Here is a 56,717-nt window from a genome sequence, read left to right as displayed (position 1 = left end):
CGGGTTCAGGAACAGCAGCCGCACCCGGCAGCCCGCCTCCGTGAGCCGGACGAGTCTTCGTCCCGAGAAGTTCTGCACCAGCAGGTTGAGACCTATGCCGATGGCGTCCAGCCGCCGCGCGCCCCCGAACAGGTCCTCGGCGGGCAGCTGCCGCTGGAGCCGCACCCGGTCGGGGTGGACCGAGATGACGTCCGCGTACCGGTCGCCCACCAGGTCCTCCACGGCGTCGATCGGCAGCCGGTCGGCCGCCGGGCCGCCCGCGCCGCCGCCGAGCACCTCCAGCAGCCGCGCCGAGGCCCGCTCGGCCTGCTCCAGCACCGCCCGCGACAGGGCCCGGTTGCGGGAGACCACGTTCCGGGTGACCTCCAGCTCGTCCAGGGCCAGCTCGATCTCGCGCCGGTCGTCGAAGTACGGCTCGAAGCAAGGCCAGTGCTGGACCATCAGCTCCCGCAGCTGCGGCAGCGTGAGGAAGCTCAGCACGTTGTCGTCGGCCGGGTCCAGCAGGTAGCCCTTGCGCCGGCTGACCTCGCGGACCGCCACGGCGCGCTGCACCCACTCCTGCCCGGCGGGACCGGCGGCCGCGACCACCCAGTCGTCCTGGCCGTGCGCGGGTGCGTAGACGGGGCGCAGCACCGCGCCGACGACCGCCCGCAGCCGCTGCTCGACGAGGTTCAGCCAGATGTAGGCGCGGCCCGCGCGCTGGGCCCTGGTCCGGACCTCGCTCCACGCGTCCGCGCCCCAGTCCAGCTCGGCCCCGGTGCGTACGTCCCCGGCGGCCGGGGGTGCCAGTGAAACCGCCCCGGCCGGCACCCCGGCGGGCCCGCCGCCCGCCGCCCCGCCTGCGGCATCAGCCGGGCCGCCCTCGTGACCGCTGTCACCAGGGGGCAGCTCCAGACCTCCCGAGCTCACCCGTGCACCGCCTTCTGCGTCTGGACGCCCGTCTCAAGTGATCACGGAAGGGTACTCCGCGCGCGCGGCCCCACGCAGCCCGACGAACCCTACGCCGATTGCCCGTTGACCCATTATCCGATGCCCGCATAGTCCGCTGACCCGCCTATCAGCTCTCCGGGTCACCCGGTGGGAGCATCCCAAGTCCCCGCTTGGAGGCCCTCTTTCGGGGAAGATCTGGCAGTGACGTGGTCCACGCCCGATCAAGCCCGTCGCAGAGGGGAAGAGTCGTTATCCATGCAGGTCTGGCCGGGACAGGCGTATCCACTCGGTGCCACGTACGACGGCGCCGGGACAAACTTCGCGGTCTACTCCGAGGCTGCCCGACGCATTGAGCTGTGTCTTCTGCACGACGACGGGTCGGAGACCGCCGTCGAGCTGCGCGAGACGGACGCCTTCGTCCGGCACGCGTATCTGCCCGGCGTGATGCCGGGCCAGCGCTACGGTTTCCGCGTGCACGGACCGTACGAGCCCGAGCGCGGGCTGCGGTGCAACGCGGCGAAACTGCTGCTCGACCCGTACGCGCGGGCCATCGCGGGCAGTGTCGACTGGGGAGAGCAGGTGTACGGGTACCACTTCGGGCGGCCCGACTCCCGCAACGATCTGGACTCGGCGCCGCACACGATGAGTTCGGTGGTCGTGAACCCGTACTTCGACTGGGCCAACGACCGCCCGCCGCGCCACGAGTACCACCACACGGTGCTGTACGAGGCCCACGTCAAGGGCCTGACCATGCGCCATCCGGATCTGCCGGAGGAACTGCGCGGTACGTACGGGGCGCTCGCGCACCCGGCGGTCATCGGGCACCTCACCAAGCTCGGGGTGACGGCGCTGGAGCTGATGCCGGTGCACCAGTCGGTCAACGACCACCGTCTCGTGGACGACGGGCTGAGCAACTACTGGGGCTACAACACCATCGGTTTCTTCGCCCCGCACAACGGCTACGCCTCGGGCGACCGGGGCCAGCAGGTGCTGGAGTTCAAGTCGGCGGTGCGGGCGCTGCACGAGGCCGGGATCGAGGTGATCCTGGACGTGGTCTACAACCACACGGCCGAGGGCAACCACCTGGGCCCGACGCTGTCCTTCCGGGGGCTCGACAACGCCTCGTACTACCGGCTGGCGGAGGATCCGCGGCACTACATGGACACCACGGGGACCGGGAACTCGCTCCTGATGCGGTCCCCGCACGTGCTCCAGCTGATCATGGACTCGCTGCGGTACTGGGTCACCGAGATGCATGTGGACGGCTTCCGCTTCGACCTGGCGGCGACGCTCGCCCGGCAGTTCCACGAGGTGGACCGGCTGTCCTCGTTCTTCGACCTGGTGCAGCAGGACCCGGTGGTCAGCCAGGTGAAGCTGATCGCGGAGCCCTGGGACCTGGGCGAGGGCGGCTACCAGGTGGGCAACTTCCCGCCGCTGTGGACCGAGTGGAACGGCAAGTACCGGGACACCGTGCGGGACCTGTGGCGCGGGCAGCCGCGCACCCTCGCGGAGTTCGCGGGACGGCTGACCGGCTCCTCGGACCTCTACCAGGACGACGGGCGGCGGCCGCTGGCCTCCATCAACTTCACGACCTGCCACGACGGTTTCACCCTGCACGACCTGGTCGCGTACGACGAGAAGCACAACGAGGCCAACCGCGAGGGCAACCGGGACGGCGAGACCCACAACCGGTCGTGGAACTGCGGGGTCGAGGGGCCGACGGAGGATCCGGAGGTCCTGGAGCTGCGCGAGCGCCAGATGCGCAACTTCATGGCGACGCTGATGCTCTCGCAGGGCGTGCCGATGCTCAGCCACGGCGACGAGTTCGCCCGGACGCAGGGCGGCAACAACAACGCCTACTGCCAGGACAACGAGCTGTCCTGGGTGACCTGGCCGGAGCCGGGCAAACCGGCTCCGGCGCTGCTGGAGTTCACCCGGCAGATGGTGTGGCTGCGGCGCGACCACCCGGTGTTCCGGCGGCGCCGGTTCTTCCACGGCCGGCCGGTGGAGGGCACGCACGACGAGCTCTCCGACATCGCCTGGTTCACCCCGCACGGCGAGGAGATGCGGGCCCGGGACTGGCAGGCGCAGCACGCGCGGGCGCTGGCGGTGTTCCTCAACGGCGAGGCGATCTCCGAGCCGGGCAGCCGCGGGGAGCGGATCACCGACGACTCGTTCCTGCTGATGTTCAACGCGGGTCCCGAACCGCAGGACTTCACGGTCCCGGCCGGGCACGGGGCGCAGTGGCGGATGGTGGTGGACACGGCGCGCAGGGACGTTCTGGCGCCCGGCACCGGGCCGCAGTTCGCGGCCGGGGACCGGGTACCGCTGACGGGGCGGTGTCTGGTGGTGCTCCAGCGCCCGGCGTAGGCGGCCCCGCGGCGCGGCCGCCGGTCCCGTCAGCGGGGCCGGCGGTCCGCCGCCGCGGAGGTGCGGTCACCCGGATGCATGGGGGGATGGCACGTAATGCGGCTGGCTGGGTACGTACGTTCTCATGAGCCAGCCGTACGCGCGCCCCCGGTCGGAATCTGATGTTCCGGCAGCCGTCACCCCGGCGTCACCCACCTCGACGTACCGCCTCCAGCTGTGCCCCGAGTTCCCGTTCTCGGCGGCCGAGGCGGCGGTACCCCACCTCGCCTCGCTCGGCGTCTCCCACCTCCACCTCTCGCCCGTACTGGAGGCGGTGCCCGGCTCCACCCATGGGTACGACGTCACCGATCACACCCGGGTACGGGTGGAGCTCGGCGGCGAGCCGGGGCTTCGGGCCCTGGCGACGACCGCCCGGGGACACGGGCTCGGCCTCGTCCTCGACATCGTCCCGAACCACATGGCCGTACCGCGGCCGCTGCACCTGAACCGGCCGCTGTGGGAGGTGCTGCGGGAGGGGCCGCACTCCCCGTACGCGCGCTGGTTCGACATCGACTGGGAGGCGAACGGCGGCCAAGTGCTGCTGCCGGTGCTGGCCGGTCCCCCCGGCCCCGGCGAGTTCACCGCCGACGGGGAGCTGCTGCGCCACGGCGAGCACGAGTTCCCGCTGCGGGCGGGGACGGCCGGTCTGCCGATGCCGGAGCTGCTGGCCGCGCAGTGGTACCGGCCGGCGGGGTGGCGGGAGGCCCGGGCGGGGCTCAACTACCGCCGCTTCTTCACCATTTCGGAGCTGATCGGGGTACGGGTGGAGGACCCCGGGGTGTTCGCGGCCACCCACGCCAAGGTGGTGGAGCTGGTCCGGGACGGGGTGGCCGAGGGGCTGCGGATCGACCACGTGGACGGCCTGGCGGATCCGGAGGAGTACCTGAGGCGGCTGCGGACGGCCGTCGGGGACGGGTGCTGGGTGGTGGTGGAGAAGATCCTGGCCCGCCCGGAGCGGCTGCCCTCCGGGTGGGCCGTGGCGGGCACCACCGGCTACGACGCGCTGCACCGGGTGGACGGCCTGTTCGCCGACCCGGAGGGCGTCCGCGCACTCGCCGACCGGTACGGGGAGACCACCGGCCTGCCCGGCTGGGAGGAGACGGCGGCGGCCTGCGCGCGGGAGGTCCTGACCGTCGCCCTCGCCGCCGAGCTGGCGGCCCTGGAGCGGATGGCGGGCCCGGATCTGGGCCACGCCGTACGGGAGTTGCTGATCGCCTATCCGGTCTACCGGCCGTATCCGGGCGGGCCGGGACCCGCGCCGCAGGCCCTGGCGGAGGCGGCCGGGCGGGCCGGCGCGCAGGCGGTGGCGGAGGTACGGGACCTCCTGCTGCGGGACCGTGCCTTCGCGGCGCGCTTCGCCCAGACCTCGGCGGCGCTGCGGGCGAAGTCCCTGGAGGACCGGGCGTTCTACCGGTACGCCCCGCTGCTGTCGGCCACGGAGGTGGGCGGGGAGCCGGGGGACCCGGCGGTGCCGGCGGCCGAGTTCCACGCGTACTGCGCGGAGCTGGAGCGGGACCGGCCCGCCTCCGGGACGGTGCTGTCCACGCACGACACCAAGCGCAGCGCGGACGTCCGGGCCCGGATCGCGGTGCTGTCGCAGCTGCCCGGGCTGATGGACGAACCGGCGCCGGCCGGGGCGGACCCGCAGCTCGCCTGGGTGGCCCGGCAGAGCGCTCTGGGCCTCGGGGAGGCCCCGGACCGGGCGGACCGGCTGGCCGCCGCCCTGCTGAAGGCGGCCCGCGAGGCGGGGCTGCGGACCAGCTGGACCGATCCGGACGAGGCGTACGAGGCGGGCATCGAGGCGCTGACCCGCCACCCCGGGGCGGAGTCCGCGCAGTTCGCGGCGGCCGCCCGGGCCAACCTGCTCGGGATGACGCTGCTGCACCTGGCCATGCCGGGGGTCCCGGAGGTCTACCAGGGCGCCGAGACCGAGTACCGGGCCCTGGTCGACCCGGACAACCGGCGCCCGGTCCGCTTCCCCGTCGAGGCGCTGGCCCGCCTCGACGCGGGAGCGGAGCCGCGAGGCCCGGCGGAGGAGAAGCTCGCGCTGACCGCGGGGCTGCTGCGGCTGCGGCGGGACCGGCCGGAACTGTTCACCGGCTACGCCCCGCTCGCGGCGCGCGGCCCGGCGGCCGAGCACTGCGTGGCCTTCGCCCGGGGGCCGGGGCTCGTCGCGGTGGCCACCCGGCTCTCGCACCGGCTCGCCGTGGCGGGCGGCTGGCGCGACACGGTGCTCCCCCTCCCGCCGGGCCGCTGGACCCCCCTCGGCCACAAGACCACGTACGAGAGCGAGGCCCCCCTCACCGCCCTCCTCCACCTCACCCCGGCCCTGGCCCTCCTCCGCACCGACTGACCCCCGGCCGACGCACCCGGACCCGGCCCTCACCACCGCCCCGCCCGAAGGCACCCCGCCCCGCCGCCCGGCCCGGGCCCGTCGGCCGCCTCCCGCCCCGCCGGCGCGGGAGGCGCGGGGTGCCGGCGGCGGCGCGTGCGCGGGGCCGGGTCGCCGCCGACGGGAGAGGCTTTGGCCAGGGGTTTCTCCGGAAATGGCGGGGCGTGCGGAGCAGTAGGGGACAGGTGCGGCGGGCATGGCATCACTTGTGACCCTCATCCCTGACATGCGCTACCCCACCCCGCGCGAACTGGCCCTCGCCGCCCGCGCCCTCGCCGAGGCCGAGCCCGGTCTCGTCCGGCTGCGGCAGGCCGGGACGTCCCGGGGCGGGGCCCCGCTCTGGCTGCTCTCCGTCCGGCCCGCGCGAGCCTCCCGGCACGTGCTGGTCGTCGCCGGCGCCCACGCCAACGAGCCCGTCGGCGGCGCCACCGCCCTCGAACTCGCCCGCCGCGTCATCCGCGACCCCGCGCCCCGCGCCGGCTGCGGCTGGCACTTCCTGCTCTGCGCGGACCCCGACGGCGCCGCCCTGCACCGCACGCCCCTGCCGTACTCCCTGCTCGACTACCACCGGAACTTCTTCCGGCCGCCCGGCCCCGAACAGCCCGAGTGGGCCCCGTCCTTACTGCCCCCGGACCGGCTGCCGCCCGAGACCCGCGCCCTGACCGCCGTCATCGACGAACTGCGCCCCGTCCTCCAGGTCTCCCTCCACGGCACCGACCTCGGCGGCTCCTGGGTCCAGCTCACCCGTGACATACCGGGCCTGGCCGAGCCCTTCGGCAAATCCGCCGCCGAGCTGCGCATCCCGGTGGAGACCTCCGCGTCCGACGCGGCCGGCTGGCCCTCCCCCGGCCCGGGGATCTTCGTCATGCCCGAGCCCGTGACCGACACCGCCGCGGCCGTCCGCCCCGAGGACACCCGGCTGAGCACCTGGTACCACGCGCACCGCTACGCCGGCACCACCGCGATCGTCGAAGTCCCCATGTGGGCCTCCGACCTGGTGGACGACCCGGCCCCGCACCCCGACCCGCGCGGGGCCCTGCGGATGCTGGCCGCGCGCCTCACCGAGGACGCCGCGCGGGTGGCCGCCGTACGGGGCGGGGTCCCGGGCGCGTTCCGGGACGACGGCGCGGCCGCCGCGCCGCTGCTGCGGGCCGTGGACTGGACGCTGGCCCTGATCCCGCTGGTCGCCGCCGAGTGGACGGGCCCCGGCGCCCCCGCCGAGGCCACCGCCGCGCACATCGGCAGCATCGACGCCTTCGGGCGCCGCCTGTCGCTGCGCGCCGCGGCGATGCTGCTCCGCGTCCTGCGCGCCGGGCACCATCCGGCGGCGCCCGCACTGGACCGCCTGGTCACCGGCTGGTGCGAGGAGTTCGCGGCCCGCTTCCAGGCCCGCTGGGTGCCGGTCGCCACCCAGGTGGAGCACCAGTCCCGGACCGTACTGGCGGCGTACGAACGGCTCGCGGCGGTGACGCCCGACCCCTGAGGGCGGCTGGAGGGCCTCAGCCGGCGGACAGCAGGTACGTGACCCGCCCGAAGCCGATCTGGTCACCGTCCCGGACCACGGCCGAGCCGGTCACCCGGCGGCCGTTGACGGTGGTGCCGTTGGTGGAGCCGAGGTCCTTGAGCACCCACATGCCGTCGCGCAGGCTCAGCTCCGCGTGCACCCGCGAGACCGTCTCGTGCGTGAGCCGCAGCCCGTTGCCCGGGTCGCGGCCGATCCGCAGCGGCCCGGCGCCCGGATGCGGGAACAGCAGCTTGGGCAGCCGCTCGGCGGCCCAGGCCCGGCGGACCCCGACGGACACCGCGGAGGCCCGCCCGACCCAGCCGAAGAGCCGCCGGCTCCACGGGCTGTCCGAACCCCGCCGGGCTTCGAGGTCGGCCGTGAGCACGGCGAGTTCCTCATATCGGCGGGCGACCAGCGCGAGTTCCATGCGCCGCATGAACGTGTCGTGCGACAGTTTGCCGAGGGCCGCGCCCTCCCTGAGCTGGCTCAGCGCCCGGTCGCGCTCCGCGTCGGACAGCCGCGGGGCGGGGAAGGCGGGAATCTCGAAACTCGACGTCACAGGGTGATTGTCGGCCCGTCAGGGCCGGAGTGTCCAGAACGGCCCCGCCGGTCCCGCGATGATGGGCGCGAGACACAGGCTGGGCACCGCCGCCGACGAGGGGACCGTCCGTGCAATTCGAGGTGTGGGCACCGCTGACAGACCGGGTCGCGCTGCGGCTGAACGGCGCCGCGTACGAGATGGCGCCCGACCCGGCGGGACCCGGCCGCGAGGGCTGGTGGACCGTGGAGGCCCCGGCCGCCGACGGGGACCGGTACGGGTTCGTCCTCGGAACCCGGAGCGACGGGGACGACCCCGACGGCGCGGGCCCCGTACGGCCCGACCCGCGCGGGCGGCGGCTGCCCGACGGCCCCGACGGGCTCAGCGCGGTGGTGGACCTCGACGCGCTGCGCCCGACGGCCGAACCGCCGCGGGTCCCGCTCCAGGACGCCGTCCTGTACGAGCTCCACATCGGCACCTTCACCCCCGAGGGCACCTTCGACGCGGCCGCCGCCCGCCTCCCGCACCTGACCGCGCTCGGCGTCACCCACGTGGAGCTGATGCCGGTCTGCCCGTTCCCCGGCCGGCACGGCTGGGGCTACGACGGGATCGCGCCCTGGGCGGTGCACGAGCCGTACGGCGGCCCGGCGGGCCTGGCCCGGTTCGTGGACGCGGCGCACACCGCCGGGCTGGGGGTGGTGCTGGACGTGGTCCACAACCACCTCGGCCCCTCCGGCAACCACCTCCCGGCCTTCGGCCCGTACTTCACCGACGCCCACCACACCCCCTGGGGCGCCGCGGTGAACCTGGACGCGCCCGGCTCCGACGAGGTGCGGGCGTACTTCCAGGACAGCGCCCTGGCCTGGCTGCGGGACTACCGGATCGACGGGCTCCGGCTGGACGCCGTACACGCGCTGGCCGACGGGCGGGCGCTGACCTTCCTGGAGGAGCTCGCGGCGGCCGTGGACGAGCTGGCGGCGGAGACCGGCCGGCCGCTGTTCCTGATCGCCGAGTCGGACCGCTGCGACCCGCGCACCACCACCGCGCGCGCCGCCGGCGGGCTGGGCCTGCACGCGCAGTGGAACGACGACTTCCACCACGCCCTGCACTGCGCGCTGACCGGCGAGTCCCAGGCCTACTACGCCGACTTCGCCGAGGCCCCGCTCGCCGCCCTCACCAAGACCCTGACCCGGGCCTTCTTCCACGACGGGACCTGGTCCTCCTTCCGGGGCCGCAGCCACGGCCGCCCCGTGGACCGCCGCCGGACGCCCGCGCACCGCTTCGTCGGCTACACCCAGACCCACGACCAGATCGGCAACCGGGCGCTGGGCGACCGGCTCTCCGCCTCGCTCTCCCCCGGGCTGCTGGCCTGCGCCGCCACGGTGGCGCTGACCGGGCCGTTCGTGCCGATGCTGTTCATGGGCGAGGAGTGGGGCGCCGGCACGCCGTGGCAGTACTTCACCGACCACCCCGATCCGGAGCTCGCCGAGGCGGTGCGCACCGGCCGGCGAAATGAGTTCGCCGCGCACGGCTGGAAGGCGCATGAGATCCCGGACCCGCAGGACCCCGCCACCCGGGACCGCTCCCGGCTGGACTGGGAGGAGCCCGGGCGGGAGCCGCACGCCCGCCTGCTGGCCTGGTATCGCACCCTCGTCGCGCTCCGCCGCACCCACCCCGACCTGCGCGACCCGGACCTCGCGGCGGTCCGGGTGGCCTTCGACGAGGCACGCCGCTGGCTGACCTTCCGGCGCGGGGACCTCCGTGTCGTGGTCAACCTGTCCGCCGAGCCCGCGACCATCGCGCTCGGCCGCAACGGGGTCCGGGTCCTGACCTCCTGGGAACCCCTCGAACACCCCGGCCCGGACGGGCGGATCCACGTACCGGGCGAGTCGGCGGTGATCCTCGGGCCCTGACCCCCGCGCCGCTCGGCCGGAAGCGAACGGCCTTGCCCCCCTGCCCGCCGGGCTGATGGGCTGGGCCGATGGAATCCACTGCCGCCGGCGGATCGCCGGCCGTCTACGACCGCATCGGGATCGGCTACCGCAAGGTCCGGCGCCCCGATCCCCGGCTGGCCGCGCTGATCGACGGGGCCCTCGGGGACGCCCGGACCGTCGTCAACGTCGGCGCCGGGGCGGGTTCCTACGAGCCCGCCGACCGGGAGGTGACGGCGGTGGAGCCGTCCCGGGTGATGCTCGACCAGCACCCGGGGACCCGCAAGGTCAAGGCGGGTGCGGAGGAACTTCCCTTCGAGGACGGGGCGTTCGACGCGGCGATGGCCGTCATGACCGTCCACCACTGGTCGGACCTGAAGCGCGGGCTCGCGGAACTGCGCCGGGTCTCGCGCAGGCAGGCCGTCTTCACCTGGGATCCCACGCACCCCCGGGTCCTGTGGCTGATCGAGGAGTACCTGCCGGAGATACGGGAGCTGGAGCTCTCCTGGTTCACCCCGCTGACCGAGGTCGCCGAGGCGCTCGGCGCGCACACCGTGCTGCCCTTCCCGATCCCCCACGACTTCACGGACGGCTTCCAGGTCGCCCACTGGCGCCGCCCCGAGTCCTACCTCGACCCGGTCGTCCGGGCCGCGACCTCCACCTTCGCGACGCTGGGGCCGGCCGTCGTGGAGCCGGGGATCGCCCGGCTCCGCGCCGACCTGGAGTCCGGCGAATGGCGGCGCCGCCACGCCGGCCTGCTGGCGCGGGAGAGCGTGGACTACGGCTACCGCCTGGTCATCGCGGGCGACTGAGCCGGCGAACCGCTAGTCGACGAGGGCCAGTTCGCGGGGGGCGTTGTTCAGGCGCAGCCCGCCGTCGGCGGTCACCGTGACGATGTCCTCGATGCGGACCCCGAACCGTCCGGGCAGGTAGATGCCCGGCTCCACGGAGAAACACATCCCGGGCACCATCGGCCGCTCCTCGCCCTCCACCATGTACGGCGGCTCGTGGGTGGTGACGCCGATGCCGTGCCCGGTGCGGTGGATGAAGCGGTCGCCGTAGCCGAACTCGGTGATCACCGCGCGGGCCGCCCGGTCGACCTCCTGGCAGGAGACGCCCGGCCGGACGGCCGCCACCCCCGCCTGCTGGGCCTCGCGGACGATGTCGTGGACGCGCTGCTCCTCGGCGTCGGGTTCGCCGACGTGGACGGTGCGGGAGATGTCGGAGCCGTAGCCGTCCTTCAGGCCGCCGAAGTCCAGCACCACCATGTCGCCGCGCCGGATGACCCGGTCCCCGGCCTCGTGGTGCGGGTTGGCGCCGTTGGGGCCGGAGCCGACGACCGTGAAGTCGACCTGGGAATGGCCGTGTACGCGCAGCAGCCCGGCCAGGTCTGCGGCGACGTCGCTCTCCCGGCGGTCGGCGAACGGGAGGTGCAGGATCTGCGCGTACGCCGCGTCGGCGGCGGCGCCGGCCGCCGCGAGCCGGGCCAGCTCCCGCTCGTCCTTGACGGCGCGCAGCATCGGCAGGGCGTCGGTGAGCGGGACGTACGAGGTGGTGGGCAACTCCCGCTGGAGCGAGAGCAGGTGCAGCGACCAGGTGTTGTCGCTCACCCCGAAGCGGCCGGCCGCCTCCAGCAGCGGGGCGGTCACCGCGTACGGGCTCTTCCCGTCGGTCCAGTCGCGCAGCGCCAGCGCCCCGGCGCCCGGGGCCTTCGCGGCGTCGGGGGCCTCCAGGGCCGGCACCACGAGCACCGGGTCCCGTCCGGCGGCCAGGACGAGCAGGGTGAGCCGCTCGGTCTCGGCGGTCGGGCGGTAGCCGGTGAGGTGGGCGAGGTCCGGCCCGGGGGCGATCAGCAGCCCCGCCAGCCCCGCGTCGGCGGCGGCTTCGGCGGCGGCCGCCATCCGGGCGGCGTAGTCGGCGGTGGTGAACGGTTCGGGCTCGGAGGTCCCTGCGGGCGCGGCGGGCCGGGCGGGTTCATGGTCCATACGGGGATCCTGCCCCGAGGCGTACGGCCAGCGCAGCGGCCGCGCCGGACAAAGTCGCGGGCGAGAGCAGTTCCGTACGGTGGACCAGGCGCGGCGAGCACAGGGGTACGGCGACGCCCGCGCCCGCCGTCCGCGCCACCCGGCCCGGCAGCAGGGCCAGGCCGTGGCCGGCGGCGGCGAGGGCGCACAGGGCCCGCAGGTCGGTGCCCTCGTAGCGCAGGGCGGGCGCGGTGCGGACCGCGCCCGGCAGCGGCGCCACCCCGGGGGCGTCGAGCCAGCGCGCGTCGGCCAGGTCCTCCAGCCGCAGGGCGTCGCGCCCGGCCAGCGGATGCCCGGCGGGCAGCAGCACGGCCAGCTCCTCCTCCGCCACGCCCGTCACCACCAGCGGGGCCACGTCGGGCAGCCGCAGCGGATCGCTCGGCGCGGCCGGGCCGTCGACGAGACCGAGGTCGCAGTCCCCGGTGGCGACGGCGGCGGGCACCTCGGCCGGCGGCAGCACCCGCAGGGTGACGCCGGTGGGGGGCAGCGCGGCGAGCAGCGCGGGGCCGACGGCGAGCGGGGACGCGGCGAGCGTGATCCGCCCGGGCGGCGCGGCGGCCAGCCGCAGCACGTCGGCCCGGGCCGCGTCGAGCCGCAGCAGCAGCGGCCCGGCGTGCTCCAGCAGCCGCGCTCCGGCCGGGGTCGGCTCCACGGGCCGCCGGGTGAGCAGCTCGGTGCGCAGGTCGCCCTCCAGCGCGGCGATGTGCTGCGAGACGGCGGACTGGGTGTAGCCGAGCTCGCGGGCGGCGCCGGAGAAGGAGGAGAGGCGGGCGACGGTGACGAAGGTGCGGAGCAGGTGCGGATCCATGGCGTCAGCGTGCCACCGGCGCGGATCCCGGCGCGCCCGGGCCCGGGCGGGTGCCCGCGTCCCTATCGTGAAGCGGTGAGCACTCCCAGCGATCCGCCCCGGCGCCGTGTCAGGACCGACTCGGCCGGAGCCGTGTACGGCTCCCTGCTCGCCACCTCGGTGGTGGCCACCGCCAGTACGGTGGGCACGTATCCGAGGCTCCAGCTGATCCTGCTGCTGCTGGTCACGGGCGTGGTGTTCTGGGCGACGCACGTCTACGCGCAGCTGGCGGGGGAACGGCTGGTCGGGCAGCCGTGGAGCGGGCAGGAGATCCGGCGGGTCGCGCTGCACGAGTGGCCGATCTTCGAGGCCGCCCTGCTGCCGGCGGTGGCGGTGGCCTGTAGCGGGCTGCTGGGGCTGGACTACGCGGGGACGGCGTGGCTGGCGATGGGGGTGGCGGTGGCGCAGCAGGTCCTGTGGGCGTGTCTGGGCGCGGCCCGCGCCGGGGCCACCCGCCGCCAGCTGGCGGCGGAGGGGGTCGTCAACCTCGTGCTCGGCCTGATCATCGTGGCGACGAAGGCCGCCCTGAAGCACTGAGGGCGCCGCGATCAGATCTGCTTATCGATCATCCAGGAACAATCGTTGGCGCTGAAGTGGACTCCGCCCCCAGGATGATCCACATGACCACCACACCCTCCCTTACCTCCCTTGCTTCGCGTATCGCCCGTATCGCCCTCGTAGGCGACCGCTCGCCGCACGTGAAGTCCCACACCCGGATCCCGCTGCTCCTCGACGCCCTCGCCTCCCGCGACGGGCTGGTCCTGGACGCGTACTGGATCCCGACCGCGCGGGCGTCGGCCGAGGCCGCGGCCGGCGCGCTGGCCGGGTTCGACGCGGTGTGGGTGCTGCCCGGCAGCCCGTACGCCAGCGAGGCGGGGGCGCTCGCCGCGATCCGGGTGGCGCGGGAGGAGGGCATCCCCTTCCTCGGCACCTGCGGGGGTTTCCAGCACGCCCTGCTGGAGTACGCCCGCGGCGTGTGCGGGCTGGCGGGGGCCGCGCACGCGGAGAACGACCCCGGGGCCGAGGACCCGCTGATCGCACCGCTCGCCTGTTCCCTCGTCGGGCACGAGGGGCTCGTACGGGCCGAGCCCGGATCGCTCGCCGAGTCGGCGCTCGGCGCCGAGCGGTCGGTGGAGCGCTACCACTGCGACTACGGCCCGGCGCCCCGGCACCTGCCGGCGCTCACCGAGCGGGGACTGCGGCTGTCGGGGCACGACGAGGACGGGCAGGTCCGGATGGCGGAGCTGCCGGGACACCCGTTCTTCCTGGCCACCCTCTTCCAGCCGGAGCTCGCGGGCGACGGGACCCGGCCGCACCCGGTGGTCAAGGCGCTGGCGACGGCGGCCGTCGCGCACGCCGCCCGCCGCGCGGACGGCGTCGCCGGACGCCTCGCCGCCACCCTGTCCGCGAGCCGCTCCGCCGGATAACGCGTGGCAGGAGCACCCCTCTGATCAGCTATGCTGTGCATGCACATCGAACGGGCGGTACGCCGCCCTTCGTGGTGGGTGTAGCTCAGTTGGTAGAGCACCTGGTTGTGGTCCAGGTGGCCGCGGGTTCAAGTCCCGTCACTCACCCTGATCCCCCGGGTCGCGAGGTCTCCTCGCGACCCGGGGGTTTTTTCGTACCCGCCCCCGGGGGCGGCAGCCAGCGGACCTACCATCACACCCGTGAATCCGACATCTGCCGTGGAGTGCGTCCGGGTCCATGACGGGGAGGTTCCGGACGGCCGTCCGCACCACCCCGCGACCTACGAGATCCGCAGGCCGCAGGAGCTTGCGGAGGTGCTCGCCGTCTGGCCCGACGAGCCCGTCGCGGCGCACTCGGACGCCGGGTTCGTCTGCATGTGCTGGGATCCCGCGCACGCGGGTCCGTCCCGGGACGCGCACGACCCCCGGGTCCGCGAACTGCCGGACGCCGTCCGGCCGCAGCCGCTCGCCCGGCTCCTCGACCGGGATTCCCCGGACGGCATCCCGGCCCGGCACCGTGCCCGGTGGGCCGCCGCCGCTCCCGGGGTGCTGCGCGGCTACGCCGAGGCCATGGCCCGCGGCGAGGAGCCGCGGCCTCCGACGGGCATCGCGCTCGCCGCCGCCTTCACCTGGCGGGGCGCCGTCCGGGAGCACCCCCTGGACGCGGCGTCCCTCCTCGCGGAGGTGGCCCCGCTGCGGGTGCTGGCCGCCGCTCCCACGGCGGAGCTGGCCCGGGCGGTGTGCGAGACGGACGGGGACGGCCTGGACGCGGCCGTACGGTTCTTCGCGAGCGAGGAGTTCACCGCCCGCCACCCCAAGCACCGGCGCGTCCCGGACGGCGTCCGCGACGTGCTCCTCCGGTACGCCCGCAGCCGCCGCCCCGGGGACCTTGCGGTTCTGGAGCGGCGGCTGCTGCGTGCACCGGGCGGCCGGGTCAGACGGTCTTGATCGCCGGGTCGGAGATGCCCGGGGCGCCCGTTTCGACGTGGCCCGCGAAGCGGCGGAGGAAGGTGGTGTCCGCGTCGGAGACGACCTTGACGTCGTACCAGCGGCCCGTCTCGCGCAGGTCCGCCGTGTACGTGGCCGTGCCGCCCGCCGCGACGCGGAGGGTCTTGGCGGCGCCGCCGTAGGCGTTGGTCACCGTCAGGTTGACCGCCGACGGGCCGGAGTTGGTCAGCTTCAGGGTCAGGTTGCCGGTGGCCGCGTCGTGGCGGGCGGTGACCTCGGGGCCGGCCTTCTTCGCCGGGCCCTTCCAGGTCCGCAGGAAGCCGTTCGGGCCCCACACCGTGAGGTTGATCTGGTTGCCGGTGGAGGCGCTGGTGCTCCAGGTGTCCGAGAGGGTCTTGCCCGCCTCGACCGTGTAGGGCCAGGGGCCGTCCGTACGGTTGCCCGAGGTGCTGTGGAAGTGCGCGCCGAGGGCCGGGCCGGAGGAGAAGGTCAGGGTGAACTGGCCGGTGGAGGGCGTGGCCTTGCCGTCCGCGTACGGCGCGTAGCCCAGCGCGCGCGTCCGCTTGGAGCCCGCCTCCTGCGCGGGCAGGGTGCCCGTCGCCGGCGGGGTCGGGACGTAGGACGGGTGGGTGTTGTGGTCCGGCGGGACGTAGCCCGCGGTGGACGGGAGGGCCGCGGGCGACGCGTCCGCCCGCTGGAAGTCGAACGCCGAGGTCAGGTCGCCGCAGACCGCGCGGCGCCACGGCGAGATGTTGGGCTCCCGCACCCCGAAGCGCTTCTCCATGAAGCGGATCACCGAGGTGTGGTCGAACGTCTCGGAGCAGACGTAGCCGCCCTTGCTCCACGGGGAGACCACGATCATCGGGACGCGCGGGCCGAGGCCGTACGGGCCGGCCGCGTAGCCGCCGCCCCCGGCGTAGAGGTCCTTCGTGACGTCGGCCGTCGACAGGCCCCACGCGGCGGACGCCGGCGGGTACGGCGGTACGACGTGGTCGAAGAAGCCGTCGTTCTCGTCGTAGGTGATGAAGAAGGCCGTCTTCGCCCACACCGCCGGGTTCGCGGTCAGCGCGTCCAGGACCTGGGAGATGTACCAGGCGCCGAAGTTCGTCGGCCAGTTCGGGTGCTCGCTGAACGCCTCGGGGGCCGCGATCCACGACACCTGGGGCAGCGTGCCGTTCACCACGTCCGCGCGGAGCTTGTCGAAGTAGCCCTCGCCCGCCTTGGCGTTGGTGCCCGTCCGGGCCTTCTCGTACAGGGCGCTGCCCGGCTGGGCATTGCGGTAGTTGTTGAAGTACAGCAGCGAGTTGTCGCCGTAGTTGCCGCGGAAGGCGTCGCTGATCCAGCCCCACGAGCCGGCCGCGTCCAGGCCGTCGCCTATGTCCTGGTAGATCTTCCAGGAGACCCCGGCCGCCTCCAGGCGCTCCGGGTAGGTCTTCCAGCCGTAGCCGGCCTCCTGGTTGCCGAGGACCGGGCCGCCGCCGGTGCCGTCGTTGCCCGTGTGGCCCGTCCACATGTAGTAGCGGTTCGGGTCGGTGGCTCCGATGAAGGAGCAGTGGTAGGCGTCGCAGATGGTGAAGGCGTCGGCGAGGGCGTAGTGGAACGGGATGTCGTTCCGCGTCATGTACGCCATGGTGGTGGCCGTTTTGGCCGGGACCCACTTGTCGTACTTGCCGTTGTTGTAGGCCGCGTGGCCGCCGGCCCAGTCGTGGTTGAGGCCCGCCAGGAACTTCATGCCCAGGTCGTTGACCTGCGGGTTGAAGGGGAGGACGTCCTTCGTCCCGTTGGACTGGTGGAAGACGGACTTGCCGTTGTCCTGGAGGACCGGGCGCGGGTCTCCGAAGCCCCGGACGCCCTTCATCGCGCCGAAGTACTGGTCGAACGAACGGTTCTCCTGCATCAGGACGACGATGTGCTCGATGTCCTGGATCGTCCCGGTGCTGCCCTGCGCCGGAATGGCGGCCGCGCGCGCGATGCTCTCGTTGAGCATCGCGACGGCGGCGGTGCCGCCCGCGATCTGCAGGAACCTGCGGCGGTTGAGTTCTGCCATGGGTGTCGACCTCTGCGGGGTGAGGGGGTGTCGAGGGGCGACCCAAGGACAGCGGTCGCGGGGTACCGGTCGGCATTGCCCGCGTGACACTGCGCCGTACAGCTGGAAAACGGAAGCCCCCGCCGCCGAGGTGGCCCGAACTCTCCCCGCTTCCAGGCCCGGACGCCGCACCGGGCACCGCACCGGGCGCCGGTGGGGGTGACGGGGCCGCTCCGTGGGCATGAATGGCGGACGTCGCCGCGATTCAGGGGGGAGTCCGCGATGCGGGCCAAGGTGAGATCCGAGGTGGAGAGGCTGGCGGGCCGGGTGGCCCAGGACGTGTTCGCCGGCTGGGAGCGGGCGACGCTCTCGCGGGCGGTGGCCGCCGCCCTCGACGCGGAACGCCCCCGGCTCGTACGGGAGGTGGCGGAGCACACCGGCGGGCAGGCCGCGCGGGCGGCGCGGGCCGCCGTGGAGGAGGCGCGGGAGCGCGGGCTGGAGCGGGCCGCGGCCGAGGCCGTCGGGGCGGAGCTGGCCGCGCGGCTCGCGGAGCACGAGGGCCTGGTCCACGCCCTCGCCTCGGACGCGACGGAGGAGGCGCTGCTGGCCGCCCGGCCGGAGCTGCTGCGGACCGTGCGCGAGGAGGTGGCGAAGGCGTACGCCGAGGCCACCCCGGCCGTGATCGAGGTGTCGCTGCCGGGGCGGCGGCCTGTCCGGGTGCGCGCCGCGACCCACCGGGCGCTCCCGGAGCTGCTGACCGCCCTGCACGCGCGGTGCCACGTGCTCCTCGTCGGGCCGGCGGGCACCGGCAAGTCGATGCTGGCCAAGCACGCGGCGGAGGCGCTGGGGCTGGAGCTCCAGGCCTTGTCGCTGGGTCCGACCACCCCGATGAGCAAGGTGTTCGGGTACTTCGACGCGCACGGGCACTACCACGACACCCCGTTCCGGCGGGCGTTCGAGCACGGCGGCCTGATGCTGCTGGACGAGCTGGACAACGGCCATCCGGGGCTGCTCGGCGAGCTCAACCAGGCGCTGGCACTGCGCACCTGCGCGTTCGCCGACGGGATGGTGACCGCGCACGAGGACTTCCGGCTGGTCGCCACGGGCAACACCTACGGCCACGGCAGCGACCACCAGTACGTGGGGCGCCAGGCGCTGGACGCCGCCACGCTGGACCGCTTCGTCGTGATCGACGTGCCGATCGACCAGCGGCTGGAGTACCGGCTGGTGCTGGCGGGCGCCCCTTCCAGGCGGGAGGAGGCCCGGGCGCTGCTGAAGGAGGTGCGGCGGCTGCGCGCGGTGGCCGCCGAGAAGCGGCTGCCGCTGACCTTCTCGCCGCGGGCCGGGATCGACGGCGCCCGGCTGCTCGAAGCGGGCGCGACGGTGGCGCAGGTGCTGGCGTGGCGGGTGACGCGCGGGCTGTCGGCGGCCCACCGCTCGGCGCTGGGGCTGGACGCACCGGAGCGGGAGCGGGAGCCGCAGGACGCGCGGCCGGAGTCCTTCGGATGACGGAGCGGGTGCTGGCGCCCATGCTGTCCTGGCAGGAGTTCCTCGATGCGGCCCGGGCGCCGGAGAGCATCCCGGACGGGGAGGGGCGCCACGGCACGGCCGAGTGGGCGGGGGCGACCTGGGAGGAGGCGCTGCGCCTGGCCGTCGACGGCTGGCACCTGCCGCTCCAGGAGCAGCGGATCACGGTCGGCGCGCTGCGCGAGCGGGCGGGGCTGGGGTCGCCGGTGATGTCGCTGGAGCCGGTGTGGGACGTCACCGGCAGCGAGGTGGACATCGGCGCCTACCTGGCCGGAGAACCGGAGTGCATGGTGGACTCGGTGCCCCGGCAGGTGTCGCGGCGGGGCAAGGTTGTCGCGTTCCTGATCCCGGCGGCGTACTCCCACGAGACGCCGCACGGCTCGGTCCGCAACCGGGGCCTGGCGCTGGCCGCCCTGTGCGCGGCGCTGATCGAGGCCGGGCACGGGGTGGAGATCTGGTCCGGGTTCACGGCCCGGGCCGGGGAGGACGAGGTGTACTCGGGGGTGGCCCGGGTGATCACGCCGGGCGAGCCGCTGGACGTGGGGCGGCTGATCTTCGCCGTGGCCCATCCGGCGATGCTGCGCAGGCTGTGGCTCGCCGTGTGGGACGGGCAGGACGCCGCGACCGCCGCCGCGTTCAAGGCGGCGAGCTACGGCAGGCCCCCGTACACCTGCCGGCCCGGGGACCTGCCCGGCGAGGTCAGGGACCCGTACGTGTTCCCGTACCTGGATCCCGGAGAGGTCCAGTGGGGCGACCTCGACACGGCCCTGTCCTGGTGCCGTGCGATGTTCGCCGAGCTCGGCCTGATCCGGGGCCGGGGGTCTCGGTGAGACCCCCGGGCCGGCCGGGCCGGGCTCGGGCGGGACGGCGGCCGGGTCAGCCCTCGGTGGGGGTGAGCCGCAGCGAGATGGAGTTGATGCAGTAGCGCTGGTCGGTGGGGGTCGGGTAACCCTCACCCTCGAACACGTGACCGAGGTGGGAGCCGCACTTCGCGCAGCGGACCTCGGTACGGACCATGCCGTGCGAGGTGTCCGCGATCAGCTCCACGGCGTCGGTGTCCTTCGGATCGAAGAAGGACGGCCAGCCGCAGTGCGACTCGAACTTCTCCGAGGAGCGGAACAGCTCGGAACCGCAGCCGCGGCAGGAGTAGACGCCCTCCTGCTTGGTGTCCGTGTACTCACCGCGGAAGGCCGGCTCGGTCCCCGCGAGGCGCAGCACCTGGTACTCGGACGGGGTCAGCTCCGCCTGCCACTGCTCGTCCGTCTTCTGAACCTCGTACGACATGACTCTCCCGCTCCCTCTGGCCGTCAGCTCGACAGGCGGGCGAGGATCTGCGGACCGAGGTCCGTGACGTCGCCCGCGCCCATGGTGAGAACGAGATCGCCCGGCTTCGCCATTCCCGCGATCACGTCGGCGACGGCGTCCTTCTCGTGCTCGGCGGTCACGTCGGCGCCGGCGGCGCGCGCCGAGGCGATGATGATCTCGCTGGTGATGCCGGGGATCGGGTCCTCGCGGGCCGGGTAGATGTCCAGGACCAGCGCCGCGTCGGCGAGGGCGAGGGCCTGGCCCATCTCCTTGCCGAGCTCCTGGGTGCGGGAGAACAGGTGCGGCTGGAAGACGACCAGGATGCGGGAGTCCCCGGCGGCGCCGCGGATCGCCTCCAGGTCGGCGCTCATCTCGGTCGGGTGGTGCGCGTAGGAGTCGATGACCTGTACGCCGGCCGCCTCGCCCTTGAGCTGGAGGCGGCGCTTGACCCCGGTGTACTTGCCGAGGGCGGAGGCCAGGTTGTGCGCCGGGATGCCGAGCGCGACACCGGCCGCGAGGGCGGCGACGGCGTTGTGCGCGTAGTGGCGGCCGGGGACCGAGACGGTGAAGGTGAGCATCCGGCCGTCGATGACCACGGTGACCTCGCTGGTCAGACCGCGCGGGGTGATCTTCGTGATCCGGACGTCGGCGGCCTCTTCCTCACCGTACGTGACGACGCGCAGCCCCTCGTTCCCGGCGACCCGGGCGGCGATCTCGGCGGCGCCCGCCTGGCCGTGGGCGACGACCAGGGTGCCGCCGGGGACGACCTTGGCGACGAAGGTCTCGAACGACTCGTAGATCTCCTCCATCGACGCGTAGTTCGCGTGGTGGTCGAGCTCCGCGTTCAGGATGATCGCGACCTGCGGGGTGTACTTGTGGAAGCTGCGGTCGCTCTCGTCCGCCTCGGCCACGAAGATGTCGCCCTCGCCGTGGTGGGCGTTGGAGCCGGGGGCGTCCAGGTCGCCGCCGATGGCGTACGAGGGGTCCAGGCCCAGGGCCGAGAGGGACACCGCCAGCATCGAGGTGGTGGTGGTCTTGCCGTGCGTACCGGCGACGGCGATCGGGCGCAGGCCGTCCATCAGGCCCGCGAGGGCGTCGGAGCGGTGCACCACGGGGATGCCGAGCTCGGCGGCGCGGGCCAGCTCCGGGTTGTCGGAGCGGATGGCGCTGGAGACGACCACGCAGGTGGAGTCGGCGGCGAGGTGAGCGGCGGCGTGGCCGATGTGGACCGTGGCGCCGTGGGCGCGCAGCGCCTGGGCGGTCTCGGAGTCACGGGCGTCACTGCCGGCGACCTTCGCGCCGCGCTGGGCGAGGATCTTCGCGATGCCGGACATACCGGCGCCGCCGATGCCGATGAAGTGCGGGCGTTCCATGGCGGTCGGCAGGCCGGGCGGCGTCATACGGGTTCTCCCCCAGGTGCGGGTCGGTACGTCGGAAAAGTGTCGCGGTCTTGCTCGGCACCCGGGTGGGGGTGTCGGACGTCAGCCTATTCGTTGTGGGCGAAGAGCTTGAGCACCGGAACGCCGACCTTGTGCCGCGCCCTGGAGGCCCAGTCCCGGTGGAAGAACTCCTCCACGAAGTGCGGGGCGGTCAGAACGATCACTTCGTCGGCGCTCGTCTCCTCGACGACGGTCTTGAGTCTGTCGAGGGGATGCTGCTCGATGATCTGCCCGACGGCCGTGGCGCCCTTCTTGCGCAGGGCGGCCAGGGAGTGCTCCAGGGCCTGCTCAGCGGGGCCGCGGGCGGCCTCGCCCTCCGGTTCGTCGCGCTCGTGGAGGGCCTCGGGCAGTTCGCCGAGCGCTACGTCGTCGATGGCGCGCAGCAGTCGGTCCTGGTCGCCCCGGGGCCGCATGAGGACGACGAAGGAGACCGGGTCGTCTCCGTGGAGGGTGGTGACGAAGTCCACGTCGACCGGGGTGAGCGGCTGCTCGATCATCAATACGCTCGTGAACACGGACGCCCTCTCCTTCATGGGCCGAGGCCGGTCGGCCGGCCCCTGCGGAAACCATCCTGCCCCGCTGTCGCACGGGGCCGCGCAGGTATATGTGCCCAGCGGAAGCTAAGCGGAACGGCGAATTCCGCCGCTTCTCAGATCCGACGGTAGCTCGTGAAGAGGAACCCGGCCTCTTCCAGTACGGAGGCGGCCGCCAGCCGGTGCGGTACGGCGACGGAGGGGCCCCCGGAGATGCGCTGGGCGTCCCCCGCCGTGAGCATCGGGGAGATCGTCAGGCACAGCTCGTCGAGCGCGTCGGCGGCCACGAACTGGCCCAGCAGCCGGGGCCCGCCCTCGGTGAGCTGGCGCCGCATGCCCCGCAGCGCGAGCTCCCGTACGGCCCGGGCGGGATCCACGGCGGCCCCCTCCCCGGCGACGACCACCTCGGCCCCGGCCGCGGTGGCGGCGGCCACCCGGTCGGAGGGGGCGGCGGAGCCGGTGATGACCAGGGTGGGGACGAGCGGGCTGGTGTACAGCGGCAGCGAGAAGTCCAGGTCCATGCTGGCGGTGATCACCGCGATGGCGGGGGCGGGGCCCTGGCCCGCGGCCTCGCGGCGGGCCGCGAAGTCCGCCCGGGCCCGGGCCGGGCGGTAGCCCTCCTGGCGAACCGTTTCCGCACCGACGACCACCACATCGGCCAGGGCCCGCAGGGTTCCGAAGATCCGCATGTCGCTCTCGCCGGAGATGGGCTGCGAGCGCCCCTCGTGCTGGGCGGCCCCGTCCAGGGTGGAGACCATGTTCGCCCGCAGCCAGTGGGCGTCCTCGGAGAGCGGGGGGTACGCGTAGGCCTCCGCGAGCTCGTCCAGCGACCACTCCCGGTCGTCCTGGGGCGCGGGGGGCTGGGTCGCCGATGTCTGATCGGTCACAGGGAACAGGCGTCGCATCGGTGCAGTCTGACACGCCCCGTAGAGTTAAGGGCTGTGTCAACCTCTCTCTCGACCTCTGGTCCCGCCGGTGGGCAGCCGCCGATAGCCGACGCGGGCCCGCTCGCCCTGTGCGCCCGCGCGCCGCACGTGCCCGCCGAGCGCCTGGTCGCGGAGATGGTGCCGCCGCCGCGTTTCGACTCGGTGCGCTTCGACACGTACGACCCGGACCCCACCCAGCCGAGCCAGGCCGAGGCCGTCACCGTGCTGAGCGGCTTCGCGGCCGGTCTGGGCGGGGCGCACGCGAGCGGCTCCGGCAAGCGGCGCTGGTTCGGCCGCAAGCCCGCGGCCCCGGCGGCCGGCCCGCGCGGGGTGTACCTCGACGGCGGCTACGGCGTCGGCAAGACCCACCTGCTGGCCTCCCTGTGGCACGCCACCCCGGCGGAGCCCGCGCTGAAGGCCTTCGGCACCTTCGTGGAGCTGACCAACCTCGTCGGCGCACTCGGCTTCCAGCAGACCGTGCGGACCCTCGGCGAGCACCGGCTGCTGTGCATCGACGAGTTCGAGCTGGACGACCCGGGCGACACCGTGCTGGTGTCCTCGCTGCTGAGCCGGCTGGTCGAGCAGGGCGTGGCGCTCGCCGCGACCTCCAACACGCTGCCCGGCAAGCTCGGTGAGGGCCGCTTCGCCGCCGCCGACTTCCTCCGCGAGATCCAGGGCCTGTCGGCGCACTTCCGGCCGCTGCGCATCGACGGCCAGGACTACCGCCACCGCGGCCTGCCCGAGGCCCCGGCCCCGTTCTCGGACGAGCAGGTCGCCAAGGCCGCGTACGCGACCCCGGGCGCGAGCCTGGACGACTTCCCCGGCCTGCTGGAGCACCTCGCCCAGGTGCACCCGAGCCGCTACGGGGCCCTGACGGACGGGATATCCGCCGTCTGCCTGACGGACGTCGGCCCCGTCCCGGACCAGTCGACGGCGCTGCGGCTGGTCGTCCTGGCGGACCGGCTGTACGACCGCGAGGTGCCGGTGCTGGCGTCGGGGGTCCCCTTCGACCGGCTGTTCAGTGAAGAGATGCTGAACGGCGGCTACCGCAAGAAGTACTTCCGCGCCATATCGCGGCTCACCGCGCTGGCGCGCGACGCGAAGCCGCTGGTGTCCCAGTAGGTTTGGGGACGCCGGGCCGATCGCCCGTACGGATCCGCAGGGTTCCGGTACGGGCGGCCCGGTCGTTGCCACTTCTGCGAAGGGATCCACCATGGCCACCACGCGTACCGCCCACACCGACTGGCAGGGCAACCTCCTCAAGGGCGCCGGCGTCGTCACCCTCGACTCCTCCGGCCAGGGCTCGTTCGACGTCTCCTGGCCCTCGCGCGCCGAGGCCGCGAACGGCAAGACCAGCCCGGAGGAGCTGATCGCCGCCGCGCACTCCAGCTGCTACTCGATGGCCCTCTCGCACGGCCTGGACGGCGCCGGCACCCCTCCCACCCGGGTGGAGACCAAGGCCGACGTCACCTTCCAGCCCGGTGAGGGCATCACCGGCATCCACCTGACGGTGCGCGCCGAGGTCCCCGGCCTGGACGCCGAGGGCTTCGCCGCGGCCGCCGAGGACGCCAAGAAGAACTGCCCGGTCAGCCAGGCCCTGACGGGTACGACGATCACGCTCTCCGCCGAGCTGATCTGACCCGGCCGGCCGCCGGTCGCGCCGCCACCCACCCGGTGGGGTGACGGCGCGGCAGGTGTGACCGCGTCGGGGGCGCGGGCGCGGGGACACGTGATACCACGGCCCGGTCACACGTCCTGCGCCAGTGCTGGGAGTTGCCGATGTCCGTGACCCGACGCAGCCTGCTCGCCGCCGCCGGCGTCACCTTCGGCGGGGCGCTCGGCGCGCTGTTCACGGGAACGGCCGGCGCCGCGCCGGTCACCCGGGGGTACGGGCCGCTGCTGCCCGACCCGGACCGGCTGCTCGATCTGCCCGCGGGTTTCTCGTACCGGGTGCTCTCCCGGGCCGGCGCCCCGCTGCGCTCCGGTGAGGGCGCCGTCCCCGCCAACTGCGACGGCATGGCCGCCTTCCGCGCGCCCGGCCGCGGCGTCCGCCTCGTCCGCAACCACGAGAACCGCGTCACCGCCCCCCTGCGGGTGCCCGCCGTCGAGGGGCTGACGTACGACCCCCGGGCCCTCGGCGGCTGCACCCTCCTCGAACTGGACGCCACCGGCCGGGTCACCGCCGAGCGCGTCGCCCTCGCCGGGACCGCCGTCAACTGCGCGGGGGGCCGCACCCCCTGGAACACCTGGCTCAGCTGCGAGGAGACCGAGGACCGCGCGGGCGGCGAGGCCGGGTACGCCGAGGACCACGGGTACGTCTTCGAGGTGGACCCCGCCGACCCGTACCGCTTGGGCGCCGTCCCCCTCACCGCGATGGGCCGGTTCGCGCACGAGGCCGTCGCCGTCGATCCGTACCGCGGGGTCGTCTACGAGACCGAGGACGCCTTCGTCAAGCCCTTCGGTCTGTTCTACCGCTTCCTCCCGGCCCGCCCGCTGGGCGGGCCCGGTTCGCTCCGGGCCGGGGGCGCGCTGGAGGCCCTGCGCGTCCCCGGGGTGCCGGACCTGTCCGTGGTCGCCGAGCCCGGGGCGGAGTTCCCGGTGGAGTGGGTCCCCGTACCCGACCCCTCGGCCGCCGGGACCCCCATCCGCTTCCAGGACTTCGGCCCGGGCGGGATCACCCACGCCCAGAAGCTGGAGGGCTGCTACTGGGGCGACGGCGGCGTCCACTTCGTCTCCAGTTACGCCCGCGGCGGCGAGGGCGCGGGCGCCGACCACCACGGGCAGGTGTGGTTCCACGACCCTCGGCGCGGCACGGTCCGGCTGGACGTGCTCTTCGGCCCAGCCACCGACGTCCAGCTGCCCGGGGACTCCCCCGACAACATCTGCCTGGCCCCGGACGGCGGCCTGATGGTGTGCGAGGACGGCGGCGGGGCGCAGTACGTGTTCGGCGTGACCCGGGGCGGCGAGGTCTACCCGGTGGCCCGCAACGCCGACGACATCGGCGTGCCCGGGGCCCCCGCGTGGGGCGAGTTCGCGGGGGTCACCTTCTCCCCCGACCGGCGGACGATGTACGTCAACGCCTACTCCCCCGGCACCACCTTCGCGGTCACCGGCCCCTGGCACTGAGCTCCCGTCGCGGCGCCGTCCGATCCGTAGCAGGATCGGGGGAACCGACCCGGATGGGGGCTGCGGTGGCCAAGGACGAGCGCGGGAAGCACGGCGGGAAGCACGGCAAGGGGCACGGCGGGAAGCGCGGCGGGAAGCACCGCGACGCGGCGCCGCGGCCGCCGCTGCGCGAGCTGTTGCGGGTACCGGCGGGCGAGCGGCTGGACCTGCGCCGCTTCGACCCCGCCGGGATCCCCGCCGGCCCCGCCCGCAAGGCGGCCGGGGCCGAAGCGCTCGCCCGGATGGCGGAGCCCCTCGCCTCCCTCCAGGACCGGCTCTTCGCCGCGAGCACCGCGGGCGACCGCCGCCGGGTGCTCCTCGTCCTCCAGGGCATGGACACCAGCGGCAAGGGCGGCGCGGTCAAGCGCGTGACCGGCCCGCTCAACCCCGCGGGCTGCCGGATCAGGGCCTTCAAGGCGCCCACGGACGAGGAGCGGTCGCACCCCTTCCTGTGGCGGATCGCCCGCGCCCTCCCGAAGCCGGGCGAGATCGGCGTCTTCGACCGCTCGCACTACGAGGACGTGCTGATCGCCCGGGTCCGCGAACTGGTGTCCCGCAGCGAGGTGAACCACCGCTACGCGCAGATCAACCGGTTCGAGGAGTCCCTCGCGCGGGACGGGGTGACCGTGGTGAAGGTCTTCCTCCACATCAGCTACGAGAAGCAGCGCGAGCGGCTCCTGCGAAGGCTGGACGACCCTTCCAAGCACTGGAAGTTCGCCCCGTCCGACATCGACGAGCGGGCGCTGTGGCCCGCGTACCAGGAGGCCTACGAGCTGGCGCTGGAGCGGTGCTCCACGGACGCCGCGCCGTGGTTCGTCGTCCCCGCGGACCGCAAGTGGTACCGCGACTGGGCCGTCGCCACCCTGCTGCGGGAGCACCTGGAGCTCATCGGTCCGCGGTACCCGGAGGCCGGGTTCGACGTGGAGGAGTGCCGTGCCCGTCTGATTGCCACATAGTCATATATTTTGCGTAGGTGACCTCTTCCCTGCGCAAAGCGGCGGCCGCGGCCGTCCTCAGTGGCGCCCTCGGCGCCGTCCTCGCCGGCTGCGGGGGCGGCGCCGGTCCCTCGAACGGCGGCGCCGGCCAGGCCCGGCTCGGCGCGTCCGCCACCCCCTCGGCCTCCGCCTCCGCGTCGGCCCGGGCCTCCGCACCCGCCCCCGCCGCCGGAGCGGCCTCCGCGCTCCCGAGGGCCGGCGCCCCCGGCAAGGCCCCGACGCTGGCCCCCGGCCCGGGCGGCCTGACCCCGGTCTTCGAGCGGGCCAGGCAGAAGACCGAGAAGACCGTCGCCCTGACCTTCGACGCGGACATGACCTCCGATCAGGGACCGCGCGCGGCGGGCGGGGAGCACTTCGACAACCCCCAGCTGATCGACACGCTGCGGGCGCTCAAGGTGCCCTCGACGGTCTTCATGACGGGCCGCTGGGCCGAGGAGTACCCGGACCAGGCCAAAGCCATCGGCACCGACCCGAACTTCGAGATCGCCAACCACTCGTACAGCCACCACGCCTTCAAGTCCCCCTGCTACGGGCTCCCCACGCTCGACGGCGCCGCCGCCCGGGCCGACGTGGACCGGGCCTTCGACGCCTTCCGCAAGGCGGGCGCGGTCAACACCGTCCCGTACTTCCGCTTCCCCGGCGGCTGCTACGACGACCAGGCGCTGCGGGCCCTGTCCACGGCCAAGGTCACGGCGGTGCAGTGGGACGTGGTCAGCGGGGACGCCTTCGCGAAGGACCCGGACGCGGTGGCCGAGCAGGTCCTGGCCGGGGTGAAGCCGGGCTCGCTGGTGGTCATGCACTGCACCCGCAGCGCGGCGCCCGTCACCGAGGAGGCCATCCGCGCGATCGTCCCGGAGCTGCGCAAGCGCGGCTACCGCTTCGTGAAGGTCTCCGAGCTCATGGGCACCTAGGGCCTGTCTTTGGGATCGGGCCCTAGCCCGAGCAGGCGGTGCGCTGGGCTTCCTGCCACTCGCAGACCGGGCACAGCACCACGCCGGGGGTCCGGACCCCGTACTCGGTGGGCTTGCCGCACTCCAGGCAGTCCGCGTACGGCGGTCCCGCCACGACGCGGGCGGGCGCCGCCGGCGCGGGGCAGTACGACTCGGTCGGCTCGCACTGGTCCATGCCCCCGAGCGTACTCACCCCCGCCGCGCGGCGGCCAGGCAGGCGGCCGCGCCCGCCGCGCAGGCCAGCGCCGCCGCGCCCGCCAGCGCTCCCAGCGGGAGCGCCACCGAGCCCCCCACCAGCCCGCTGACCGCCACCCGGGCCGGCGAGCCCGCCGTGACCAGGGCCAGCAGGCTGCCGAGGCCCGCCGCCGCGACCGCGTACCCGGGGGCCCTCAGCAGCGGCCGGGCGCACAGCGCGCCCACGGCCGCGCCCGTCAGCGCGCACACCAGCACCGACGCGGCCCCCGCCAGGGCGGCGGTCGGGAGCCGCGGCCCCTCGCGGGCGCCGAGCAGCAGCACCGCGACGGCGCCGAGGCCCCCCGCGCCGGCGCCCCAGCCCAGCCCGGTGAGCAGGGCCGCCGCGTGCACCCGTACCGGGCCCGCCGCGGCGGCCGCGCAGTCCCGCGCCGCGTCGGGTTCGACCGAGAGGCAGGTCCGCACCAGCCAGGCCGTCACCGGGACCAGCGCGGCGGCCGAGTAGCCCAGCGAGTCCGGTACGGGATCCCCGGGGCGGAACCCGACGGCGAGGAAGGCGGCGTACAGCAGCACCGGCGCGAGCCAGCGCTGCGAGCGCAGCAACAGCGCGCCCTGATAGCGCAGCAGAGCGGTCACGGCAGGTCACTCACGTTCCGGATGTGCCAGGCAGGGTGTGCGGTGAGCAGTTCGCGCAGCACCGCGTCGGACCGGCCGGCGGGCACGGTCAGGCGGAATCCGCCGGCGGGCAGGGGCTCGGCCGCCAGGCCGGGGGGCGGGACGGCGCCGGGCGGTCCGGCGGCCTCGATCCGCACGCGGGGCCCGGGCCCGGCGCCCGGCCGTACGGGTTCCAACGCGCCCCCCTCGACCCGGTAGTGGCGGTCGGGTGCCCCGGCGAGCCGCGCCGGGTCGTGGTCCACGAACAGCACCGTGCCCCCGGCGGCGGTCCGCTCGGCCACGGCCCGGTCCAGCTCGGCGCGCGCGGGCACGTCGAGCCCGGTCCACGCCTCGTCGAGGACGAGCAGCCCCGGTCCGGCGAGCAGGGCCTGGGCGACGGCCACCTTCTGGCTGGTCCCCTTGGACAGTTCGGCCAGCGGGGTGCGGGCGTGCCCGGCCGCGCCGAACCGCTCCAGCCACTGCGCCGCCCGGCGCGCGGCCTCGGCGCGCGTCAGCCCGTGGACCCGGCCCAGGTGGCCGAGGTAGGCCTGCGCGGTGAGCGGCAGGGCGGCCGGGAAGCGCTCGGGGACGTATGCGGTGCGGCGCGGGCGGCCGGTGATGCTTCCCTCGGTCGGGGTGTCGATGCCGGCCACGAGCCGCAGCAGCGTGGACTTGCCGCCGCCGTTGCGTCCTTCGACGCGGACGAGCGCGCCGGGCGGCAGCTCCAGCGAGACCCCGCGCAGCACCCAGGGTCCCCGCACGCCGTAGCGGCGTCCCACGGCGTCCAGTCGCATGGCGTCCCGTCGCACGGCCGTCGTCTTCGGTGGGGTCCTGTTCAGTGCGCGGCCGCGGTTTCCGTCAGCTCGCTCGGGCGGACGATGACGAAGCCCTCGCCGCGCAGCATCAGCTGGACGGCCTCGCCCGAGCCGCCGCGGATCATCGAGCCGACGGACTGCGAGCGGTGCAGGCCCGTCTCCAGCTGGGCGCTCCAGCCGACGACCGCGTCCGTGTCCACGTAGACCGGGTTCTGGGCGGTGACCGGGATGATGATCGGGTGGCCGTCGCAGACCACGGCGAGCTTGCCGGTGCCGGTGAAGACGCTGTTGAAGAGGCCCCCGCCGGTCATGCCGGCGCCCTTCACCATCTTTATCTCGTAGGACAGGGTCGGGTCGAAGCAGAGCACGTTGCGGCCGTTGATGGTCAGGGCGTCGCCGGGCTCGAAGTCGATGATGAAGCAGTTGCCGGCCTGGTGCGCGAACCATGCGTCGCCCTGCCCGCGTACGGACATCAGCGCCAGGCCCTCGCCGGTGACGGCGCGCTTGAGCATGCCGCCTATGCCCTGGCCCTTGCGCTCGAACTGGAGGTTGCCGCGGAAGGCGACCATCGAGCCCTGACGGGCCAGCATTTCACCGTTGACGGTGTACTTCACGGACTTGGCGTTCTGCAGGGTCATGCCCGGGGCGGCGGACGGCTGGGCGAGGTGCTCGGACGCGAAAAGATCACTCTTCATGGGTTCGATCCTCGCCCGGCCCGAACCCCCTCGGCATCATCCTGAAGGGGGAGGCTGGCATCCTTTGCGAGGATGAACAGCGGCATGAGCAGGGGATGAACAGCGCGATGAGCAGCCCGGACACGCACCACGACGACAGCACCCCGGTACCCGCCGCGGGCGCGGAGCACCCGCCGCGGCCGCAGCGGTCCGCCCGCGACGAGGCACCGCAGTTCGTGCTCCCCCTGGTCGTCCGGATCGAGAAGGCCGAACCCCCGGCCCGTACCGACGCGCTGGAGACGGCGGCCCGCGCGGTGCTGGTGCTGCTGAGCGACGAGCGGGCGCTCGGCGAGGGCGAATGGGCCGGGGCGGTCCGCGACTGGCAGGACGCGCGGATCCGCAAGGTGGTCCGGCGGGCGCGCGGCGCGGAGTGGCGCAAGGCCGAGACCCTGCCGGGTGTCACGGTGCACGGTGACGCGGCGGAGGTACGGGTGTTCCCGCCGGTCCCGCTCGACGGGTGGCCGAAGGAACTGGCCAAGCTCCAGGTCTCGGGGACCGACCTCGACGACCCGGAGCCGGTCGCTCCGGCGCCGGACGGGATCGCGGTGCTGTGGCTGAACCCGGATCTGGAGATGTCCGCCGGCAAGGCGATGGCCCAGGCCGGGCACGCGGCCCAGCTGGCGTGGTGGGAGCTGACCGCCGCGGAGCGGACCGCCTGGCAGGATTCCGGTTTCCGGCTGGCCGTACGGACGGCCCCGCGCGAGCGGTGGGCGCGGCTGAGCGGGAGCGGTCTGCCGGTCGTACGGGACGCCGGTTTCACGGAGATCGCGCCCGGCAGCGCCACGGTGGTCTCGGACCATCCGGCGCTGCGGGCCCGGCTGTGAGGGCGGGACCTCCGGAACCTCAAATGTTCCTCTGAACGTCCGGCGGCGGTGGTTGGCCCGCCCCGGCCGTGGCGATGACATGGGCACACGGACCGATGAGGGGGGCGAGGGGACATGAAGCCCATGGCACACCTGGGGGTGGGCATCGGCTGGCGGCCGGAGATCGCGGACGCCGTGGAGCGGCTGCCGGGGCTGGACTGGGTCGAGGTCGTGGCCGAGAACATCTGCCCGGGCCATCTGCCGGCTTCGCTGCTGCGGCTGCGCGAGCGCGGTGTCCGGGTCGTACCGCACGGCGTCTCGCTGGGCCTCGGCGGCGCGCACCGGCCCGACCCGGAGAAGCTGGCCGCGCTCGGCGAGCGGGCGGTGGCGCTGGGGGCGCCGCTGGTCACCGAGCACATCGCGTTCGTACGGACCACGACGCCCGCGCCGGCCTTGGAGGCGGGGCACCTGCTGCCGGTGCCGCGGACCCGGGACGCGCTGGACGTGCTGTGCGAGAACGTGCGGATCGCGCAGGACGCGCTGCCGGTGCCGCTGGCGCTGGAGAACATCGCCGCGCTGATCTCGTGGCCCGGGGAGGAGATGACGGAGGGCCGGTTCCTGTCGGAGCTGGTCGAGCGCACCGGGGTGCGGCTGCTGATCGACGTGGCGAACCTGCACACGAACCGGGTGAACCGGGGCGAGGACCCGGCCGCCGTACTGGACGCGATCCCGCTGGAGGCGCTGGCGTACGTGCACGTCGCGGGCGGGTTCGAGCGGGACGGCGTGTGGCACGACACCCACGCGCACCCCGTGCCGGGCGTGGTGCTGGACGTACTCGCGCAGCTGCGGCGGCGGGTGGACCCGCCGGGCGTGCTGCTGGAGCGGGACGACGACTTCCCGCCGGAGGGCGAGCTCGCCGGGGAACTGGAGGCGATCCGGGGCGTGCTGGACCCCGCGGGATCCCGTCCTTCCGCCTCCCTCCGCACCCCTTCCCGGCATTCCGCGCCGGAGCCCGCGCCGGACCCCATACCGGACGCCGCGCCGGTGCCCGCGGCGGACCCCGTGCCGGACGCCGCGCGGACCCGGGTCGGGCTGGCGCAGGCCGCGCTGTTGTCCGCGCTGGTGGCGGGGACGCCGGTGCCCGAGGGCTTCGACCGGCAGCGGATCCGGGTGCAGTCGCGGTCGCTGGCCGCCAAGCGGGCCGGGGTCGTGGCCAAGGTGGCGCCGGAGCTCCCCGGCATCCTGGGCGGCGAGAAGGCGTACCGCGAGGCGTTCCTCGCGTACGCCCGCAACCGCCCCATGACCGGCGGATACCGCCGCGACGCGCTGGACTTCGCCGAGCACCTGCTGATCCGGGAGCTGCCGGCCGACCCCTCCGACCGGCGCCGGCTCACCGCCTGGTGGCAGGAGCGGGCCGGGACGCGCCCGGCCCGCCGGATCGTGCGCTGGGCCCGGGCCCTGGTGGGGAGAGCGGCATGAACCTCCTCGCCTGGGCGGTCTGGATCGCCGTCATCACCTCCACGGTGCTGCTGCTGCGCGGCCTGCGCCGCTCCCGGCCCGCGCCGGGCGGCCCCGCGCACCCACCGCTCGACCTGTCCGAGGCCGCCTTCATGGCGGGCGGCCCCGGCGCCGTGGTCGACGCCGCGCTCGTCTCCCTGCTGGGCGACCAGCGGATGGTGGCCGGCGGCCCGGGCATCGTGCAGGTGCGGCCCGGGGCGCGGGCCGTGGACGTCGCGGAGCGCGCCGTCCTCCAGGCGTACGCGAACGCGCCGTCGGGCTGGCTCTACCAGGTGCGGTACGCGGCCATGACCGACCCCGCGATCCAGGAGATCGGGGACGCGCTCGCCGAGCGCGGGCTGATCAGCCCGCCCGGCGCCGCGCGGCGGTGGCGGCGCTGGGGTCTGGCCCAGGCCGTGCTGTGCGGGGCGCTGCTGCCGGTCTCGCTGGTGCTGACCTTCGTCGGGTTCGCGCTGGAGCCCGGGTTCCAGCTGCCGTTCCTCGTCAAGGTGTTCCCCGTGCTGATCGGCGGGCTCGTCGTGGGCGTCGCCGCCGCCGCGCGGGCCAAGCGGCGGATCACCCCGGCGGGGCGGACGGCGCTGCGCGCGATGCGGGCCACCCATCTGACGGACCAGACCCCGCACGTGCAGACGGCCCTGTTCGGGCTGCGGGGGCTGCGTGACCCGTACCTGCGCGAGCAGCTGGTGCCGGCCGCCCGCAGCACCCGGCTGGCGGCGGCCCAGGCCGGGCAGCGCCGCTCCGCCGGTTCCCCGGGCTCCCGTTCCTCGTGGGGGTCGTCCTCCGCCGACGCGCTGCCGGTCGTGTGGTGCGCGAGCGTCGACGGCGGGTCCGGCGGCGGCTCCAGCGGCTGCGGCGGGAGCTCCGGCTGCGGCGGGAGCTCCGGCTCCGGCTGTGGTTCGTCGGGCTCCGGCTGCGGGTCTTCGGGGTCCAGCTGCGGCTCCTCCTCCAGCAGTTGCTCCAGCGGTGGTTCGAGCTGCGGATCGTCGAGCTCCAGCTGCTCCAGCAGTTCCTGACCCGTCCGCGCTACGGCAACGGGGGCAATCACGGACGACACCCGGCGGTGCTCCTTGGCCGGGAGGCGGCCCCGGAATCTCATCGGACCAGCCGATGAGATGAAGGGGCCGCCATGCGGATGCCGCTCGTACGCCCCGCCGTCGCCGCGACGGCCCTCGCCTTCGCCCTGACCCTCACCCTCGCCCCGGCGGCCCCGGCGGCTCCGGCTCCGGCGCCGGCCCCCGCCACCGCGGTCGCGGCCGAGAACGCCGGGGCCGAGCGCGTCGCCCGCCGCGTCGCGGCCGGTCACCGGGCGCTCGACTTCCGGAGCTGCCCCGCCGCCGAGGGGCTGGCCGCCCCCGTCCGGTGCGCCGCCCTGCGCGTCCCGCTCGACTACGCCCGGCCCGACGGACCGCAGATCTCCCTCACCGTCAGCCGGGTCGGCGCCACCCGCGAGGGCCGCGCCGCCCGCCAGGGCTCCCTCGTCTTCAACCCCGGCGGACCGGGCGCCTCCGGCATGTACTTCCCGCTGCTCGCCGACCGCCCCGCCTGGCGCCGCGTCGCCGCCGCCTACGACCTCGTCGGCTACGCCCCGCGCGGCGTCGGCCGCTCCGCCCCGCTGTCCTGCCAGGACCCGGCGGGCCGCCCCAAGGCCCCCACCCAGGTCCCGGCGGACCCCTCGGCCGCGTACAAGAGGGAGCGCGTCGCCGCCGCCCGGGCCTACGCCCGCGGCTGCGCGCGAAGGGGCGGCGCGGCCCTCCCGTACTACACGACCCTCAACAACGCCCGGGACCTGCACGTGCTGCGCGCCGCGCTCGGCGAGCGGGAGCTGACCTTCGTGGGCGCCTCCTACGGCACCTACCTCGGGGCGGTGTACGCCACGCTCTACCCCGGCCACGTGCGCCGGATGGTCTTCGACTCCGCGGTCGACCCGGACCCGCGGCACGTCTGGTACCGCGACAACCTCGCCCAGGCGGCGGGGTTCGAGCGCCGCTGGTACGACTTCCGCGCCTGGGCGGCCCGGCACCACGCCACGTACCGCCTCGGTGCCACCCCGGCCGCCGTGCGGGCCAGTCACGAGCGCGTCCGGGCGGCGGTGGCCCGCACTCCGGCGGGCGGGGTGGCCGGCACCGGCGAACTGCGGGCGGCCGCCCTCCGGGCCGCGTACTCCGACGAGGTCTGGCCGGAGCTGGCGGCTGCCCTGAGCGCCTTCCTGGACGGCGATCCGGCCCCGCTGGCCGCCCTGGCCGGGCCCGACCCGGACCCGGTGGTGGCGGCGCGCGCGGCGGCCGAGGCCGAGAACGCCACGGCGCTCTACACGGCGGTGCTGTGCAACGACGCCCCCTGGCCGGCCGACTGGGAGACCTGGGACCGCGACCACACCGAACTGGCCCGCCGGGCGCCCCTGGAGACCTGGGCGAACGCCTTCCTGAACCTGCCGTGCGCGTACTGGCCGGTGGCCCAGCGGCTGCGGCAGCGCCCGGTCGACGTGGGCTCGCGGGCGACTCCCCTGCCACCGACGCTGATCGTCGCGGCGGAGCGGGACGGCGCGACCCCGTACCCGGGTGCGCTGGAGCTGAGGCGGCGGCTGGGCGGAGCGGCCGCGCTGGTCACGGAGGCCGGTGCCGGCGCCCACGGAGTGGCCGGCGGACGCAACGACTGCGTGGACCGGCACGTGGAGCGGTACATCCTGACCGGTGACACCCCCAAGGGGAGTGTCACGTGTGCGCCGCATCCGGAGCCCGCACCGGTGTCGCTGGACGACCGGGCAGCGGGCACCCGCAGGGTGCCGCTGCCGCCAGTCGTCTGAACTTCCGGGCGGGATCTCCGGCTGCGTCGTTTCGGGGGCAAGGCCTCCCGATCCACCGGAAGCCCCTCCTCAGTCACGAGAGCGGTCTTCCGGTCCTTCCCCCCAGGGGAGGTCTCAGGCGAGCCCGTCCACCAGATCGGCGACGGACTTGCGGCGCCCGGTGTAGAAGGGCACCTCTTCGCGGACGTGCATACGGGCCTCGGAGGCGCGCAGGTGACGCATCAGGTCGACGATGCGGTACAGCTCGTCGGCCTCGAAGGCCAGGATCCACTCGTAGTCGCCCAGCGAGAAGGACGCGACGGTGTTGGCGCGCACGTCCGGGTAGCCGCGGGCCATCTTGCCGTGGTCGGCGAGCATCCGGCGACGGTCCTCGTCGGGCAGCAGGTACCAGTCGTACGAGCGCACGAACGGGTAGACGCTGACGTAGTCGCGCTCGACCTCGTCGGCCAGGAAGGCCGGGATGTGCGACTTGTTGAACTCGGCCGGGCGGTGCAGGGCCATGTTCGACCACACCGGCTCCAGCGCGCGGCCGAGCCGGGTGCGGCGGAACAGGTTGTAGGCGGTCTGCAGCTCGTCCGAGGTCTCGGCGTGCCACCAGATCATGATGTCCGCGTCGGCGCGCAGGCCGGAGACGTCATAGGTGCCGCGGACGGTGATGTCCTTGGCGGCCAGCTGGTCGAACAGCTCCTGGACCTCGTCGGCGAAACCGGCGCGGTCCTGCGGCAGGACGTCCTTCAGCTTGAAGACGGACCACAGGGTGTAGCGGATGACCTCGTTGAGGTCCTTCGCCTTCTTCCCCGCGTTGGGAATCTTCTCTGGTGCAGTCATGTGTCCATTGTCCCGTGTGCTGATCAGTGGTCGGCGCCAGGGGTGCCCAACGGGGCGCCCAACGTGGCCATCACCACGTCGGCGGCCCGGGTGGCACTCGCCACGCAGGCGGGGATGCCCACGCCGTCGTAGAGGGCGCCGCACACGGCGAGGCCCGGCAGGGCCGCGACGGCGGCCCGGATCCGGTCCACGCGGGCCAGGTGGCCCACCGGGTACTGGGGCAGCCCGCCCTCCCAGCGGGTGACGGTGGAGGCCACCGGCCGGGCCGCCAGGCCGACGGCCTCGCCGAGGTCCCGCAGGGAGACCTCCACCAGATCGGCGTCGTCCCGGCCGAGGTCGGCCTCGTCGCCGTGGCGGCCCACCGAGGTGCGCAGCAGGAACAGATCGGGGTCGGCGCCCGCCCAGGCCCACTTGTTGCTGGAGAAGGTGGACGCCTTGATCGTACGGCCGTCCACGGGCGGTACGAGGAATCCACTGGCCCCGCCCCCGGCGATAGCGGCGGGCAGCTCGGAGCGCCGGAAGGCCATCGTGACCAGGGCCATCGAGGCGTACTCGACGGTGCGCAGCTCGGCGGCGGCGGCCGGGGCGAGCGCGTCCAGCAGCCGGGCGGCGGGCCCGGCCGGGGTGGCGAGGACCACGGCGTCGGCGTCCATGACCTCGCCGCCGTCGGCGACGACCCGCCAGCCCGCGGTGGTACGGAAGAACTCGCGCACCGGGGTCCCGGTGCTGATCCGCGCACCGGCCTCGCGGCAGGCCCGCGCCACGGCGAGCGGGAGGCGCCCGATGCCGCCGTCGATGCCGGCGAACACGGGGCCGCCCGCCCGGGGCTGCTCCGCGGCGCGGCGCTGGATGTCCCGTACGCCGTCGCCGAGCAGCGGGTGCGTGCGGGCGGCCTCGAAGAGCTGGGGCACGGCGGCCCGCATGGAGATCCGGTAGGCGTTGCCCGCGTAGACGCCGCCGAGCAGCGGTTCGACGAGCCGGTCGACGACCTCGCGGCCGAACCGGTCGGCGACGTACGCGCCGATGGCGATGTCCTCGCCGATCTCGGCGGGCGGCAGCGCGCGCTCGGCCTCGATCCGGGCCAGGCCCTCGGCGGAGAGCACCCCGGAGGCGGCCAGCGGCGCCAAGTCGCCGGGGACGCCCATGACATGGCCGCGCGGCATGGGCCGCAGCGCGCCCCGGGTCCACAGCTGGGCGGTGGCGGTGGCGGGCGGCTGGAGGGCCTCGCCGAGGCCGACGGCCCGGGCGAGCGCCACGGCTTCGGGGCGGCGGGCGAGCACGGATTCGGCGCCGAGGTCGACGGGGGCGCCGGCGAGTTCACCGGAGCGCAGTTTGCCGCCGAGCCGGGGGCCGGCCTCCAGCAGGGTGACCCGGGCGCCGTCGGCGAGCAGCCGGTGGGCCGCGGCGAGGCCGGCGATACCGCCGCCGATCACGACGACGTGGCCGGGGTGGGCCGGCCGGGCCGGCGTGTCCGTACGCCTGTCCGTACGCGTGTCCGCTTCGTGCATGGACACATCGTCTCAGACCGATCACCGAGGCCGGACCGTGACCGCATCGGGACCGGCTCGGGACCCCGGAAGCGAAACCCGCCGCGTGACCCTGAACGTCACACCGGCGACATCAGCCGATCCTCCGGGGGGTTCCAGTGATCCAGCAGCGGCGACGCGGCGCGTACAGACATCGTTCGGCGGCGGCCCTGGCCGCCCTCTCCCTGGCCGGGGCGCTGGCGGTCGCCGGCTGCTCGGCGGACGGGAGCGGCTCCTCGTCGGACAAGGCGGCGGTGGGCGAGGCGGCCGCGAAACCGCAGGAGGGCGCGGCCGCCCCCGCCCAGGGCAAGGCCGGGGCCGGGGCGGCGGCGCCCGCGGCCCCCAAGGACGGGCAGCAGCCGGCGGTCCGGCCGCACGTCATCCGGACGGCGACACTGGGCATCGAGACGCCGGACGCGCAGAAGGCGCTGGCCGCGGCGCGGACCGCCACCGAGGGTGCGGGCGGGTACGTCGGCAACGAGTCCACCAAACGCGGCGCGGACGGCCGGATGACCTCGACGCTGACGCTGCGGGTGCCGGGCGAGCGCTTCGACTCGGTGCTCGGCGCGATGGAGGGCAGCGGGAAGCTGCTGAACCGGAAGGTCGAGGCGCAGGACGTCACCGAGAAGGTCGCGGACGTCGACAGCCGGGTCAAGTCGCAGCAGGCCAGCGTGGTCCGGGTGCGGGAGATGATGGACAAGGCCTCGGCGCTCGGCGACGTGGTGATGCTGGAGAGCGAGCTGAGCAAGCGCCAGTCGGACCTGGAGTCGCTGCTGGCGCAGCAGACGGCGCTGAAGGACCAGACCTCGATGGGCACGATCACGGTGGAGGTCTCGGAACCGCCGGTGGAGCGGGCGGCTCCGGAGAAGGAGAAGGAGCCGACGTTCATGGACGCCCTGCGCGGCGGCTGGAACGTCTTCGCGGGCCTGGTGCGGAAGCTGGGCCTGGCGGTGGCCGCGGTGCTGCCGTTCGCGGTGACGGCCGCGCTGGTGGTGGCGGGCGTGCGGATCTACCGGCGGTACCGTCCGGCGAAGCCGAAGGCGGGTCTGGTCCCGAAGTGGGGCCCGGCCGTCCCGGCGGCGCGGCGTGCCCCGCAGGCGCCGGCCCCCGGCCCGAACCCCGGCCCGGACCCGGACACGAAGCCGAAGCCGAACCCGGATCCGGACACGGAGAACTGACCCGGGCGGACCGAACGGCCCGCGCCCCGTAGCGTGTTCCCCGGACGAAGCGGGACGGCGCGGCGCGGAACGGGGCGGACGATGGCGGCGGAACGACTGGTGGTGGTGGGCGGTGACGCGGCGGGGATGTCCGCCGCGTCACAGGCCCGGCGGATGAAGGGCCCGGCGGAGCTGGAGATCGTCGCGTTCGAGCGGGGGCACTTCACCTCGTACTCCGCGTGCGGGATCCCGTACTGGATCGGCGGGCAGGTGGCCGGGCCGGACGCCCTGATCGCCCGCACCCCGGAGGAACACCGGGCCCGGGGCATCGACCTGCGCACGCGTACGGAGGTCGTCGAACTCGATGTCGCGGGGCAGCGGGTCCGCGCCCGGGACCTCGACTCGGGCGCCGAGTCCTGGACCGGCTACGACCGGCTCGTGCTGGCCACCGGTGCCCGCCCGGTCCGCCCCCGGCTGCCGGGGATCGGGGCGCACGGGGTGCACGGCGTACAGACCCTGGACGACGGCCGGCGCCTGATGGACACCCTGGAGCGCAGGGAGATCCGCCGCGCCGTCGTGGTGGGCGCCGGTTACATCGGCGTCGAGATGGCGGAGGCGCTCGTCTCGCGGGGCTACGAGGTCACCGTGCTGCACCGCGGCGCGCAGCCGATGGCCACGCTGGACCCGGACATGGGCGCGCTGGTGCACGAGGCCATGAACCGCATGGGCATCCGTACGGTGGCGGGCGCCGAGGTGACGAAGGTCCTGACGGACGAGGAGGGGCGCGCCGTCGCGGTGGCCACGGCTTCGGGCGAGGAGTACCCGGCGGACGTCGTCGTCCTCGGCATCGGCGTGGAGCCCCGTACGGCGCTCGCCCGCGCGGCGGGGCTGCCGCTCGGCGAGTCCGGCGGCATCCTCACCGACCTGTCGATGCGGGTCCGGGGCCACGAGGACATCTGGTCGGGCGGCGACTGCGTGGAGGTCATGGACCTGGTCTCCGGCCGCACCCGGCACATCCCGCTGGGCACCCACGCCAACAAGCACGGCCAGGTCATCGGCGCGGGCGTCGGCGGCGGCTACGCGACGTTCCCGGGCGTCGTCGGGACGGCGGTGAGCAAGGTCTGCGACCTGGAGATCGCGCGTACGGGCCTGCGCGAGCGGGACGCGCTGGCGGCGGGCCTGCGCTTCGTGACGGCCACCATCACCTCCACCAACACGGCGGGCTACTACCCGGGAGCCACGGAGATGACGGTCAAGATGCTGGCGGAGCGCCGCACGGGCCGGCTGCTGGGCGTCCAGATCGTCGGCGGCGCGGGCTCCGCGAAGCGGGTCGACGTCGCGGCGGTCGCCCTCACCGCCGGCATGACGGTGGACCAGGTCGTCTCCCTGGACCTCGGCTACGCCCCGCCCTTCTCCCCGGTCTGGGACCCGGTCCTGGTGGCGGCCCGCAAGGCGGTCACCGCGGTCCGCTCAGCAGGCGCGTAGCCACGCCTCAGGGCCGCGGCGGCTGGGGCGGCGACCCCGCGCCGGCTGGCCCCGCGGGCGCGGGCGCGGCGGCGACCCGGTCGCGGGCGGCGGACCGGAAGCGCTCGGTGACCCTGATCATGTAGAGGATCGCGGCGATGGGCAGCAGCCAGTTGAAGATGGTCGACAGCCGCCGGTCGTCCGGCTGACTGGCCGCGATCAGGTGGCAGACGGTCATGAACGCGAACACCGCGCCCCATCCGGCCGACAGGACGCGGTTGACGTGCTTGAAGCGCGGGGTGTCCCACATCTCGCGGGGCACGCTGAGGCGCGCGTACTGCTCCGTGAACGGTCTGATGGGCAGCGTCGCGAACACGATCAGCGCGAGCGCGCCGGTCACGATGGTCCTGCCGTACTGGGCGATCACCTCCCGCCCCTCCGGCCCGGCCAGGAACGCCGCGATCGCGAGGGCGACGAACAGCACGATCGCCGAGAGGTCCAGCAGGCGCGGGGAGCGGGCCGCGATCGACGGCCAGGCGATGATCACGGCGGTGACGGCGCCGCTCAGCGCCGCCCACTGCGGCGAGGGCGCGGCGTGGTCGACGACGGCGAACACCACCCAGGGGATCAGGCTCACGAAGGGGTTCCCCGTCGCCTCCGACGTCCCCGACCTACCTGACGCGCCTGACGTGCCCGGCGCGCCCGGCGCGCCCGTGCTCCGGTCCTTCGGCGTCCCCGTGCTCCGGCTCCCGTCCATACTGCGGTCCGTCCTTCCGTAGCCGCTGCCTGACTCAGACTCCAGGCTGTGCCGCCCCCGGCAGAACCGCAACGGCGGCCGCCCCCGCGCGCCACCCCCGCGCCCCGCGCCCATGCCGCGCGTCCGGTCCCCGCGAGCGGTAGCTTCCGATGAGTTTGCGCGGCCCGGAGAGTCTCAGCACCGTTGTCACCCACCCCAGGAGGAACGGCGTGGCCCAGCTACTGCGAGTCCAGAACTTCAACGTCTCCCGTGACGGCATCGGCGCCGGGGAGGACCAGACCCTCGAACGGCCCTTCGGTCACGTCGAGCCCGAGCGGCTGTTCGCCTGGGCCGGCGCCACGGCGAGCTGGCCCATGCGCACCGCCCCCGGCGGCAGCCGGGGCCTGGACGACTACCTCACGCGGGACTACGCCCGCAACATCGGCGCCGAGATCATGGGCCGCAACAAGTTCGGGCCCCAGCGCGGGCCCTGGAAGGACCACGACTGGCAGGGCTGGTGGGGTGACGAGCCGCCGTTCCACACCCCGGTGTTCGTGCTGACCCACCACGAACGCCCGTCCTTCACGCTCGCCGACACGACCTTCCACTTCGTCGACGCCGACCCGGCCACGGTCCTCGCGCGGGCCCGGGAGGCGGCCCGGGGCAAGGACGTCCGGCTCGGCGGCGGGGTGAGCACCATCCGGCAGTTCCTCGACGCCGGCCTCGTCGACACCCTGCACGTGGCGGTCTCGCCGGTGGAGCTCGGCTCCGGGCTACGGCTGTGGGAGTCCCCCGACGAGCTGCGCGACCGGTTCCACCTGGAGGTCGTTCCCAGCCCGAGCGGGGTGACGCACCACCTGTTCTGGCGGAAGTGACCGGCCGGCCGCGCCGTGGTGGCCGCGCAGCCCGTGAACGGGTGCGCGGCCCGTGGGCTCAGCGGGCGGTGCGGGTGTGGACGTAGTCCACCAGACGGGTCAGGGCGTCGGGGTCCGTGGTGGGGAGCACGCCGTGGCCCAGGTTGAAGACGTGGCCCTCCAGGCCGGCGGCGGCCGCGAGGACCTCGTCCGTCTTGGCCTCGACGGCCTGCGGGGTGGAGAAGAGCACGGCGGGGTCGAGGTTGCCCTGGAGCGCCTTGCCGGGGCCGACGCGGCGGACGGCCTCGTCCAGCGAGACCCGGTAGTCGACGCCCATGACGTCCGCGCCGGCCTCGCCCATCAGGCCGAGCAGCTCGCCGGTGCCCACGCCGAAGTGGATCCGCGGGACGCCGTAGGAGGCGACGGACTCCAGGACCTTCGCGGACGCGGGCATCACCGAGCGGCGGTAGTCCGCCGGGGCGAGCGCGCCGACCCAGGAGTCGAAGAGCTGGACGGCGGAGGCGCCGGCCTCGATCTGGACCTTCAGGAAGGCGGAGGTGATCTCCGCGAGGCGGTCGAGGAGGTCGGCCCACAGCTCCGGGTCCCCGTACATCAGGGCCTTGGTGTGCTCGTGGTTCTTGGAGGGGCCGCCCTCGACCAGGTAGCTCGCGAGGGTGAAGGGCGCGCCCGCGAACCCGATCAACGGCGTGGAGCCCAGTTCACCCGTGAGCATGCCGATCGCCTCGGTGACGTACGAGACGTCCTCCGGGGTGAGGTCGCGCAGCTGTGCGAGGTCCGCGCGGCTGCGGATCGGCCGGGCGACGACCGGGCCGATGCCCGGCTTGATGTCCAGGTCGACGCCGATGGCCTTCAGCGGGACCACGATGTCGGAGAAGAAGATCGCCGCGTCCACGTCGTGGCGGCGCACGGGCTGCAGTGTGATCTCCGTGACCAGGTCGGGCCGCATGCAGGATTCCAGCATCTGCGTGCCCTCGCGCAGCTTGCGGTACTCGGGGAGGGAGCGCCCGGCCTGCCGCATGAACCACACCGGGGTGTGCGGGACCGGCTCGCGGCGGCACGCCTTCAGGAAGGCGGAATCGTACGTCTGACTCGGCGTGCCCTGGGGGCGGTCGTTGGCGCTCACGCGCCAAATCTTCGCACGTATGAAGAAGTGCCCGGCCCGGCGCGGGTGTCCCTGCGCCGTACGGCCGCACATACCGCCTAGTCTTCCCCGCATGGCTGCGGCTCAGGGACGATTTTCAGATGGCGCTGACGGTATGGACAGCGCGGAGGAGAGCTCCGTCCCGCTCCCGTTCCGGCGGGCGGTCGACGGCTTGAGGAAGGCGCGGCTGCGTCCTGGGATCGAGGTCGACGCCACCAAACCGCCCCAGAGACTCGCCCCGCACGCGTACGCCCTGGAGGCCACGGTCGTGGACGGGGAGGACGATCTCGCCGACGGCCGGCTCATCCTGCTCCACAACCCCGCCGGGCACGACGCCTGGCACGGCACCTTCCGGCTGGTGACGCTCGTACGGGCGGAGCTGGAGCCGGAGATGGCCGCGGACCCGCTGCTCCCCGAGGTGTGCTGGTCCTGGCTGACCGGGGCGCTGGACGCGCGCGGGCTCGGGTACGGGGAACCGAGCGGGACCGTGACCATGGCGAGCTCGCACTACTTCGGCGGGCTGGCGGAGCGCCGGCCGGCCACCCAGATCGAGATCAGGGCCTCGTGGACGCCGCGCGAGGGGGCGGGCGGGGTCCCGGACACCTCGGCGCACCTGTCGGCGTGGTGCGAGCTGCTGTGCCAGATCGCGGGGCTGCCGCCGGCGGGGCCGACGGACGCGGGCACGGGCGTGGTCACGCTGCCGCAGCGCCGCGGGCCGCACCACCCGTAAGAGCGGCGGGAGCGGCCGCCACCCGTACGAGCGGCCGCGGCGGCACCCGTGGACGGCCACCCGAACGGGCGGCGCCCCGCGCGCCTTCGCGCACGTCACGACCGATCCGGCCCCCATCCGGGTGCCAGATCGCGGCTTCCGCGGCGGCTTCTGATCACCCGATGATCGATCGTGCGTCCGAATTGCCCGAATTGTTACTCACCAAATCGTGATCATTCCCTAAAGCCGGGCGGGTGACGTGCCGAAGGAGTCAGTGACCATCCGCACGGTTCGCACCGGCTTCCTTCCCCCAGCCGGCCGTCCCGCCACTCCCCCAGGAGGCCTAGGTGTCCGTTCTTCTCGAGCAGCCCGCAAGCCTGGTCGCCTACCGCCCGAACAAGCCGACGGCCATGGTCGTCGTGGCCGACCCGCGCGTCCGTTCCACCGTGACCCGCCATCTGTGGGCCCTCGGAGTACGTGACGTGATCGAGGCGTCGTCCATCGCGGAGGCCCGCCCCCGCGTCGGCAGCCCGCGCGACATCTGCGTGGCCGACGTGCACCTGCCCGACGGTTCCGGTCTCACCCTGCTCTCCGAGACCCGGGCGGCGGGCTGGCCGAACGGCCTGGCCCTCTCCGCCGCCGATGACATCGGCGCCGTACGCAACGCCCTCGCGGGCGGAGTGAAGGGCTACGTCGTCACCGGCACGCGGACCAACATCGGGCTCCCCACCCGGCCCGGCGCCGCCCCCATCGGCGCCGCCGCCGCCCGTATGCACCGCCGCCCCCCGGGTGCCCCGAGCCACCCGGGCGGCTACCGGGAGCTCTCCGGCCGCGAGGTCGAGGTCCTGCGCCTCGTCGCGGAGGGCCAGTCCAACAAGGCCATCGGCGTCTCGATGGGCCTGTCCGCCCTGACCGTCAAGTCCCACCTCGCCCGGATCGCCCGCAAGCTGGGCACCGGCGACCGGGCCGGAATGGTCGCCGTCGCCCTGCGGACGGGGATCATCCACTGACCCCCGCCCGAGCCCCCTCGGAGAACGTCCGGGGAACTCGGGGAAACGTCCGCACTTCCATCTCGCGCCCGTCGCCGGAACGTTCCGGCGACGGGCGCCCCGTATCCACGGATACCCTTGACCGGTGACCGACGCCCAAGAGACCGCAGCAGACCTGCGCACCACCACCGGGGGCGGCCCCCCGGACGACAAGGTTTCGTCCGATGGGCTGCCCGTACCCCTGCTCGAACCCCGTGAGGGGATCCCCCCGGTCGTCGCCGACGCCGAGGCGCTCGCCGAGGTGGTCGCGGCCTTCGCCGCGGGCACCGGGCCCGTCGCCGTCGACGCCGAGCGGGCCTCCGGATACCGCTACGGCCAGCGCGCCTACCTGGTGCAGCTCCGGCGCGAGGGCGCGGGTTCCGCGCTCATCGACCCGGTCGGCTGCCCCGACCTCTCCTCGCTGGGCGAAGCCCTGTCCGGCACCGAGTGGATCCTGCACGCCGCCACCCAGGACCTGCCGTGCCTGCGCGAAATAGGCATGGAGCCCACCTCCCTGTTCGACACCGAGCTCGCCGGCCGCCTCGCGGGCTTCCCCCGCGTCGGCCTCGGCGCGATGGTCGAGGGCGTGCTGGGCTACGTACTGGAGAAGGGCCACTCCGCCGTCGACTGGTCGACCCGGCCGCTCCCCGAGCCCTGGCTGCGCTACGCCGCCCTGGACGTGGAGCTCCTGGTGGACCTGCGCGACGCGCTGGAGGAGGAGCTGGACCGGCAGGGCAAGCTGGAATGGGCCCGCCAGGAGTTCGACGCCATCGCCGCCGCCCCGCCCGCCCCGCCGCGCAAGGACCCCTGGCGCCGCACCTCCGGCATGCACAAGGTGCGCCGGCGCCGTCAGATGGCGGTCGTACGGGAGCTGTGGGAGTCCCGGGACCGGATCGCGCAGCGGCGTGACGTATCACCGGGCAAGGTGCTGGGTGACGCCGCGATCGTCGAGGCCGCGCTGGCGATGCCGCTGAACGCGCAGGCCCTGTCGGCCCTGCCCGGGTACGGGCAGCGGATGGGGCGGCGCCAGCTGGAGCAGTGGATGGCGGCCGTCGAGCGGGCGAAGGCCCTGCCCGAGAACGCCCTGCCGCAGCCGGGGGCGACCCCGGCCGGTCCCCCGCCGCCGCGTTCCTGGGCGGACAAGGATCCGGCGGCCGCGGCCCGGCTGGCGGCGGCCCGCACGGCCGTCTCCGCGCTGGCCGAGGGGCTGAACCTGCCCCAGGAGAACCTGATCACCCCGGACACGGTCCGCCGGCTGTGCTGGGAGCCCCCGCAGCGGCTCGACGCGGGCTCGGTGACCGAGGCCCTGGCGGGCTACGGCGCCCGCCCGTGGCAGATCGAGCAGGTGACCCCGGCGCTGGTCGAGGCCCTGGCCGTGACCGACTGAGGCACCCCTTTCCACCCGAAGAGCCCCCGTCCGATCACGGCCGGGGGCTCTTCGCGCGTCCGCGTCGCACCGGGGACTTGTCCCGGTTCCGTCACAGCCCTCCCGAGCGCCTTTTGAACATGCTCAAACCTCGCGTAGTTTTTGAACATGATCAATTGGAGGTACGAGACGTGGGTACGGGAGTTCGAGGCCGAGCGGGAGCGCCGCGGCGCCGTGGGCGATCCCCTCTGGAGCCTGGGCGCGGCGCTGGACCCGGCGCTCGTCCGGAGCCTTCGGAAGTTCCAGGTCGGTGAGGACGGGGACGGCTCCGCGCTGATCGGGAAGGCGGAGCGGGCCGGGGATCCGGTGTACGCCGGGGCGGTCCGGCTCTTCGTCGCCGAGGAGCAGAACCATGCGCGGATGCTGGCGCTGCTGCTGGCGGCCGGGGGCTCGGGGACCCTGTCGGGGCACTGGAGCGACGCGGTGTTCGTGCGGCTGCGCAGGCTGATGGGGCTGCGGATGGAGCTGCTGGTGCTGATGGTCGCGGAGGTGGTGGCCCTGCGCTACTACCGGGCGGTGCGGGACGGGGCCGCCGATCCGCTGGCCTCGGAGGTGGCGGGGCGGATCCTGGCGGACGAGGAGCGGCACGTTCCGTTCCACTGCCGGCGGCTGCGCGAGGGCTTCGCGGGGCTCCCGGCGCCGGCGCGCCGCGCGGTGGCGGGCGGGTGGCGGATCCTGCTGGCCGGGGCGGCCGCCCTGGTCGCCGTGGACCACGGCCCGGCCTTGCGCCACCTCGGTGTCCGGCGCCGCGCCTTCGTCGCGGAGACCGTCCGCCTCTCGGCCCCCCTGGCGGCGTCCTTCACCTCCGCCCCGGCGCGTACGCCCACGGGGGTGTGACGTTCGCCGCTCCTCGGGGAGGGGGTGTGCACATTGGTTACCCGCAAGTAGCATGGGCCAGGTGAGCGGGCGCTCAGCCACACCGGCCGAACGCGCCCCCGCGCAGCAGTGCACACCCGCACCTGGAGGAGAGCCAACGTGCCTCGTACCGTCAGGGACGTCGTCTTCGTCGACGGCGTCCGCACCCCGTTCGGCAAGGCGGGCCCGAAGGGCATCTACCACGAGACCCGCGCCGACGACCTCGTCGTGAAGGCGATCCGGGAGCTGCTGCGCCGCAACCCGGACCTGGACCCCAAGAAGATCGACGAGGTCGCCATCGCCGCGACCACGCAGATCGGCGACCAGGGCCTCACGCTGGGCCGCACGGCCGGCATCCTCGCGGGCCTCCCGCAGTCCGTACCGGGCTACTCGATCGACCGCATGTGCGCCGGCGCGCTGACCGCCGTGACCGCCGTCGCGGGCGGTGTGGCCTTCGGTGCGTACGACGTCGCCCTCGCCGGCGGTGTCGAGCACATGGGCCGCCACCCCATGGGCGAGGGCGTCGACCCGAACCCGCGCTTCGTCTCCGAGAAGCTGGTCGACGAGTCCGCCCTGTTCATGGGCATGACCGCCGAGAACCTGCACGACCGGTACCCGACGATCACCAAGCTCCGCACCGACGAGTACGCGGTGCGCTCGCAGGAGAAGGCCGCCAAGGCGTACGCCGACGGCAAGATCCAGCAGGACCTGGTCCCGATCTCGGTGCGCAACACCAACGAGGCCGTCGGCGAGACCGGCTGGGGCCTGGTCACCTCCGACGAGCCGATGCGCCCGGGCACCACGCTGGAGAACCTGGCCGGCCTGAAGACCCCGTTCCGTACCCACGGCAAGGTCACCGCGGGCAACGCCGCCGGTCTCAACGACGGTGCGACCGCCGCGATCATCGCCTCCGAGGACTTCGCCCGCGAGAACAACCTCCCGGTCAAGATGCGCCTCGTCTCGTACTCCTTCGCGGGTGTCGAGCCGGAGGTCATGGGCTACGGCCCGATCCCGGCCACCGAGAAGGCCCTCGCCCAGGCCGGCCTGTCCATCGAGGACATCGGCCTGTTCGAGATCAACGAGGCCTTCGCGGTCCAGGTCCTCGCCTTCCTGGAGCACTACGGCATCGCCGATGACGACGCCCGGGTGAACCAGTACGGCGGCGCCATCGCCTTCGGCCACCCGCTCGCCTCCTCCGGCGTCCGTCTGATGACGCAGCTGGCCCGCCAGTTCGAGGAGCAGCCGCACGTCCGCTACGGCCTGACCACCATGTGCGTCGGCTTCGGCATGGGCGCCACGGTCATCTGGGAGAACCCGAACTTCAACGCCGAGGGAGACTCCAAGTGAGCACCACCGCTGAGCTCCTGAAGGGCGCGGCCGAGCTGTTCCCGGACGAGGTCGTCACCGCCGCGCACGTCCGCCACCTGGACCTGCCCTTCGGCGCCGGGCGCTTCGCGCTCGTCACGCTGGACAACGGCTTCGACCACACCAAGCCGACCACCTTCGGCCCGCAGTCCCTCGCCAACCTGAACGCGGCGATCGACCAGGTCGAGCAGGAGGCCCTCGCGGGCTCCATCGTCGGCGCGGGCATCACCGGCAAGCCGTTCATCTTCGCGGTCGGCGCCGACCTCAAGGGCGTCGAGCTGCTGAAGAAGCACGACGAGGCGCTCGCCATCGGCAAGGGCGGCCACGACGTCTTCAAGCGCCTGGCCGCGCTGTCCGTCCCCACCTTCGCGTACTACAACGGCGCGGCGATGGGCGGCGGTGTCGAGGTCGGTCTGCACTGCACCTACCGCACCGTCTCGAAGGCCATCCCGGCCTTCTCGCTGCCCGAGGTCTTCCTCGGCCTGGTTCCGGGCTGGGGCGGCTGCGCCCTGCTCCCGAACCTGATCGGCGCGGAGCGCGCGATCTCGGTGATCATCGAGAACTCGCTGAACCAGAACCGGCAGCTGAAGGGCAAGCAGGTCTTCGAGCTCGGCATCGCCGACGCGCTGTTCGAAGGCGCGGACTTCCTGGAGCAGTCGCTCCTGTGGACCGCGAACGTCCTGAACGGCACCACCGAGGTCGTCCGCGCCGAGGTCGAGCGCGGCGAGGCCTGGGACGCGGCCGTCGCCAAGGGCCGCTTCATCGCGGACTCCAAGGTGCACGGCGCCGCTCCGGCCGCCTACCGCGCGCTGGACATCATCGCCGCGGCCAAGGACGGGGACCTCCAGGCCGGCTTCGACGCCGAGGACACCGCGCTCGCGGACCTCATCATGGGCGGCGAGCTGCGCTCGGGCATCTACGCCTTCAACCTGGTGCAGAAGCGCGCCAAGCGCCCGGCCGGTGCCCCGGACAAGTCCCTGGCCCGTCCGGTCACCAAGGTCGGCGTCGTCGGCGCGGGCCTGATGGCCTCGCAGCTGGCGCTGCTCTTCCTGCGTCGCCTGGAGGTGCCGGTGGTCCTCACCGACATCGACCAGGAGCGCGTGGACAAGGGCGTGGGCTACGTCCACGCCGAGATCCAGAAGCTGCTCGGCAAGGGCCGCATCAACCAGGACAAGGCCAACCGCCTGACCGCCCTGGTGACGGGTGTGCTCGACAAGGCCGAGGGCTTCGCGGACGCGGACTTCATCATCGAGGCCGTGTTCGAGGAGATGTCCGTCAAGCAGAAGGTGTTCGCGGAGGTCGAGGCGGTCGCCCCGGCGCACGCGATCCTCGCCACCAACACCTCCTCGCTGTCGGTCTCCGAGATGGCCTCGAAGCTCCAGCACCCGGAGCGCGTGGTCGGCTTCCACTTCTTCAACCCGGTCGCGATCCTCCCCCTGCTGGAGATCGTCCGCGGTGAGCAGACCGACGACGCCTCGCTGGCCACGGCCTTCGGTGTCGCCAGGAAGCTGAAGAAGACCGCGGTCCTCACCAAGGACGCCCCGGCGTTCGTCGTGAACCGCATCCTGACCCGCTTCATGGGCGAGATCCAGAACGTCATCGACGAGGGCACCCCGGTCGTCACGGCGGAGAAGGCCATCGAGCCGCTCGGCCTGCCGATGTCCCCGCTGGTGCTCCTGGAGCTCGTCGGACCCGCGATCGGTCTGCACGTCTCCGAGACCCTGAACCGCTCCTTCCCGGAGCGCTTCACCGTCTCGCCGAACCTGGCCGCCGTGGTCAAGGCCGGCAAGCGCGGCTTCTACGTCTACGATTCCGGCAAGCCGGAGCTGGACCCCGAGGTCGCCGCCCTCCTCGTGCAGGGCGACTCCGTCCTGACGGAGGAGCAGGTCCGCGATCGCGTCCTGGACGCGGTGGCGCAGGAGATCGGCCTGATGCTGGAGGAGGGTGTCGTGGCCGAGGCCCAGGACATCGACCTCTGCCTCATCACCGGCGCCGGCTGGCCCTTCCACCTGGGCGGCATCACGCCGTACCTGGACCGCGAGGGCGTCTCCGAGCGAGTGAACGGCAAGAAGTTCCTCGCCCCGGGCGTGGCGAGCGTCCCGGCCTAATAGCCGGAGCGGCCCCGCAGAAGACGGCGAAAGGCCCCGCACACCTGGTGTGCGGGGCCTTTCCGCTGCCCGCCCGCGGCCCCTCAGGGGCCGCGGGAGCGCCCGGGGTCAGACCCGGACGGCCGGGGCCAGGGCGAAGCCGCCGCGGCCCGTCTGGCGGGCGATGCGCAGGCCGCCCTCGGCGTCGAGGAAGGCGACGACCACCCGGCCCTGGTGGTCGAGGGCGAGGGCGGGCGCGGCGATGCTGTGCTCGCCCGTCGGCGACCAGTGCATGCCGGCGCTCTCGTCCTCGGTGACGCAGATGCCCACGACGACCTGGCCGTCGGTGGCCCGGTGGGCCGTCACGGTGTGGTCGAGCCCGTCGACCACGGCCCGCAGGACGGCGATCCGGCCCTCGGAGGCGCTGCCCCCGAGCGGGATCACCCGGCCGGCGCGGTGCGCGAGCACGCCGTGGGTCGCCGCGTCGGTCCAGTAGTACGTGACCCTGCCCGGCGCCGTCTCCAGCCCGGCCAGGCTGTGCCCGGCCGGGGCCACCGGGACGTCCTCCCCGCTCACCAGGTCGGTGTCCGCCTTCGGCTGGTGGCAGTAGAGCGCCGCGCCCTCGGCCGGGGACAGCACCTCGACCAGACCGGACTCCAGCGCCACGGGGGCGATGCCGTCCCGGACGCCCTCGCCCTTGATGCCCTGCCAGGGCTGCCACTTGCCCGCCGCGGACTCCCGGCGCACGGCCAGGGAGCCGGAGGCGTTCTCCATGAACACGTACGTGGAGCCGCCCGGGGCGACCGCGACGACCGGGGTGCCGACCCGCGTGCCCGTCGCCGGGTCCCGGCGCGGGTTGCCCAGCGAATGCCACTCGCTCAGCGGCCTGCCGCTCTGGTACTGGATCGCGTGCGCGACGTCGACGACGTCGGCGCCGTTCTTGCGTACGGTGCGCCGGCCGACGAAGTGCGCGAAACCGTCAGCCCCTTGGCCGACGGCCAGGCTCGTGATCGAAGGCGCGGGGAAGAACACCGGCCCCTCCCACCGCGGTCCGCCCGGGCTGGACTCGGTCCAGCGCAGCAGACCGTCCGGGGTACGGGCGTACGCCGTCAGCCGGCCGTCGTGCCCGAGCATCAGCCAGCGCCCGTCGACCGCGGACTGCGCCCTGCGCGGGGCCGGTCCTGCCTGGTCACCGGCGGTTTCTCCGGTGCCCCGGGCCGCCTCGCGCCGCGCCGCACCTCCCGGCCTGATCCTCATCAGCTCGTCCTCCCGCACTCGTCGTGGCCATGTCCCCCACGTCATGCGGATTCTAGTTCGAAGAATTCGGTGACAAAGGTGGGCCTCGGGTCGTACACCAGTATTAACAACTGTCTATAGTGCACGGTCAGCGCCACGCAACGCCCCACGTCGGCACCACAGGTGAGGACCCGCAGCAGGATGAGCCAGGACGCCACGACGCCGGACCAGACCCCCGCCCCCGGCCACCCCACCGGGCCGGCGCCCGAGCGCCGCCGCACCCGCGGGCAGCGCGTACGGCGCGGCATCCTGCTGGGCTCGCTGGTCCTGCTCCTGGCGTTCGGCGGGACCGGCTGGTGGGCGTACAGCCACCTCAGCGGCAATATCGACAGCGTCGACCTGGACCAGGCGATCGGGGTCGACAACCGGCCGCCGAAGGTGGTCGCCAACGCCCAGAACATCCTGGTGCTCGGCTCGGACTCGCGCGCCGGGGCCAACGCGGACCTCGACCACGGCGATGTCAGCGGCGCCCGCTCCGACACGGCGATGCTCGTGCACATACCCGAGGGCCGGTCCAGGGCGACCGCGGTGAGCATCCCGCGCGACACCCTGATCACCCGGCCCGAGTGCAAGGACAAGGACGGCGGGACGGTGCCGACCGCCAACCGGGTCATGTTCAACTCCGTCTACTCGCTGGCCGGTCCCGCCTGCGTGGTCAAGACCGTGGAGCAGCTGTCCGGGATCCGCGTGGACCACTTCGTCGAGGTCGACTTCGCCGGGTTCAAGGGCCTGGTGGACGCGCTCGGCGGGGTCACCGTCACCCTGGACAAGCCGATGAGCGGCGCCAAGGGCGGCCTCAAGCTGGACGCGGGCACCCACCGGCTCAACGGCACCGACTCGCTCCGCTTCGTCCGTACGCGCTACGGCTACGGGGACGGCAGCGACCTCGGACGGATAGGCCTCCAGCAGCGGTTCATGCTGGCGATGCTGGCCGAGGTGAAGAAGCAGGACGCCCTCGGCAACCCGGCGCGGCTGTACAAGCTCGCCGACGCCGGCACCAAGTCGCTGACCACCGACTCCGACCTGGCCTCGCTCACCGCGCTGTCCGACTTCGCGCGGAGCATGAAGGGCGTGGACCCGGCGACGATGGAGACCATCATGATGCCGGTGGCCTACGACAAGGTGGACCCGAACCGGGTGATCGTCGCGGAGCCGCAGGCGGGGGCGCTGTGGGAGGCGCTGCGCACCGATCAGAAGATCCCGGCGAGCGCGAAGACCTCCCCCGCCACCGGCTGACGGGGGAGGCCGCGTCCGTACCTCGCTGGGGTCGCTGGGCCGCCGGGCCGCTAGAACTCCGCGTCCGCGCCGGCCTTGCCGAGGCGGCTGTTGCGGCGTCCGTACAAGAAGTAGACGACGAAGCCGATGAGCATCCAGATGCCGAACCGGAGCCAGGTCTCGGCCGGCAGGTTGAGCATCAGCCAGAGCGAGGCCGCGATCGACAGGATCGGGACCACCGGCACCCACGGGGTCCGGAAGGACCGGTGCAGGTCGGGGCGGGTCTTGCGCAGGACCATCACGCCGAGGGCGACCACCACGAAGGCGAACAGGGTGCCGATGTTCACCAGTTCCGCGAGCTTCTCCAGGCTGGTGAAGCCCGCGACGACGGCGATGATCCCGCCGAGCAGTACGGTGGCCCGGTAGGGCGTGCGGTACTTGGGGTGGGTGACGGAGAAGACGCGCGGCAGCAGTCCGTCACGGCTCATCGCGAAGAACACGCGGGTCTGGCCGAGCAGCAGGATCATGCACACGGTGATCAGGCCGACGGACGCCCCGAGGCTGATGGCACCGGCGAAGAACGGCTGGTTCACGGATTTGAAGGCCTCGGCGAGCGGCGCGGTGGCCGACATCTCCGAGTACTTCTGCATGCCGGTGACCACCAGCGTCACGGCGACGTACAGCACGGTGCAGATGATCAGCGAGCCGAGGATGCCGCGCGGCATGTCCCGCTGGGGGTTCTTGGTCTCCTCGGCCGCGGTGGCCACCACGTCGAAGCCGATGAAGGCGAAGAAGACGAGGGAGGCCGCGGTGAAGATGCCCATGACGCCGAAGTTGGTGGGCTCGTACCCGAACATCAGCTGGACCAGGGGCGCCGTCCAGCCGCCCCCGGTGGTCTGCGGCTGGGCCGGCGGGACGAACGGGGAGTAGTTGTCGCCCTTGATGAAGAACAGGCCGGCGATGATGACCAGCAGCACCACGGTGACCTTGATGGCGACCACGACCGCCGTGATCCGGGCCGAGAGCTTCGTCCCCACGACCAGGATCACCGTCAGCACCAGGACCAGCAGGAAGGCCAGCAGGTCGAAGCTGCCTCCCGCATCGGGCCCGGACAGTGCGGTGGGCAGGTCCCAGCCCAGGTTGGTGTGCATGAGGTGGCGGACGTACCCGGACCAGCCGACCGCGACGACGGCGGTGCCGAGCGCGAATTCGAGCACCAGGTCCCAGCCGATGATCCAGGCGGGCAGCTCGCCGATCGAGGCGTACGCGAAGGTGTAGGCCGAGCCCGCCACCGGGACGGTGGACGCGAACTCGGCGTAGCAGAGCGCCGCGAGGGCGCAGACGATGCCCGCCGCCACGAAGGCCAGGGAGGTGGCGGGTCCGGCGTTGTTCCGCGCCGCGATGCCCGTGAGGACGAAGATGCCCGTACCGATGATCACACCGACGCCGAAGACCGTCAGGTCCCAGGCGGAGAGCGACTTCCGGAGGGCGTGTTCCGGCTCCTCCGTGTCCCGGATGGACTGCTCCACCGTCTTGGTGCGGAAGGGACTGTTCATATCCTTGCTCACCGACGCACCTCCGACGGGTGACGACGCACACGAACGGGCCGGGAGGCCCACTCCTCCAGAGTGATCTCCCGGCCCGTTACCCGCAACCGCGCGGCGTTATACGGAGGGTCGCCGGGCCGCCGGAGCGGCCCGCGGCGAGCCGTCCTAGTCGACGGTGGCGGCCGGCTCGCTGTCGTAGCGGCCGTCCAGCTTGGCGACCAGGCCCGTGACCTGCCGGGCGATGTCCGGCGCGGTCAGGCCGATCTCGGCCATGACCTCCTTGCGGGAGGCGTGGTCGAGGAAGCGCTGCGGAATGCCGAAGTCGCGCAGCGGTACGTCGACCCCGGCGTCGCGCAGGGCCTGCGAGACGGCGGAGCCGACGCCGCCGGTACGGCCGTTGTCCTCGACGGTGACGACGACCCGGTGGCGGTCGGCGAGCGGGGCCAGGGCCTCGTCCACCGGCTTGACCCAGCGGGGGTCGACCACGGTCGTGGAGATGCCCTGCTTGTCGAGCAGGTCGGCGATCTCCAGGCACATCGGGGCGAGCGCGCCGACGGAGACGAGCAGTACGTCCGGACGGGTGACCTCGGGGGCCGGGGCCCGCAGTACGTCCATGCCGCCGATCCGGCCGACGGCCGGCACGGCCGGGCCGACGACGCCCTTGGAGTAGCGCACGACGGTCGGGGCGTCCTTGACCTGGACGGCCTCGCGCAGCTGCGCGCGCAGCTGCTCGGCGTCGCGCGGGGCGGCGAGCCGCAGGCCGGGGACGACCTGCATGATCGACATGTCCCACATGCCGTTGTGCGAGGCCCCGTCGGTGCCGGTGACACCGGCGCGGTCCAGGACGAAGGTGACCCCGCACTTGTGCAGGGCGACGTCCATCAGGACCTGGTCGAAGGCGCGGTTGAGGAAGGTCGCGTACACCGCGAAGACCGGGTGGGCGCCGCCGGTGGCCAGGCCCGCCGCCGAGGTGGCGCCGTGCTGCTCGGCGATACCGACGTCGAAGATGCGGTCCGGGAAGGCGTCCGCGAACTTCTTCAGGCCGACGGGCTGGAGCATGGCCGCGGTGATCGCGACGATGTCCTCGCGCTCCTTGCCGAGCCTGACCATCTCGTCGGCGAAGACGGAGGTCCAGCTGGCGGCGTCGGTGGTGACGGGCAGGCCGGTGTCCGGGTGGATCACGCCGACCGCGTGGAAGCGGTCCGCCTCGTCCTGGACGGCCGGCTCGTAGCCGCGGCCCTTCTGGGTGAGGCAGTGCACGATGACCGGGCCGCTGAAGCGCTTGGCGCGCTGGAGCGCGGACTCCAGGGCCTCCATGTCGTGCCCGTCGATGGGGCCGATGTACTTCAGGCCGAGGTCCTCGAACATGCCCTGCGGGGCGATGAAGTCCTTGAGGCCCTTCTTGGCGCCGTGCAGGGTCTCGAAGAGCGGCTTGCCCACGACCGGGGTGCGCTCCAGGATCTCCTTGCCCCGGGCCAGGAACCGCTCGTACCCGTCGGTGGTGCGCAGGGTCGCCAGGTGGTTCGCGAGGCCGCCGATGGTGGGGCCGTACGAGCGCTCGTTGTCGTTGACGACGATCACCAGGGGGCGGTCCTTGGCGGCGGCGATGTTGTTCAGCGCCTCCCAGGCCATGCCGCCGGTGAGCGCGCCGTCGCCGATGACGGCGGCGACGTGGTGGTCCTCGCGGCCCAGCACCTCGTTGGCCTTGGCCAGGCCGTCGGCCCAGCCCAGCACGGTGGAGGCGTGGGAGTTCTCGATCACGTCGTGCTCGGACTCGGCGCGCGAGGGGTAGCCCGAGAGGCCGCCCTTGGAGCGCAGGTTGCCGAAGTCCTGACGGCCGGTGAGGAGCTTGTGGACGTAGGCCTGGTGGCCGGTGTCGAAGAGGACCTTGTCCTTCGGCGAGTCGAAGACCCGGTGCAGGGCGATCGTCAGCTCGACCACCCCGAGGTTGGGGCCCAGGTGCCCGCCGGTCTTGGAGACGGCGTCGACGAGGAAGGACCTGATCTCGGCGGCGAGCTGATTGAGCTCCTCCTGGCTGAGCCGGTCCAGATCGCGCGGTCCCTTGATGCGGGTCAGCAGCACCCGTGC

The 56,717-nt window shown here is 74.0% G+C and carries 49 protein-coding genes and 1 tRNA gene (1 of these 50 cut by a window edge); 30 read left to right on the top strand and 20 right to left on the bottom strand.

Translation table 11 applies throughout. From position 1 onward, the window contains the following. On the bottom strand, positions 1 to 909 hold the 5' portion of the coding sequence (locus tag IE248_RS06860; RefSeq protein ID WP_008743566.1) for a DUF5919 domain-containing protein. The gene continues 363 nt to the left of window position 1, outside the view; 909 of the gene's 1,272 nt are visible here — the first part of the coding sequence; it begins with the start codon at positions 907 to 909; its stop codon lies off the left edge, out of view. Positions 910 to 1,185: 276 nt separating this feature from the next. Here IE248_RS06860 and glgX point away from each other — a divergent pair, with 276 nt between their 5' ends. The 3 genes from glgX to IE248_RS06845 all read left to right on the top strand — a co-directional run bounded on the left by glgX (position 1,186) and on the right by IE248_RS06845 (position 7,214). Further along, positions 1,186 to 3,300, top strand: coding sequence for a glycogen debranching protein GlgX (gene glgX / locus IE248_RS06855; protein WP_008743565.1), 2,115 nt, complete (start codon positions 1,186 to 1,188; stop codon positions 3,298 to 3,300). Positions 3,301 to 3,424: 124 nt separating this feature from the next. Beyond that, positions 3,425 to 5,692, top strand: a complete 2,268-nt coding sequence (gene treY, locus IE248_RS06850; RefSeq protein WP_190030175.1) for a malto-oligosyltrehalose synthase — start codon at positions 3,425 to 3,427, stop codon at positions 5,690 to 5,692. 247 nt (positions 5,693 to 5,939) lie between these two features. Next, positions 5,940 to 7,214, top strand: coding sequence for a M14 family zinc carboxypeptidase (locus IE248_RS06845; RefSeq protein WP_190030476.1), 1,275 nt, complete (start codon positions 5,940 to 5,942; stop codon positions 7,212 to 7,214). Between the two features lie 16 nt (positions 7,215 to 7,230). Here IE248_RS06845 and IE248_RS06840 read toward each other — a convergent pair whose 3' ends face one another. Beyond that, positions 7,231 to 7,794 (bottom strand): FHA domain-containing protein, encoded by a 564-nt coding sequence (locus tag IE248_RS06840; protein ID WP_037798337.1) that lies wholly within the window; start codon positions 7,792 to 7,794, stop codon positions 7,231 to 7,233. 110 nt (positions 7,795 to 7,904) lie between these two features. Here IE248_RS06840 and treZ point away from each other — a divergent pair, with 110 nt between their 5' ends. Both treZ and IE248_RS06830 read left to right on the top strand, forming a co-directional pair. Further along, on the top strand, positions 7,905 to 9,686 hold the full coding sequence (gene treZ / locus IE248_RS06835; RefSeq protein WP_190030174.1) for a malto-oligosyltrehalose trehalohydrolase: 1,782 nt from the start codon (positions 7,905 to 7,907) through the stop codon (positions 9,684 to 9,686). A 68-nt stretch (positions 9,687 to 9,754) separates the two neighbouring features. Further along, the gene (locus IE248_RS06830; protein ID WP_100580472.1) at positions 9,755 to 10,516 is read left to right on the top strand and encodes a class I SAM-dependent methyltransferase; all 762 of its coding nucleotides are present in this window, start codon (positions 9,755 to 9,757) and stop codon (positions 10,514 to 10,516) included. A gap of 12 nt (positions 10,517 to 10,528) precedes the next feature. Here the strand turns inward: IE248_RS06830 and IE248_RS06825 are convergent, their stop codons facing one another. Both IE248_RS06825 and IE248_RS06820 read right to left on the bottom strand, forming a co-directional pair. Continuing rightward, the gene (locus IE248_RS06825) at positions 10,529 to 11,689 is read right to left on the bottom strand and encodes an aminopeptidase P family protein (RefSeq protein ID WP_073777829.1); all 1,161 of its coding nucleotides are present in this window, start codon (positions 11,687 to 11,689) and stop codon (positions 10,529 to 10,531) included. Next, the gene (locus tag IE248_RS06820) at positions 11,679 to 12,536 is read right to left on the bottom strand and encodes a LysR family transcriptional regulator (RefSeq protein WP_190030173.1); all 858 of its coding nucleotides are present in this window, start codon (positions 12,534 to 12,536) and stop codon (positions 11,679 to 11,681) included. The genes IE248_RS06825 and IE248_RS06820 overlap by 11 nt, the downstream gene beginning before the upstream one ends. 75 nt (positions 12,537 to 12,611) lie before the next feature. On the opposite strand from IE248_RS06820, the gene IE248_RS06815 reads away from it, so the two are divergent. The 4 genes from IE248_RS06815 to IE248_RS06800 all read left to right on the top strand — a co-directional run bounded on the left by IE248_RS06815 (position 12,612) and on the right by IE248_RS06800 (position 14,989). Continuing rightward, positions 12,612 to 13,112 (top strand): hypothetical protein, encoded by a 501-nt coding sequence (locus IE248_RS06815; RefSeq protein WP_037798329.1) that lies wholly within the window; start codon positions 12,612 to 12,614, stop codon positions 13,110 to 13,112. 83 nt (positions 13,113 to 13,195) lie between these two features. Then, complete coding sequence (locus tag IE248_RS06810) at positions 13,196 to 14,002, top strand: CTP synthase C-terminal region-related (seleno)protein (RefSeq protein WP_190030172.1); 807 nt, start codon at positions 13,196 to 13,198, stop codon at positions 14,000 to 14,002. Positions 14,003 to 14,076: 74 nt separating this feature from the next. Continuing rightward, positions 14,077 to 14,149: transfer RNA gene (locus IE248_RS06805), tRNA-His, on the top strand. Positions 14,150 to 14,242: 93 nt separating this feature from the next. Further along, complete coding sequence (locus IE248_RS06800; RefSeq protein ID WP_190030171.1) at positions 14,243 to 14,989, top strand: hypothetical protein; 747 nt, start codon at positions 14,243 to 14,245, stop codon at positions 14,987 to 14,989. Here IE248_RS06800 and IE248_RS06795 read toward each other — a convergent pair. After that, positions 14,976 to 17,036 carry a phosphocholine-specific phospholipase C gene (locus IE248_RS06795; protein ID WP_190030170.1) on the bottom strand — a complete coding sequence of 687 codons (2,061 nt, stop codon included), beginning with the start codon at positions 17,034 to 17,036 and terminating at the stop codon, positions 14,976 to 14,978. The genes IE248_RS06800 and IE248_RS06795 overlap by 14 nt on opposite strands. Before the next feature lie 261 nt (positions 17,037 to 17,297). Between IE248_RS06795 and IE248_RS06790 the strand changes: the two genes are divergently transcribed. Further along, on the top strand, positions 17,298 to 18,524 hold the full coding sequence (locus IE248_RS06790; RefSeq protein WP_229895161.1) for an AAA family ATPase: 1,227 nt from the start codon (positions 17,298 to 17,300) through the stop codon (positions 18,522 to 18,524). Continuing rightward, positions 18,521 to 19,372: a DUF7192 family protein gene (locus tag IE248_RS06785; RefSeq protein ID WP_073796524.1), complete on the top strand. Its 852-nt coding sequence runs from the start codon at positions 18,521 to 18,523 to the stop codon at positions 19,370 to 19,372. The genes IE248_RS06790 and IE248_RS06785 overlap by 4 nt, the downstream gene beginning before the upstream one ends. A 46-nt stretch (positions 19,373 to 19,418) precedes the next feature. On the opposite strand, the gene msrB is transcribed toward IE248_RS06785, so the two are convergent. From msrB to IE248_RS06765, 4 genes are all read right to left on the bottom strand, one after another. After that, the gene (gene msrB / locus IE248_RS06780) at positions 19,419 to 19,826 is read right to left on the bottom strand and encodes a peptide-methionine (R)-S-oxide reductase MsrB (protein ID WP_008744065.1); all 408 of its coding nucleotides are present in this window, start codon (positions 19,824 to 19,826) and stop codon (positions 19,419 to 19,421) included. Positions 19,827 to 19,849: 23 nt separating this feature from the next. After that, complete coding sequence (gene murC, locus IE248_RS06775) at positions 19,850 to 21,247, bottom strand: UDP-N-acetylmuramate--L-alanine ligase (RefSeq protein WP_008744064.1); 1,398 nt, start codon at positions 21,245 to 21,247, stop codon at positions 19,850 to 19,852. Between the two features lie 86 nt (positions 21,248 to 21,333). Continuing rightward, positions 21,334 to 21,801 carry a hypothetical protein gene (locus IE248_RS06770; protein WP_037795539.1) on the bottom strand — a complete coding sequence of 156 codons (468 nt, stop codon included), beginning with the start codon at positions 21,799 to 21,801 and terminating at the stop codon, positions 21,334 to 21,336. Positions 21,802 to 21,935: 134 nt separating this feature from the next. Beyond that, complete coding sequence (locus IE248_RS06765) at positions 21,936 to 22,724, bottom strand: pyrimidine reductase family protein (RefSeq protein ID WP_073796525.1); 789 nt, start codon at positions 22,722 to 22,724, stop codon at positions 21,936 to 21,938. 36 nt (positions 22,725 to 22,760) lie between these two features. Between IE248_RS06765 and zapE the strand changes: the two genes are divergently transcribed. From zapE to IE248_RS06740, 5 genes are all read left to right on the top strand, one after another. Beyond that, complete coding sequence (gene zapE, locus IE248_RS06760; RefSeq protein ID WP_008744061.1) at positions 22,761 to 23,867, top strand: cell division protein ZapE; 1,107 nt, start codon at positions 22,761 to 22,763, stop codon at positions 23,865 to 23,867. Between the two features lie 91 nt (positions 23,868 to 23,958). Further along, positions 23,959 to 24,384, top strand: coding sequence for an OsmC family protein (locus tag IE248_RS06755; RefSeq protein WP_008744060.1), 426 nt, complete (start codon positions 23,959 to 23,961; stop codon positions 24,382 to 24,384). Positions 24,385 to 24,524: 140 nt separating this feature from the next. Then, positions 24,525 to 25,871, top strand: a complete 1,347-nt coding sequence (locus IE248_RS06750) for an alkaline phosphatase PhoX (protein WP_190030169.1) — start codon at positions 24,525 to 24,527, stop codon at positions 25,869 to 25,871. A gap of 53 nt (positions 25,872 to 25,924) precedes the next feature. Further along, a complete protein-coding gene (locus tag IE248_RS06745) occupies positions 25,925 to 26,866 on the top strand; it encodes a PPK2 family polyphosphate kinase (RefSeq protein ID WP_190030168.1) in 942 nt (313 codons plus the stop codon). A 17-nt stretch (positions 26,867 to 26,883) separates the two neighbouring features. After that, positions 26,884 to 27,816 (top strand): polysaccharide deacetylase family protein, encoded by a 933-nt coding sequence (locus IE248_RS06740; protein ID WP_229895160.1) that lies wholly within the window; start codon positions 26,884 to 26,886, stop codon positions 27,814 to 27,816. A gap of 22 nt (positions 27,817 to 27,838) precedes the next feature. On the opposite strand, the gene IE248_RS06735 is transcribed toward IE248_RS06740, so the two are convergent. The 4 genes from IE248_RS06735 to IE248_RS06720 are packed head-to-tail and all read right to left on the bottom strand — an operon-like array spanning position 27,839 to position 30,211. Next, positions 27,839 to 28,030 (bottom strand): hypothetical protein, encoded by a 192-nt coding sequence (locus IE248_RS06735; RefSeq protein ID WP_100580480.1) that lies wholly within the window; start codon positions 28,028 to 28,030, stop codon positions 27,839 to 27,841. A gap of 14 nt (positions 28,031 to 28,044) precedes the next feature. Continuing rightward, entirely contained in the window at positions 28,045 to 28,683 is a 639-nt protein-coding gene (locus tag IE248_RS06730) for an ABC transporter (RefSeq protein ID WP_190030167.1), read from the bottom strand. Continuing rightward, positions 28,680 to 29,495 carry an ABC transporter ATP-binding protein gene (locus IE248_RS06725; protein ID WP_073796532.1) on the bottom strand — a complete coding sequence of 272 codons (816 nt, stop codon included), beginning with the start codon at positions 29,493 to 29,495 and terminating at the stop codon, positions 28,680 to 28,682. The genes IE248_RS06730 and IE248_RS06725 overlap by 4 nt, the downstream gene beginning before the upstream one ends. A 41-nt stretch (positions 29,496 to 29,536) precedes the next feature. Next, positions 29,537 to 30,211 carry an AIM24 family protein gene (locus IE248_RS06720; RefSeq protein WP_037798308.1) on the bottom strand — a complete coding sequence of 225 codons (675 nt, stop codon included), beginning with the start codon at positions 30,209 to 30,211 and terminating at the stop codon, positions 29,537 to 29,539. Between the two features lie 95 nt (positions 30,212 to 30,306). On the opposite strand from IE248_RS06720, the gene IE248_RS06715 reads away from it, so the two are divergent. The 4 genes from IE248_RS06715 (at position 30,307) to IE248_RS06700 (ending at position 35,374) form a co-directional block, all read left to right on the top strand. Then, the gene (locus IE248_RS06715; RefSeq protein WP_229895159.1) at positions 30,307 to 31,074 is read left to right on the top strand and encodes an aminoacyl-tRNA hydrolase; all 768 of its coding nucleotides are present in this window, start codon (positions 30,307 to 30,309) and stop codon (positions 31,072 to 31,074) included. Between the two features lie 114 nt (positions 31,075 to 31,188). Further along, positions 31,189 to 32,532: an MbnB/TglH/ChrH family RiPP precursor modification enzyme gene (locus IE248_RS06710; protein ID WP_190030166.1), complete on the top strand. Its 1,344-nt coding sequence runs from the start codon at positions 31,189 to 31,191 to the stop codon at positions 32,530 to 32,532. After that, positions 32,529 to 33,584, top strand: a complete 1,056-nt coding sequence (locus IE248_RS06705) for a TIGR04222 domain-containing membrane protein (RefSeq protein ID WP_190030165.1) — start codon at positions 32,529 to 32,531, stop codon at positions 33,582 to 33,584. The genes IE248_RS06710 and IE248_RS06705 overlap by 4 nt, the downstream gene beginning before the upstream one ends. Positions 33,585 to 33,697: 113 nt before the next feature. Next, the gene (locus tag IE248_RS06700) at positions 33,698 to 35,374 is read left to right on the top strand and encodes an alpha/beta fold hydrolase (RefSeq protein ID WP_229895158.1); all 1,677 of its coding nucleotides are present in this window, start codon (positions 33,698 to 33,700) and stop codon (positions 35,372 to 35,374) included. 114 nt (positions 35,375 to 35,488) lie between these two features. On the opposite strand, the gene hemQ is transcribed toward IE248_RS06700, so the two are convergent. Next, positions 35,489 to 36,202, bottom strand: coding sequence for a hydrogen peroxide-dependent heme synthase (gene hemQ, locus IE248_RS06695; protein ID WP_037798306.1), 714 nt, complete (start codon positions 36,200 to 36,202; stop codon positions 35,489 to 35,491). Between the two features lie 23 nt (positions 36,203 to 36,225). Beyond that, positions 36,226 to 37,710, bottom strand: a complete 1,485-nt coding sequence (gene hemG, locus IE248_RS06690) for a protoporphyrinogen oxidase (RefSeq protein ID WP_190030164.1) — start codon at positions 37,708 to 37,710, stop codon at positions 36,226 to 36,228. A gap of 137 nt (positions 37,711 to 37,847) precedes the next feature. Between hemG and IE248_RS06685 the strand changes: the two genes are divergently transcribed. Next, on the top strand, positions 37,848 to 38,906 hold the full coding sequence (locus IE248_RS06685) for a DUF4349 domain-containing protein (RefSeq protein WP_268254025.1): 1,059 nt from the start codon (positions 37,848 to 37,850) through the stop codon (positions 38,904 to 38,906). A gap of 81 nt (positions 38,907 to 38,987) precedes the next feature. Then, positions 38,988 to 40,370, top strand: a complete 1,383-nt coding sequence (locus IE248_RS06680; RefSeq protein WP_100580486.1) for an FAD-dependent oxidoreductase — start codon at positions 38,988 to 38,990, stop codon at positions 40,368 to 40,370. A gap of 7 nt (positions 40,371 to 40,377) precedes the next feature. Here the strand turns inward: IE248_RS06680 and IE248_RS06675 are convergent, their stop codons facing one another. Further along, positions 40,378 to 40,986 (bottom strand): DUF3159 domain-containing protein, encoded by a 609-nt coding sequence (locus IE248_RS06675; protein WP_190030163.1) that lies wholly within the window; start codon positions 40,984 to 40,986, stop codon positions 40,378 to 40,380. A gap of 329 nt (positions 40,987 to 41,315) precedes the next feature. On the opposite strand from IE248_RS06675, the gene IE248_RS06670 reads away from it, so the two are divergent. Then, positions 41,316 to 41,960, top strand: coding sequence for a dihydrofolate reductase family protein (locus tag IE248_RS06670; protein WP_073796538.1), 645 nt, complete (start codon positions 41,316 to 41,318; stop codon positions 41,958 to 41,960). A gap of 58 nt (positions 41,961 to 42,018) precedes the next feature. On the opposite strand, the gene hemE is transcribed toward IE248_RS06670, so the two are convergent. Next, positions 42,019 to 43,083, bottom strand: coding sequence for a uroporphyrinogen decarboxylase (gene hemE / locus IE248_RS06665; RefSeq protein ID WP_037798299.1), 1,065 nt, complete (start codon positions 43,081 to 43,083; stop codon positions 42,019 to 42,021). A gap of 91 nt (positions 43,084 to 43,174) precedes the next feature. Between hemE and IE248_RS06660 the strand changes: the two genes are divergently transcribed. From IE248_RS06660 to IE248_RS06635, 6 genes are all read left to right on the top strand, one after another. Beyond that, entirely contained in the window at positions 43,175 to 43,831 is a 657-nt protein-coding gene (locus tag IE248_RS06660) for a DUF3000 domain-containing protein (protein WP_037798298.1), read from the top strand. Positions 43,832 to 44,157: 326 nt separating this feature from the next. Continuing rightward, on the top strand, positions 44,158 to 44,820 hold the full coding sequence (locus IE248_RS06655) for a helix-turn-helix transcriptional regulator (RefSeq protein ID WP_007267191.1): 663 nt from the start codon (positions 44,158 to 44,160) through the stop codon (positions 44,818 to 44,820). 124 nt (positions 44,821 to 44,944) lie between these two features. Then, positions 44,945 to 46,225: an HRDC domain-containing protein gene (locus IE248_RS06650; protein WP_073796540.1), complete on the top strand. Its 1,281-nt coding sequence runs from the start codon at positions 44,945 to 44,947 to the stop codon at positions 46,223 to 46,225. 147 nt (positions 46,226 to 46,372) lie between these two features. Continuing rightward, a complete protein-coding gene (locus tag IE248_RS06645; protein WP_100580488.1) occupies positions 46,373 to 47,101 on the top strand; it encodes a ferritin-like domain-containing protein in 729 nt (242 codons plus the stop codon). 138 nt (positions 47,102 to 47,239) lie between these two features. After that, positions 47,240 to 48,466 carry a thiolase family protein gene (locus IE248_RS06640; RefSeq protein WP_008742914.1) on the top strand — a complete coding sequence of 409 codons (1,227 nt, stop codon included), beginning with the start codon at positions 47,240 to 47,242 and terminating at the stop codon, positions 48,464 to 48,466. Then, the gene (locus IE248_RS06635) at positions 48,463 to 50,592 is read left to right on the top strand and encodes a 3-hydroxyacyl-CoA dehydrogenase NAD-binding domain-containing protein (protein WP_073796542.1); all 2,130 of its coding nucleotides are present in this window, start codon (positions 48,463 to 48,465) and stop codon (positions 50,590 to 50,592) included. Before IE248_RS06640 ends, IE248_RS06635 begins: the two co-directional genes overlap by 4 nt. Before the next feature lie 108 nt (positions 50,593 to 50,700). Here IE248_RS06635 and IE248_RS06630 read toward each other — a convergent pair whose 3' ends face one another. Beyond that, positions 50,701 to 51,828 (bottom strand): PLL family lectin, encoded by a 1,128-nt coding sequence (locus tag IE248_RS06630; RefSeq protein WP_073796591.1) that lies wholly within the window; start codon positions 51,826 to 51,828, stop codon positions 50,701 to 50,703. A 180-nt stretch (positions 51,829 to 52,008) separates the two neighbouring features. On the opposite strand from IE248_RS06630, the gene IE248_RS06625 reads away from it, so the two are divergent. Further along, on the top strand, positions 52,009 to 53,103 hold the full coding sequence (locus IE248_RS06625; RefSeq protein ID WP_190030162.1) for an LCP family protein: 1,095 nt from the start codon (positions 52,009 to 52,011) through the stop codon (positions 53,101 to 53,103). A gap of 50 nt (positions 53,104 to 53,153) precedes the next feature. Here IE248_RS06625 and IE248_RS06620 read toward each other — a convergent pair whose 3' ends face one another. Both IE248_RS06620 and dxs read right to left on the bottom strand, forming a co-directional pair. Beyond that, positions 53,154 to 54,638 carry an amino acid permease gene (locus IE248_RS06620; RefSeq protein WP_100580490.1) on the bottom strand — a complete coding sequence of 495 codons (1,485 nt, stop codon included), beginning with the start codon at positions 54,636 to 54,638 and terminating at the stop codon, positions 53,154 to 53,156. A gap of 156 nt (positions 54,639 to 54,794) precedes the next feature. Then, entirely contained in the window at positions 54,795 to 56,711 is a 1,917-nt protein-coding gene (gene dxs, locus IE248_RS06615; RefSeq protein WP_008742909.1) for a 1-deoxy-D-xylulose-5-phosphate synthase, read from the bottom strand. Positions 56,712 to 56,717 lie beyond the last annotated feature (6 nt).

It is taken from the genome of Streptomyces goshikiensis, assembly GCF_014650555.1.
Lineage (GTDB): Bacteria > Actinomycetota > Actinomycetes > Streptomycetales > Streptomycetaceae > Streptomyces > Streptomyces goshikiensis.
The sequence above is the reverse complement of the archived record's forward strand: the minus strand, read 5'-3'. Positions and strand labels throughout refer to the sequence as shown.

Excerpts from the sequence above, each read along its gene's own strand:
- glgX (WP_008743565.1), top strand. The coding sequence starts at position 1,186 with ATGCAGGTCTGGCCGGGACAGGCGTATCCACTCGGTGCCACGTACGAC.
- treY (WP_190030175.1), top strand. The coding sequence starts at position 3,425 with ATGAGCCAGCCGTACGCGCGCCCCCGGTCGGAATCTGATGTTCCGGCA.
- IE248_RS06830 (WP_100580472.1), top strand. The coding sequence starts at position 9,755 with ATGGAATCCACTGCCGCCGGCGGATCGCCGGCCGTCTACGACCGCATC.
- IE248_RS06825 (WP_073777829.1), bottom strand. The coding sequence starts at position 11,689 with ATGGACCATGAACCCGCCCGGCCCGCCGCGCCCGCAGGGACCTCCGAG.
- IE248_RS06820 (WP_190030173.1), bottom strand. The coding sequence starts at position 12,536 with ATGGATCCGCACCTGCTCCGCACCTTCGTCACCGTCGCCCGCCTCTCC.
- IE248_RS06810 (WP_190030172.1), top strand. The coding sequence starts at position 13,196 with ATGACCACCACACCCTCCCTTACCTCCCTTGCTTCGCGTATCGCCCGT.
- IE248_RS06795 (WP_190030170.1), bottom strand. The coding sequence starts at position 17,036 with ATGGCAGAACTCAACCGCCGCAGGTTCCTGCAGATCGCGGGCGGCACC.
- IE248_RS06790 (WP_229895161.1), top strand. The coding sequence starts at position 17,298 with ATGCGGGCCAAGGTGAGATCCGAGGTGGAGAGGCTGGCGGGCCGGGTG.
- IE248_RS06785 (WP_073796524.1), top strand. The coding sequence starts at position 18,521 with ATGACGGAGCGGGTGCTGGCGCCCATGCTGTCCTGGCAGGAGTTCCTC.
- msrB (WP_008744065.1), bottom strand. The coding sequence starts at position 19,826 with ATGTCGTACGAGGTTCAGAAGACGGACGAGCAGTGGCAGGCGGAGCTG.
- murC (WP_008744064.1), bottom strand. The coding sequence starts at position 21,247 with ATGACGCCGCCCGGCCTGCCGACCGCCATGGAACGCCCGCACTTCATC.
- IE248_RS06765 (WP_073796525.1), bottom strand. The coding sequence starts at position 22,724 with ATGCGACGCCTGTTCCCTGTGACCGATCAGACATCGGCGACCCAGCCC.
- IE248_RS06755 (WP_008744060.1), top strand. The coding sequence starts at position 23,959 with ATGGCCACCACGCGTACCGCCCACACCGACTGGCAGGGCAACCTCCTC.
- IE248_RS06750 (WP_190030169.1), top strand. The coding sequence starts at position 24,525 with ATGTCCGTGACCCGACGCAGCCTGCTCGCCGCCGCCGGCGTCACCTTC.
- IE248_RS06745 (WP_190030168.1), top strand. The coding sequence starts at position 25,925 with ATGGGGGCTGCGGTGGCCAAGGACGAGCGCGGGAAGCACGGCGGGAAG.
- IE248_RS06735 (WP_100580480.1), bottom strand. The coding sequence starts at position 28,030 with ATGGACCAGTGCGAGCCGACCGAGTCGTACTGCCCCGCGCCGGCGGCG.
- IE248_RS06725 (WP_073796532.1), bottom strand. The coding sequence starts at position 29,495 with ATGCGACTGGACGCCGTGGGACGCCGCTACGGCGTGCGGGGACCCTGG.
- IE248_RS06720 (WP_037798308.1), bottom strand. The coding sequence starts at position 30,211 with ATGAAGAGTGATCTTTTCGCGTCCGAGCACCTCGCCCAGCCGTCCGCC.
- IE248_RS06715 (WP_229895159.1), top strand. The coding sequence starts at position 30,307 with ATGAACAGCGCGATGAGCAGCCCGGACACGCACCACGACGACAGCACC.
- IE248_RS06710 (WP_190030166.1), top strand. The coding sequence starts at position 31,189 with ATGAAGCCCATGGCACACCTGGGGGTGGGCATCGGCTGGCGGCCGGAG.
- IE248_RS06705 (WP_190030165.1), top strand. The coding sequence starts at position 32,529 with ATGAACCTCCTCGCCTGGGCGGTCTGGATCGCCGTCATCACCTCCACG.
- IE248_RS06700 (WP_229895158.1), top strand. The coding sequence starts at position 33,698 with ATGCGGATGCCGCTCGTACGCCCCGCCGTCGCCGCGACGGCCCTCGCC.
- hemQ (WP_037798306.1), bottom strand. The coding sequence starts at position 36,202 with ATGACTGCACCAGAGAAGATTCCCAACGCGGGGAAGAAGGCGAAGGAC.
- hemG (WP_190030164.1), bottom strand. The coding sequence starts at position 37,710 with ATGCACGAAGCGGACACGCGTACGGACAGGCGTACGGACACGCCGGCC.
- IE248_RS06680 (WP_100580486.1), top strand. The coding sequence starts at position 38,988 with ATGGCGGCGGAACGACTGGTGGTGGTGGGCGGTGACGCGGCGGGGATG.
- IE248_RS06660 (WP_037798298.1), top strand. The coding sequence starts at position 43,175 with ATGGCTGCGGCTCAGGGACGATTTTCAGATGGCGCTGACGGTATGGAC.
- IE248_RS06645 (WP_100580488.1), top strand. The coding sequence starts at position 46,373 with ATGATCAATTGGAGGTACGAGACGTGGGTACGGGAGTTCGAGGCCGAG.
- IE248_RS06630 (WP_073796591.1), bottom strand. The coding sequence starts at position 51,828 with ATGAGGATCAGGCCGGGAGGTGCGGCGCGGCGCGAGGCGGCCCGGGGC.
- IE248_RS06625 (WP_190030162.1), top strand. The coding sequence starts at position 52,009 with ATGAGCCAGGACGCCACGACGCCGGACCAGACCCCCGCCCCCGGCCAC.
- IE248_RS06620 (WP_100580490.1), bottom strand. The coding sequence starts at position 54,638 with ATGAACAGTCCCTTCCGCACCAAGACGGTGGAGCAGTCCATCCGGGAC.